This is a genomic window from Chryseobacterium pennae, assembly GCF_003385515.1.
In the GTDB taxonomy this organism is placed as follows: Bacteria; Bacteroidota; Bacteroidia; order Flavobacteriales; family Weeksellaceae; genus Chryseobacterium; species Chryseobacterium pennae.
The window spans coordinates 1-57,671 of record NZ_QNVT01000004.1 but is presented as its reverse complement, the minus strand read 5'-3'; the positions used below and the strand labels follow the sequence as shown (position 1 = coordinate 57,671).

The 57,671-nt window shown below is 36.3% G+C and carries 46 protein-coding genes, 2 tRNA genes and 1 riboswitch (1 of these 49 running past the window's edge); of the genes, 15 read left to right on the top strand and 33 right to left on the bottom strand.

The features are described from left to right. From DRF65_RS06000 to DRF65_RS05965, 8 genes are all read right to left on the bottom strand, one after another. Window positions 1-1,607: the 5' portion of a reprolysin-like metallopeptidase gene (locus tag DRF65_RS06000; RefSeq protein WP_115969741.1), read on the bottom strand. The gene continues 1,390 nt to the left of window position 1, outside the view; the window shows 1,607 of its 2,997 coding nt (coding positions 1-1,607); its start codon is at window positions 1,605-1,607; its stop codon lies off the left edge, out of view. 138 nt (window positions 1,608-1,745) lie between these two features. Beyond that, window positions 1,746-3,848: a prolyl oligopeptidase family serine peptidase gene (locus DRF65_RS05995; protein WP_115969739.1), complete on the bottom strand. Its 2,103-nt coding sequence runs from the start codon at window positions 3,846-3,848 to the stop codon at window positions 1,746-1,748. Between the two features lie 106 nt (window positions 3,849-3,954). Continuing rightward, complete coding sequence (locus DRF65_RS05990; protein ID WP_115969737.1) at window positions 3,955-4,620, bottom strand: hypothetical protein; 666 nt, start codon at window positions 4,618-4,620, stop codon at window positions 3,955-3,957. Window positions 4,621-4,702: 82 nt separating this feature from the next. Further along, window positions 4,703-5,788 (bottom strand): peptide chain release factor 1, encoded by a 1,086-nt coding sequence (gene prfA / locus DRF65_RS05985; RefSeq protein ID WP_115969735.1) that lies wholly within the window; start codon window positions 5,786-5,788, stop codon window positions 4,703-4,705. Window positions 5,789-5,935: 147 nt separating this feature from the next. Next, window positions 5,936-7,234 carry an APC family permease gene (locus tag DRF65_RS05980; protein ID WP_115969733.1) on the bottom strand — a complete coding sequence of 433 codons (1,299 nt, stop codon included), beginning with the start codon at window positions 7,232-7,234 and terminating at the stop codon, window positions 5,936-5,938. Between the two features lie 7 nt (window positions 7,235-7,241). Next, window positions 7,242-9,686: a TonB-dependent receptor plug domain-containing protein gene (locus DRF65_RS05975; protein WP_115969731.1), complete on the bottom strand. Its 2,445-nt coding sequence runs from the start codon at window positions 9,684-9,686 to the stop codon at window positions 7,242-7,244. 92 nt (window positions 9,687-9,778) lie between these two features. After that, a riboswitch (SAM riboswitch) is annotated at window positions 9,779-9,883 on the bottom strand. Between the two features lie 98 nt (window positions 9,884-9,981). Further along, the gene (locus DRF65_RS05970) at window positions 9,982-12,816 is read right to left on the bottom strand and encodes an alpha-amylase family glycosyl hydrolase (protein ID WP_115969729.1); all 2,835 of its coding nucleotides are present in this window, start codon (window positions 12,814-12,816) and stop codon (window positions 9,982-9,984) included. 197 nt (window positions 12,817-13,013) lie between these two features. After that, entirely contained in the window at window positions 13,014-14,042 is a 1,029-nt protein-coding gene (locus DRF65_RS05965; protein WP_115969727.1) for a T9SS type A sorting domain-containing protein, read from the bottom strand. A gap of 94 nt (window positions 14,043-14,136) precedes the next feature. Between DRF65_RS05965 and DRF65_RS05960 the strand changes: the two genes are divergently transcribed. Beyond that, complete coding sequence (locus DRF65_RS05960) at window positions 14,137-15,054, top strand: AraC family transcriptional regulator (RefSeq protein WP_115969725.1); 918 nt, start codon at window positions 14,137-14,139, stop codon at window positions 15,052-15,054. A gap of 93 nt (window positions 15,055-15,147) precedes the next feature. Here the strand turns inward: DRF65_RS05960 and DRF65_RS05955 are convergent, their stop codons facing one another. Then, a complete protein-coding gene (locus tag DRF65_RS05955; RefSeq protein WP_181575077.1) occupies window positions 15,148-15,432 on the bottom strand; it encodes a hypothetical protein in 285 nt (94 codons plus the stop codon). Window positions 15,433-15,602: 170 nt separating this feature from the next. Next, entirely contained in the window at window positions 15,603-17,210 is a 1,608-nt protein-coding gene (locus tag DRF65_RS05950; protein WP_115969723.1) for a fumarate hydratase, read from the bottom strand. A gap of 196 nt (window positions 17,211-17,406) precedes the next feature. Between DRF65_RS05950 and fumC the strand changes: the two genes are divergently transcribed. Beyond that, on the top strand, window positions 17,407-18,801 hold the full coding sequence (gene fumC, locus DRF65_RS05945) for a class II fumarate hydratase (RefSeq protein WP_115969721.1): 1,395 nt from the start codon (window positions 17,407-17,409) through the stop codon (window positions 18,799-18,801). A 71-nt stretch (window positions 18,802-18,872) separates the two neighbouring features. Here fumC and DRF65_RS05940 read toward each other — a convergent pair whose 3' ends face one another. The 7 genes from DRF65_RS05940 to DRF65_RS05915 all read right to left on the bottom strand — a co-directional run bounded on the left by DRF65_RS05940 (window position 18,873) and on the right by DRF65_RS05915 (window position 25,679). Continuing rightward, on the bottom strand, window positions 18,873-20,522 hold the full coding sequence (locus tag DRF65_RS05940; RefSeq protein WP_115969719.1) for a DNA repair protein RecN: 1,650 nt from the start codon (window positions 20,520-20,522) through the stop codon (window positions 18,873-18,875). Window positions 20,523-20,998: 476 nt separating this feature from the next. Beyond that, window positions 20,999-21,172 (bottom strand): hypothetical protein, encoded by a 174-nt coding sequence (locus DRF65_RS28390; RefSeq protein WP_165852180.1) that lies wholly within the window; start codon window positions 21,170-21,172, stop codon window positions 20,999-21,001. Window positions 21,173-21,311: 139 nt separating this feature from the next. After that, window positions 21,312-22,217: a type IX secretion system protein PorD gene (porD, locus tag DRF65_RS05935; RefSeq protein WP_115969717.1), complete on the bottom strand. Its 906-nt coding sequence runs from the start codon at window positions 22,215-22,217 to the stop codon at window positions 21,312-21,314. 36 nt (window positions 22,218-22,253) lie between these two features. Further along, complete coding sequence (coaBC, locus tag DRF65_RS05930; RefSeq protein ID WP_115969715.1) at window positions 22,254-23,459, bottom strand: bifunctional phosphopantothenoylcysteine decarboxylase/phosphopantothenate--cysteine ligase CoaBC; 1,206 nt, start codon at window positions 23,457-23,459, stop codon at window positions 22,254-22,256. Between the two features lie 125 nt (window positions 23,460-23,584). Then, on the bottom strand, window positions 23,585-23,908 hold the full coding sequence (locus DRF65_RS05925) for a DNA-directed RNA polymerase subunit omega (protein WP_034681463.1): 324 nt from the start codon (window positions 23,906-23,908) through the stop codon (window positions 23,585-23,587). Between the two features lie 42 nt (window positions 23,909-23,950). Next, a complete protein-coding gene (locus DRF65_RS05920; protein ID WP_115969714.1) occupies window positions 23,951-24,946 on the bottom strand; it encodes an outer membrane protein assembly factor BamD in 996 nt (331 codons plus the stop codon). A gap of 103 nt (window positions 24,947-25,049) precedes the next feature. Continuing rightward, window positions 25,050-25,679 carry a TetR/AcrR family transcriptional regulator gene (locus tag DRF65_RS05915; RefSeq protein ID WP_066693165.1) on the bottom strand — a complete coding sequence of 210 codons (630 nt, stop codon included), beginning with the start codon at window positions 25,677-25,679 and terminating at the stop codon, window positions 25,050-25,052. Between the two features lie 96 nt (window positions 25,680-25,775). Between DRF65_RS05915 and DRF65_RS05910 the strand changes: the two genes are divergently transcribed. The 4 genes from DRF65_RS05910 to DRF65_RS05895 all read left to right on the top strand — a co-directional run bounded on the left by DRF65_RS05910 (window position 25,776) and on the right by DRF65_RS05895 (window position 28,411). Beyond that, entirely contained in the window at window positions 25,776-26,402 is a 627-nt protein-coding gene (locus DRF65_RS05910; protein ID WP_115969713.1) for a TatD family hydrolase, read from the top strand. Continuing rightward, window positions 26,395-27,120 carry a tRNA threonylcarbamoyladenosine dehydratase gene (locus DRF65_RS05905; RefSeq protein ID WP_115969712.1) on the top strand — a complete coding sequence of 242 codons (726 nt, stop codon included), beginning with the start codon at window positions 26,395-26,397 and terminating at the stop codon, window positions 27,118-27,120. The genes DRF65_RS05910 and DRF65_RS05905 overlap by 8 nt, the downstream gene beginning before the upstream one ends. Next, the gene (gene rnpA / locus DRF65_RS05900; protein WP_115969711.1) at window positions 27,120-27,491 is read left to right on the top strand and encodes a ribonuclease P protein component; all 372 of its coding nucleotides are present in this window, start codon (window positions 27,120-27,122) and stop codon (window positions 27,489-27,491) included. Before DRF65_RS05905 ends, rnpA begins: the two co-directional genes overlap by 1 nt. A gap of 317 nt (window positions 27,492-27,808) precedes the next feature. After that, entirely contained in the window at window positions 27,809-28,411 is a 603-nt protein-coding gene (locus DRF65_RS05895; RefSeq protein ID WP_115969710.1) for a DUF4126 domain-containing protein, read from the top strand. A 45-nt stretch (window positions 28,412-28,456) separates the two neighbouring features. Here the strand turns inward: DRF65_RS05895 and DRF65_RS05890 are convergent, their stop codons facing one another. The 15 genes from DRF65_RS05890 to DRF65_RS05820 form a co-directional block, all read right to left on the bottom strand. Next, the gene (locus DRF65_RS05890) at window positions 28,457-30,451 is read right to left on the bottom strand and encodes a hypothetical protein (RefSeq protein WP_115969709.1); all 1,995 of its coding nucleotides are present in this window, start codon (window positions 30,449-30,451) and stop codon (window positions 28,457-28,459) included. A gap of 1 nt (window position 30,452) precedes the next feature. Further along, entirely contained in the window at window positions 30,453-31,004 is a 552-nt protein-coding gene (locus tag DRF65_RS05885; protein WP_115970020.1) for an LptE family protein, read from the bottom strand. Next, the gene (locus tag DRF65_RS05880) at window positions 30,994-31,701 is read right to left on the bottom strand and encodes a hypothetical protein (RefSeq protein ID WP_115969708.1); all 708 of its coding nucleotides are present in this window, start codon (window positions 31,699-31,701) and stop codon (window positions 30,994-30,996) included. Before DRF65_RS05880 ends, DRF65_RS05885 begins: the two co-directional genes overlap by 11 nt. 16 nt (window positions 31,702-31,717) lie before the next feature. Then, the gene (locus DRF65_RS05875) at window positions 31,718-33,004 is read right to left on the bottom strand and encodes a sigma-54 interaction domain-containing protein (protein WP_115969707.1); all 1,287 of its coding nucleotides are present in this window, start codon (window positions 33,002-33,004) and stop codon (window positions 31,718-31,720) included. 36 nt (window positions 33,005-33,040) lie between these two features. After that, on the bottom strand, window positions 33,041-33,838 hold the full coding sequence (locus DRF65_RS05870; RefSeq protein ID WP_115969706.1) for a tetratricopeptide repeat protein: 798 nt from the start codon (window positions 33,836-33,838) through the stop codon (window positions 33,041-33,043). Then, window positions 33,810-34,325: a hypothetical protein gene (locus tag DRF65_RS05865; protein ID WP_165852179.1), complete on the bottom strand. Its 516-nt coding sequence runs from the start codon at window positions 34,323-34,325 to the stop codon at window positions 33,810-33,812. The genes DRF65_RS05870 and DRF65_RS05865 overlap by 29 nt, the downstream gene beginning before the upstream one ends. 10 nt (window positions 34,326-34,335) lie before the next feature. Further along, window positions 34,336-35,772 carry a tRNA (N6-isopentenyl adenosine(37)-C2)-methylthiotransferase MiaB gene (miaB, locus tag DRF65_RS05860; protein WP_115969702.1) on the bottom strand — a complete coding sequence of 479 codons (1,437 nt, stop codon included), beginning with the start codon at window positions 35,770-35,772 and terminating at the stop codon, window positions 34,336-34,338. Between the two features lie 169 nt (window positions 35,773-35,941). Continuing rightward, the gene (locus tag DRF65_RS05855) at window positions 35,942-36,355 is read right to left on the bottom strand and encodes an energy transducer TonB (protein ID WP_115969700.1); all 414 of its coding nucleotides are present in this window, start codon (window positions 36,353-36,355) and stop codon (window positions 35,942-35,944) included. A gap of 112 nt (window positions 36,356-36,467) precedes the next feature. Next, complete coding sequence (locus DRF65_RS05850) at window positions 36,468-36,947, bottom strand: energy transducer TonB (protein ID WP_115969698.1); 480 nt, start codon at window positions 36,945-36,947, stop codon at window positions 36,468-36,470. Between the two features lie 136 nt (window positions 36,948-37,083). Continuing rightward, window positions 37,084-38,817 (bottom strand): thiamine pyrophosphate-dependent enzyme, encoded by a 1,734-nt coding sequence (locus DRF65_RS05845; protein ID WP_115969696.1) that lies wholly within the window; start codon window positions 38,815-38,817, stop codon window positions 37,084-37,086. Window positions 38,818-39,153: 336 nt separating this feature from the next. Further along, complete coding sequence (gene lysA, locus DRF65_RS05840) at window positions 39,154-40,356, bottom strand: diaminopimelate decarboxylase (RefSeq protein WP_185148454.1); 1,203 nt, start codon at window positions 40,354-40,356, stop codon at window positions 39,154-39,156. A gap of 261 nt (window positions 40,357-40,617) precedes the next feature. Continuing rightward, complete coding sequence (locus tag DRF65_RS05835) at window positions 40,618-41,841, bottom strand: 3'-5' exonuclease (protein WP_115969692.1); 1,224 nt, start codon at window positions 41,839-41,841, stop codon at window positions 40,618-40,620. 156 nt (window positions 41,842-41,997) lie between these two features. Next, the gene (locus DRF65_RS05830; RefSeq protein ID WP_115969690.1) at window positions 41,998-44,433 is read right to left on the bottom strand and encodes a delta-60 repeat domain-containing protein; all 2,436 of its coding nucleotides are present in this window, start codon (window positions 44,431-44,433) and stop codon (window positions 41,998-42,000) included. Between the two features lie 6 nt (window positions 44,434-44,439). Continuing rightward, complete coding sequence (locus tag DRF65_RS05825; RefSeq protein ID WP_115969688.1) at window positions 44,440-45,978, bottom strand: T9SS type A sorting domain-containing protein; 1,539 nt, start codon at window positions 45,976-45,978, stop codon at window positions 44,440-44,442. 72 nt (window positions 45,979-46,050) lie between these two features. After that, window positions 46,051-47,577: a helicase HerA-like domain-containing protein gene (locus DRF65_RS05820; RefSeq protein WP_115969686.1), complete on the bottom strand. Its 1,527-nt coding sequence runs from the start codon at window positions 47,575-47,577 to the stop codon at window positions 46,051-46,053. 1,448 nt (window positions 47,578-49,025) lie between these two features. On the opposite strand from DRF65_RS05820, the gene DRF65_RS05815 reads away from it, so the two are divergent. The 5 genes from DRF65_RS05815 (at window position 49,026) to DRF65_RS05795 (ending at window position 53,457) form a co-directional block, all read left to right on the top strand. Further along, window positions 49,026-50,210, top strand: a complete 1,185-nt coding sequence (locus DRF65_RS05815) for a hypothetical protein (RefSeq protein WP_115969684.1) — start codon at window positions 49,026-49,028, stop codon at window positions 50,208-50,210. A 28-nt stretch (window positions 50,211-50,238) separates the two neighbouring features. Beyond that, window positions 50,239-50,718: a hypothetical protein gene (locus DRF65_RS05810; RefSeq protein WP_115969682.1), complete on the top strand. Its 480-nt coding sequence runs from the start codon at window positions 50,239-50,241 to the stop codon at window positions 50,716-50,718. A gap of 636 nt (window positions 50,719-51,354) precedes the next feature. Further along, window positions 51,355-52,764, top strand: a complete 1,410-nt coding sequence (locus tag DRF65_RS05805; RefSeq protein WP_115969680.1) for an MBL fold metallo-hydrolase — start codon at window positions 51,355-51,357, stop codon at window positions 52,762-52,764. Window positions 52,765-52,768: 4 nt separating this feature from the next. After that, complete coding sequence (locus DRF65_RS05800; protein WP_115969678.1) at window positions 52,769-53,140, top strand: rhodanese-like domain-containing protein; 372 nt, start codon at window positions 52,769-52,771, stop codon at window positions 53,138-53,140. A gap of 17 nt (window positions 53,141-53,157) precedes the next feature. Next, complete coding sequence (locus tag DRF65_RS05795; protein ID WP_115969676.1) at window positions 53,158-53,457, top strand: thioredoxin family protein; 300 nt, start codon at window positions 53,158-53,160, stop codon at window positions 53,455-53,457. A gap of 42 nt (window positions 53,458-53,499) precedes the next feature. On the opposite strand, the gene DRF65_RS05790 is transcribed toward DRF65_RS05795, so the two are convergent. Next, complete coding sequence (locus DRF65_RS05790; RefSeq protein ID WP_115969674.1) at window positions 53,500-54,252, bottom strand: nitrilase-related carbon-nitrogen hydrolase; 753 nt, start codon at window positions 54,250-54,252, stop codon at window positions 53,500-53,502. A 185-nt stretch (window positions 54,253-54,437) separates the two neighbouring features. On the opposite strand from DRF65_RS05790, the gene DRF65_RS05785 reads away from it, so the two are divergent. The 4 genes from DRF65_RS05785 to DRF65_RS05770 all read left to right on the top strand — a co-directional run bounded on the left by DRF65_RS05785 (window position 54,438) and on the right by DRF65_RS05770 (window position 57,670). After that, window positions 54,438-54,878, top strand: coding sequence for a DUF6646 family protein (locus tag DRF65_RS05785; RefSeq protein WP_115969672.1), 441 nt, complete (start codon window positions 54,438-54,440; stop codon window positions 54,876-54,878). 106 nt (window positions 54,879-54,984) lie between these two features. Next, window positions 54,985-56,466 (top strand): RIP metalloprotease RseP, encoded by a 1,482-nt coding sequence (gene rseP / locus DRF65_RS05780; RefSeq protein ID WP_115969670.1) that lies wholly within the window; start codon window positions 54,985-54,987, stop codon window positions 56,464-56,466. Between the two features lie 80 nt (window positions 56,467-56,546). Further along, window positions 56,547-56,620: transfer RNA gene (locus DRF65_RS05775), tRNA-Asn, on the top strand. Window positions 56,621-57,596: 976 nt separating this feature from the next. After that, a tRNA-Asn gene (locus DRF65_RS05770) sits at window positions 57,597-57,670 on the top strand. Window position 57,671: the final 1 nt, after the last annotated feature.

Below are 57,671 nucleotides of genomic sequence, written 5' to 3'. Positions count from 1 at the left end.
GGTCTCATAGCATTTTGATCTCTTACCGTAACAGCATAGTTTACAGTTCTTGGAATATAAGATACTGTTTCCCATATTGTTTTATTCGTAAGATTACCAGACATTACAATTGGCAAACTAGGGAAATATCTTCTTCCGCTTGAAGTACCAAAATAAGATCTTGTCAATGCCCCTTGCGGATTATATCCCCATCCACTGTCTCCAGAGATAGAAGCTGCATCATCTACACTATCATTCTGCTCCCAGGTATAAGTAAATGCATCTCCTTCTGCGTCCGTAGCTGATGCATCAAGATAATAAGCTGTTCCTTTAGGTACTGTATAAGAAGTAAGTCCTCCTATTACAGGTGGAGTATTATTATTAATTGTTTCTGAAGTCCCACAATCTGACTTTCCATCCAGACTTGTCAGGATCTGATCGATTGATTTATAATGAAAATATGCATCTGAAGCCATTGCAACATTATCACTGGTAATTCCTGCATATCCCATAATAGTAGTTCCTCCTCCAGGCTCTACGTTGGCTCCATATCCTTCTGATTTATTGGAAAAAGTATGGTTACCTCCCAATTGGTGTCCCATTTCATGGGCAACATAATCAATATCAAATGAATCCCCCACAGGGTTTGTATTTTGAGTAAAGGCAGCCCCTTTTCCTAATGAAGTTGGTGTTGCCGGATTAGTACACATTACTCCTATTCCTCCTGCATTACCATTACCTCCTGCTGCATTGAATACGTGCCCGATATCATAATTAATATCCCCAACTTGTGTAGTTAGTGTTTGCTGAAGTTGTAGATTCAAATTACCTGTATAAGGATCTGAAGTAGGATCTGTAAAAATAATACCCGGTAAATCCAACATAATAAGTTTAACTCCAAAATCTTTCTGGAAAACACCATTTACACGATCCATAGTAGCATGCATCTGAATAACAGTGTTTGTAATTCCTCCTGTTGGATCAAACTTTTTAGTATATTCACCTGTTGTTGAAAGAGCTAACCTATAAGTTCTGAAAGTTGTACTAGATGGTCTGCTTGTAATTCCTACATTAGAAAGACTATTTTTTCCATTAAGTTCTAAAGCTTTTATATCTTTAAAATTCTTCTCTTCTGTCGTACATTCAAAACCATGCTCTCCTTCTGTTCTCTTTGTCTTATAAAACACCCCATATACTTGCTTATCTGCAGTAATAGGCTCTATAAATTGGAATTTACCATCTTTAATAATCATAGATTGCATCTGAGTTGGTGCAGTGCTGAATCTTACATATTTTCCAGGATCATCTACCCCAACACCTACATACGAACCCAACTGATATCTATCTGCCATAGATTTCTCTACAATAGGATCACTATATACTGCAAATTTCTCAATTTTCCCTTCTGCTGTAGGTAAAGATACCACTACAGCCTGAGCGCCTCTTCCTCTTTCTACAGCATCTTTTAAAGTATTTCTAAGAGACTGTAAATCCAATCTATAAGAATACTGAACTTCCACTTCTTTTCTTACTTCAGACGTTTTTTGTGAGGCTGGCGTCCACCTCTGTGCATTAAAGCTAGACAGTCCTGCTGCCAATACACAAACCAGTAAAATTCTTTTTTTCATAATTACTTAATTAATCCAAGATTAATAAACTTTAAATATCCGCGATAAAAATAGTAATTATAATCAGAATAACATCTAAAAAAACGGCTAATTTTCAATAAAATCAGCCGTTACATTAAATATTTTACTTTTTAAAAATTATTTCTTTATTCCCATCTCATATAAAGCAAATGATATCAGATCTGCATTTTCACCAATTACCTGATCTGTTGATCTTCCGGCACCGTGTCCTGCATTCTTCTCAATACGTAACAGAATAGGGTTCTTACAAGCCTGTTTTTCCTGAAGCTCAGCACCAAATTTGAAAGAGTGCGCCGGAACTACTCTGTCATCATGGTCACTGGTAATGATCATTGTGGATGGATAACATGTTTTTGCCTTTACATTGTGTACCGGAGAATATGATTTCAGATAATTAAACATTTCTTTGCTGTCTTCCGCAGTTCCATAGTCATAAGACCATCCGGCTCCAGCTGTAAATTTGTTATATCTTAACATATCCAATACTCCAACTCCAGGAAATGCTACTCTTGCCAGATCAGGACGTAAAGTCATGGTTGCACCTACCAATAGACCTCCGTTTGATCTTCCGGAAAGTGCCATATATTCTTTTGACGTATAGCCTTTACTCTGTAGATATTCTCCTGCAGCAATAAAGTCTTCAAAAACGTTTTTTTTCTGCATCTTTGTTCCTGCGTCATGCCACTTTTTACCATATTCCCCTCCTCCACGGATGTTTGGAACAGCATAGATTCCACCATTTTCCATCCAGATAGCATTCACTACTGAGAAAGATGGCTGTAAACTGATATTAAATCCTCCGTAAGAGTATAAAATAGTAGGGTTTTTACCATCAAGCTTAGTTCCTTTTTTATAATTGATCATCATCGGAACTTTAGTTCCGTCTTTAGAAGTATAGAATACCTGTTCAGAAACATAATCATCCGGGTTGAACTTCACGTTCGGTTTTTGGTATACTTCGGATTTACCTGAATCTACATTGAATTTATAAGTAGTTCCTGGTGTAATATAGTTGCTGAAAGAGTAATAAATGTCTTTCTCTTTTTCTTTTCCTCCAAAACCTGATATATTCCCTTTCCCTGGAAGTGTAATTTCTCTGATTAATTTTCCGGTTTTATCATACTGTTTTACCTGATCAATAGCATCAACCATATAAGTTGCGAAGAAGTATCCGCCCCCTGAAGATATCCCCAATACATTTTCTGTTTGTGGAATAACATCTTTCCATGTTTCCGGAGCCGGGTTGCTGATTGTAGTTTTTACAAGACGCATATTCGGAGCATCTTTATCTGTCGAAATAAAAAGCTCATCTCCCTGAGTATCTACAATACGAGCATTGATATCAAATCCTTTATTAATCTGTACAAAGTCTCCTCCTTTTTTCAAATCTTTGATAAATAACTCATTTCCGTTGGTTGCATTGGCAGCTGAAATGATTAAATATCTCTGATCATCTGAAACACTGGCTCCCAAATATCTTCTTGGTGTTTTCTCTCCTCCAAAGATCAGTTTATCTTCAGACTGCTTTGTTCCAAGCTTGTGAAAATACACTTTATGCTTATCTGTCATTCCGGAAAGTACGGTTCCTTCCTTCGGTTTGTCATAACTTGAATAATAGAAACCTTCATCATTCTGCCATGCAATTCCACTGAATTTCACATCCACCAAGGTCTCATCGATCTGCTTTTTGGTAACTGCATCGATGATGATGATCTTATTCCAGTCACTTCCACCTTCAGAAATAGAATAAGCAGCAAGAGTTCCTTTTTTGTTAAAAGAAAGGTTAGACAATGAAGTGGTTCCTTTTTCTGAGAATTTATTCGGATCTAAGAATACTTCTGTAGCTTTGGTTTTATTGTTGGTTCTGTATAAAACAGACTGAGCCTGTAAACCATCGTTTTTAGAATAATAGGTGTAATCTCCTTCTTTGAAAGGGGCTGAAATTTTCTCATAATTCCAGATTTCTTTCAGTTGGTTCTTAATTTTATCTCTGAATGGAATTTTTGAAAGATAATTCTGGCTGTAAGCCACTTCTTCATCTACCCATTTTTTAGTGGCATCAGAATCATTTTCCAGATCTCTGTACGGATCAGAAACTGCGGTTCCAAAATAAGTATCGGTTTGAGCACCCTTTAATGCTTTTGGATAATTCATTGTTTGAGAGTAAAAAGATGCTGAAAACAGAACTCCAGCCGTTAATAACATAGGTTTAAAATTCATACTGAACAGTTTTTACCAAAAATACATAAAGTATGTGAAATAAAAAAAGTCCCGTTTTCGCGAGACTTTTACTTATTTAATGAGTTATTAATCAGTTTAACACTGACTATAGGCTATCAAAATAGAAATCAGTAAGATTCGTTACAATTTGATCCGGACTTCCATTCCAGTAATAGATTTTATCGCCTTCCTTCAGTTCATATAAACTAAATTCCTGATCTGTAGTGATTGTTTTATCAGCATTGCTAAAATTCTGAGTCATTTGAAGTATATATTTTTTCAGATCATCAGCTTTTATTTTTTTAGGTTCTACCTTTGGTTCCGGTGTTGGAGTGGCAGGTATCTTAAAACTTACAGTATACTTCACCTCAGCAATTTTCTGATCTTCTATATATTCATTCTGAACAACATTAATACTCTTAATGGTAAGTTTAGCATTCCTGAAATTGGTAAATAAGACTTTGAAATAATCTTCAGCTTCTTTCTGACAGGCTGAAGCGGCTGCTTTTGGAAATACAGACAGAAAACTCTCTGCACTTGTCTTTACCATGTCTTCTGCATTTTCTTTAAAGTTGATATCAAAAGCGTCTTTTCCTTCAACGGTAGGTCTCAGATAATCATTCAGTTTAAGACGTGTGGCTTCATCATTATTCAAAAAAGATCCAAAGAAAAGTTCAAATACTTCTTTTGGCTTCTTTACTTCTGTCTGTGCTATAAGGTTCTGCCCCATCATGGTAAGCAACAGTAAAAAAATAATTTTGTAATTTTTCATAGTTTATATTTTGAATTCATTGTCATGTTTAAAAGAAAAGCCCCTGAAAAAATCAGAGGCTTCGTTTTATTTTTTGAAACTTTTAATAGTTTTCTTCTTCTCCTTTCATTTTTTCCGCATTCTCTGCCATAATTACGGCATCAATCATTTCAGAAATATCTCCATTCATGTAGGCATCCAGATTATACATAGACTTGTTGATTCTGTGATCTGTTACTCTTCCCTGTGGATAGTTGTACGTTTTGATCTTTGCAGAACGGTCACCTGTAGAAACCATAGATTTACGTTGTGCTGCAATATCTCCCTGTACTTTTTGAAGTTCAATATCGTATAGTTTGGTTCTTAGCATTTCCATTGCCAACTCACGGTTAGCCAGCTGAGAACGAGCCTGTTGACAAACCACTACCATTCCTGAAGGCTTGTGAGTCAGCTGTACTTTCGTTTCAACTTTGTTTACGTTCTGACCTCCGGCTCCTCCTGAACGGGATGTCTGCATTTCAATATCTGCAGGATTCAGCTCGAAGTCTACTTCTTCTGCTTCCGGTAAAACGGCTATAGTAATTGCAGAAGTGTGAACTCTACCCTGGGATTCTGTTTCCGGTACACGCTGTACACGGTGAACTCCTGATTCAAATTTCATGATTCCGTACACACCTTCTCCTTCCACTTTCATGATCAATTCCTTGTATCCTTTTGCTGCTTCATTGGAATCTGTCACTTCATGTCTCCATCCTTTTGTTTTGAAATACATGGTATACATCCTGTAAACATCTTCCACAAAGATTGCTGCTTCGTCACCACCAGTTCCGGCACGTAATTCAACGATAACGTTTTTGTCATCTGCAGGGTCTTTAGGGATCAACAGAACTTTAAGTTCTTCTTCTAACCCAGGAATTTTGGACTGAGCTTCCAGCTTTTCTTCTTTGGCAAGATCTACAAGATCTCTGTCTGAGCCATCCGCAATAATTTCGTCAGATTCTTCAATGCTGTCTAAAGCACCTTTATACTGATCGTAAACTCTTACAATTTTCCCCAAATCACTGTATTCTTTGTTCAAAGAAGAATATCTTTTTTGGTCTGAAATGACATCAGGCTGTATAATAAGGTCTGCAACCTCATTATATCTTTGTTTTATAGCTTCTAATTTTGGAATTAATGATTTAGACATTGTCGAATTTTTGTGGGTGCAAAGATAAGAATTAAAAATTCAAAATTAAAGTATAAATTTTTGAGCATTAGGGATCAAGGGAACAAAACGGTAAAAAGATACATTTACAAATGGGTCTATCAGCTTCTGTATGTTTTCAATATTCCTTTAAATTCCTTTGGAAAGTCTTCTGTCTATCCAGTATAAAATAAGTCCTACTGCAATAATTCCCAGCCCTATTAAACTTTCTTTAGGGTTATGAATAAATGTAAAATAAAGGATATAGAAACTGAATAGAAGAAAAACGGTAGGAAAAATATAAAAGGTATTGGATTTAAATATCTTTCTATCTTTCTTTTTAAGAAAGTACACCGTTGAAATCGCCAAACTTGCAAATAATTGAAGGATAAAAGCAGTATAAACGAAAATTTCTTTGAAACTCCCGGTTAAGATAATGATCGTAGCAATCACTGCATGGGCAAAGATGGCCCTTACCGGAATTCCTTTTTTATTCCCTACTGAAAGAGGTTTCCAGATACGGGTTTCTTTTGCAAAAGCCTGCGTAAGCCTTGATCCTACCCATAAATATCCACTAATAGTTGCAATCAGCTGTAATGCGATAAAAATATTGACGATTTTACCAAAGGAAAGCCCAAGCATATTCACGGCAACTTCTCCCATTACATCCTCCTTACCTGCCAATTGATTTACCGGAGCATGTTTCAGCATAATATAATTGACAAGAATATAACTTACTGTGACAAAGACAGTTCCTATAATCAGTGATTTGGGAAGATTCTTCTGGACATCTTTTATTTCCCCGGCAATATAGGATGCCGAGTTCCATCCGGTATAGGAATAGGTAACGAAAACCATTGAGGTTGCAAAGGCGGGAAGCATAATTTCATTCTGCCAGCTTTCACTAAAGTTAAGACTGTTACCGGTCTGAGGAGATTCTGATAACCCAATACCCAGAATCACAAGCACAATGATAAAAGCTATCTTGATCAATGTGAAAAAATTGTGAAACCTGCTTGAAGTTTTTAAGCTAAAGGACAAAGTGATAGCAACCAAAAATATAGCACCAATAGCAAAGCCATTTCCAAAGGAATAATCAAATACGGAAAGATATTTTGACATGGCCAGTGCTGCCAGCGCAACAGGTGAAGAAAATCCTATTATCAGGGAAATCCAGCTTATCAGATACCCGAATAAAGGATGATAGGTTTCTTTAAGATAAATAAAGTCGCCACCGTTTCCTTTAAAATGAGATCCTAATTCCGCATAACAGAAAGCCCCGAATAAAGCCAGAACACCTCCGATTGCCCATAACAGAAAAATACTGTAGGTATTGGTAATATCGGATAACTGAAAGCCCAGGGTAGTAAAAATCCCGGTTCCTATCATATTAGAAACGACAATGGCAGCAGCTGTTTTCCAGCCGATCTGATGTGAAGCAGTACTCATTTACTTATTAAAAATTAAAATTAAGCCTTCCGAAGAAATAACTCCCCAGCGTTCCCATCTGAACTGGCGCATATTTGAATACTCCATAGTATGAATTTTTATAGGTCTGAAGATCGGGGAAGACATCAAATACGTTATTCGCACCTACAGTAAGGTTGATATTTTTTGTGATATCATATCCCACACTCACATCTGTAACCGCTTTTGGAGAAAACTCCTGAACGATTCCGAAAGGGAAGCCATCTCTTATTACTTTACCAAAGTAGGTATTTCTTACGAGAAAATTGAACTTTCCGATTCCATAGGTAAGTCCTAATGAAGCTTTTGTCTTGGGTGATAAGGTTTCAATAATATTAATCTGATCCGGACCAAAGAATTCATTCTGAGGAGTTTCTAATTTATCAGGAAAGTGAAAGTCTGTAATTTTTGTCTCTGTATAATTTCCGGCAAGATTGATATTTAAGCTTCCGCCACCAAGTTTCCAGTCATAGGAAACAACTACATCTACTCCTTTCGTTTCGGTATCAACTGCGTTCGCAAAGAACCTGCCGCTTTTTACCGCATTTCCTTCTCCTACCACTGAAATATCAGATAATCTGGAGTCTGTAATGTTACTGGTAATTACTATTCGGTCTTTAACTTTAATGATATATCCGTCTACCGTAATGAAAAGCCCTTTAGCAGGTTTTAAGGTGAATCCCACACTTCCGTTTACTGATGTTTCCTGTTTTAATTTATCAAATCCCAGAACCTGTGCAGCGATGCTTTCATTATTAAAAATCCCTTTTCTTACAATACCATCGCCTGAAGTGGAGATATCGGCATAAGAATTATTAAAATACTGCTGCTGAAGTGACGGAGCTCTAAACCCTGTTCCTACTGCCGCCCGCACCGCATAGTTTTTCACAAACTCGTATCTTACTGCTAACTTTCCATTCAGGGTATTTCCGAAGTCTGAATAGTTTTCAAACCTTGCAGCAGCATCAATATTCAGTTTTTTATCCAAATCATAGGAAATATCAGCATATACTGCTGTTGAGTGCCTGTCTTTTTTCAAGGCATTATCTGGTGAAAAACCAATAAAAGATTGTGAACCTCCTGCTCCGATCACTTTAGAATCTTTTGTGGCAACATTTCCGTTCTCATCATATTGGGTATAGGAAGCTTCATCTCCCGCTTTGATCTGATACTGCTCAAACCTGAATTCTCCCCCAAAGGCAATATTGAAGTTCTTTATCTTCTTTGAAACGTCAAGATTAACGGTATTTTGCAGAAAACTGTGTGCCCCTGCGTAAAAACGGGTGGGAGATTTTATTCCCAGAGAAGCATTATTGGTATTGCCAACGTTGTAATTGAATGTATTGCTTCCGAATGTATTACTCAGATCAATCAGCCAGCTGTTGACATTATATTTAGCACCCACAGCATAAGAAATATCATAAATCTGAGAATTCAGGACTGCCTGAAAACCGTTGGGGTAGATTTCTTTCACAATATTAAAACTTTCATTCGGAAGCCTTCTGAAGCCATATCCTTTTCCTTCTTTAATACTGAAACCACCAAAGGAATAGAATTTAAAGTTATCATTCAAAGGATATTCTGAATTGAAAAACAATTGCCCCTGTCTGATTTGTGCGTCTCCGATCTGGAAATTAAAGTCATCTCTTGTCAATCCTCTTTTTCTGATCTCATCATCATCATTTTGTCTTGCAACATCCGGATTATCTGCAAATTCATAGGCAAAATTATTCCCGTAAATATCAAGATCATGATTTTGGGTTCTCGTGGTTTTTCCTCTGTGACTTAGCTGCAATGAAAGATTGATAAACCCATCATTTTTACCCAAAGAAGTTCCATAATTCACTCCCGCCTGGTAAGTATCCCCATCATTTCTTCCACTTAATCCATAGGTTAAGCTTGCACAAGCCCCTGCATTCTTTTTTAAAATAATATTAATTACTCCTGCGATGGCATCAGAACCATATTGTGCTGCAGCACCATCTCTTAACACTTCAATTTTTTCAATGGCAATGACAGGAATGGTACTTAAATCCGTTCCTACAGATCCGTTCCCTACTGTATTCTGATAATTGACAAGGGAAGTTGTATGCCTTCTTTTCCCATTAAGCAATACTAAAACCTGATCCGGCCCCATACCTCTTAATGTTACCGGATCAATATGTTCCGTCCCATCAGAGGCGGATTGTCTCACAGAATTAAATGAAGGGATCACATAATTCAGGAGATCCTGAGCCGTCATTTGTGGAGATGATTTCTGAATTTTATCAATATTGATCACATCTACAGGAACAGGTGTCTCCAGCTTTGTTCTTTTGACGTTACGGTTTCCGACGATAATAATGTCTTCGATTTGTTTTCCTTTTTCCTCCTGCTCCTGGGCAGCGACCAAAATTGTCCCTATCAGTAATACAGCGGTGCTTAATTTTTTCATCTTTATTCTTGCCAATTAAATATTCTTCTACAGATTATACTGCAGATACACAAGACTTCAAGAAATGGAATTCATATAAGAAATATTGACTTCACTTATCTCCCCATCGGGTTGGAATTAGCACCTTTACACTTTTGGAATCGTGTAGGTTGCTAAGGTTTCATTGGGCCAAATCCCTCCACCTTTCTTGATAAATCTAGTGCAAAGGTAGACTAATTTTTCAAATCTGCAAAAATTGAAGAATCACCCAAAAGAAAAAAGGCAAATCTGCTGGTCTGCAAATTTGCCTTTGTATTTATTTGACAATCATCTTTTGAATAGCCACTCCGGTTTCTGATTTCAGATGAACCAGATAGGTTCCCGGTGGATAATTAACCTTCAGCTCATAGTTTCCGTTTTCTTTATCCAGTTTGAATGCATCCAGCTTTTTACCACTCATATCGAAAATAAGAATTTCTCCATTTTTAGCTTTATTAAAAATTAATTTTGCAGAGCCATTTTTAATGGGATTATCAGCAATCTGAAGAGATAGTTTGTTGGTAGCATTCACATCAGAAGTAGATAAAGTTCCGGCAGAATTTCCAAAAATTCTGAATTCTCCAGGCTGTAAAGTAATCGGAGCAATTGTAGAACTAATATTTGAAAAGGTATCATCCATCAAATTTTTCCATTGCCCAACGTAAGGGAAATAAGGAATTACATTTTGTACAGAAGTGGAATAATTGGCAAGAACAACTACATTTTTCATTCCGTTAATAGTGTTGTCATAGACATAGATTCTCGTGATCAATCCATCCGGATCGTTGGCCAGATTATTTGATTCTATACTGTATGTTTTTGATTTGAATACAGGGTTGGTATTTCTGATATCGATAATCTTCGACCAAGTATCATAAACTGCTTTTCTATTGGCATCAGTATCATATCCTAAGGTAAACGCTACAGGCTTTTCAGCAGTTCTACAGTCGTTGTTGATGCTTCCATCCGCACACCTGTTGATACTGAATTCATAGCCCAGTTCTCCAAACTGCCAGATCATTTTTGGACCGGGAATGGTAAAGAATGTTGCTCCGAATGTTTTCATTCTTTCTAAAGCCGTATTCAAGTTCTTCACACTGTAACTTCCATTAACAGCTCCATAAGCCAGGTTTTTAAACATCAGCCTTTCTTCATCATGACTCTCACCATATCCTACTGCACGCATTTCTGCAAAACCATGAAGATTGTAATTCATACGGTCGTAACTGCTGTTTTCTTTATATCCCATTGTATTCTGATTATAGGGTTCTGTCTGTTTATTCCAAAGCATTACTCCTTTTCCTTCCGCTACTCTATAATTTGCCCATTGCTGTTCTTCCTGATCTGTTCCCAGATGTTCAAATATCATATAAGAATTAGGGTCAATTGCCCATTGTTTATCTGCATAATTCTTCATAATATCCACTCTATCCTGCTGATAGGCATTGGTACAGTTTTCATCGTTTTCAGAACAGTTTTGGGTGAAACCTTTCGTTAAATCCCAACGGAATCCATCAATATGATATTCTGTAAGCCACTGCTGAAGACATCTTTCAACGTAATATTGAGTTGAAGGACTTGTATGGTTAAAATCATTAAAAACATTATAAGAATGTTTCGGAACCTGATTAAAATAAGGGTTATTAGCTGCCACATCACCGTAACCATCACCGTCCGGATCTATATTCCAAAGTCTCGCCAAGGGAGAACGTCCTGTTGCATGGTTAAAAGCGACATCAAGAATGACAGCAATCCCATTCTGATGGCACAGATCAACAAATTCTTTGAATTTCTCCGGCGTTCCATAAGCTTTATCTAAAGCATAATGAAAAGAAGTATTGTATCCCCATGAAAGGTTTCCGTCAAATTCCATAATCGGAAGCAATTCAATGGCATTGATCTTTAAGTTTTTTAAATAAGAGATTTTGTTGATCAGAGACTGCCAGTTTTTTTCCTGTGTAAAATCTCTTAGCAGCAGTTCATACACCACAAGATCTTCCTTTGCGGGTCTTTGAAAATTGGTCGCCTGCCAGTTGTAAGGAGTCTGCCCTGTTTTGAATGTTGAAACTTCAAAGCCCTGTCCGGCTGGAAATGCAGGAAGATTAGGATAAGTGGAAGCTGAGATCCACTGATCATCATAAGAAGATAAAATCTGAGAAGAATAAGGATCAGCTACTTTTCTCAAATCATTAGTCCTGTACTGAAATGTATAAAGCTGCTGTGGGGTCAATCCGTTCAGCTCTATCCAGTAAAGATCCGGGTTGGCAGTATCCCGTTTCATCAGGTAGGTATCATTCACCACCCAGTTATTGAAACTTCCGATCACGTGAATAAAGTTTTTGTGAGGTGCATAAAGAGCTAATCCAACTTTAGTCTGATCTGCCGGATCATAATTTATTCCCTGTCTGATCCAGTTCGGAATGGCTTCAGAAAACACATTTCTGGGAACCTGCAACATGAATGTCGCATTTTTAGAAAGGCTTCCTTCCATAGCAACAAGTTCCATATTACTATCCTCTGAAACTATATAATTGTAAGAATAAGACTGAGAGGGTGTAGATGTAGAGTTGACTACTGTTCCGTTGGCTTTAAGCTGGAAAGTAGCATTCACATTCGTTGTTGCAGTGATATTGATTGAATTTCCTGCTGGAACTGTTGTAAGGCTATTTGCTGTAGGATTGGTCAAACTTAAGTTCAGGACTCCTACATTGACAAAAATATCGGGTGAAGTCTGATGTAATCCGGTTTTATCTTTTAATAAAAATCCAAACCTTCCGATTCCTGTTCTTCCAAAAAAAGCAGTAGGCGTCAATGTCAGAGAATAGGTATCTGTTACATTATTATAAGTAAGCTTATTTAATTCATTAGAATTATTCCAGCTTCCGTTGGTAGGACAATCCTGACTGTTCTGATAATTGGTATCGAATGACCAGGACCAGATATAAATTGAATTATTGGTAACTCCCCAGGCTGATTCATCTATCTGATCACCGGGAACTGTAAGGGTAACTGTATCTGTTTCATTAAACGGATTGGGTGAAATCGTATAGTTAATCTGCCCAAAAACAACCATTGTAATGAATAGTAAAACAACGGAATAGAAATTTTTCATATCTTTATTTTTATCGAATATAATATTAATTTTTCTTCACCATGAGGAATTTATTCTATTTTAAGGAAAGAAATATCAGTAAATCATAAAAAAGGCCCGTGAAAAAATTCCATGAGCCTTTCAATAAAAGTAATTGTAATGAACTATTGTATGTAACGGAAATCAATCAGATATATTGATTTAAACGTTAAAAAAAATTAATTTTTCATAATTTTCTTTACCACAGATTCTCCGTTCTTTAATTTTAATTCTATCATATATAAGCCTGAGGGAAGATTATTCATATCGATCTGATTATTTGAAAACGAATTTCCTAAACTCTGCCCAACGGCATTGATTATCTTTATTCCTTCAATTACAGAATCACTTTTAACGGTAAGGATCCCTTTTACCGGGTTTGGGAAAACCTCAACAGTCTTTTTCTTGAGATTGATATCTGAAGTTCCTAATTCTGATGCTAGTTTCATACATCTTACTGAAGCCCCCTGTCCTCTTGGAGCTCCTGCAGAGGCATTCGTCACCGTAGTTCCTATATACAGATATTTTCCTCCAATTCCCGTAGGAGTAGAACTCCAGAAGTATCCTTTTTGCCCGGCAGAAGTAAAACCTCCATCTGAGGAACCACGAAAACCTCCCATTGGTAATTTCAAATTCCCATCATAGGCTTTTGAAGGTGAGTGAATTCCCTCTGCCTGAACAATATCTGCCCAATCTGCCTGGGTAGGTAATCTCCAGCCATCACCCATTGCCATACATGGATCAACTCCAACAGTCTCTGTTATTTCTGAGAACCCCGTACCTGTCCATTGATCACTAAGTCCATTCGTTGACCACCACGCAGGAGATCCTGTAATAAAAGAACTTCCCTGTAAGCCATCCGGAGAATTGACAGAAGGAGCTGAGGTTATGGAAGATGTTCGCAACTGATGCCCGTCATCCCATCTTCCCCATTGAAACAGATCTCCGTATGATTTTTCGTCATCCATAGATTCTGCAACTCTTTCACTTCCTAAGTTTTGCTGAAGCCAGATATTTCCATCCGCTGACCTTACTGTAGTATAAATGATTGCTTGCCCATGATAAGTAAAACTCACACACCCAATATCGCCAGGATTACCTCCAGGATTCGTATTAGTACAGGTTTGCTGGGCATTCAATGCACTTCCTGTCAACAGCAATATCCCTATTCCCAGATTTCGCACTGCAAAATATAAATCTTCAATCATTAATATTATTTTTATTTATTCTAAATTTAATTTTGCACAAAAGTACCTTACGTAATTAATTCCGGGTTATCATTTCCCAACTTTTAGTTATCCTATGAAGCGTGCTTTAAGTGGTACTATGGCTGTAAAAGAGTGTTGTATGGGGAATCAACCGAAAAATGAAATTGTGTTCAGTTCTGAAAACATTGAAATCGTCGTTCAGAACGCACCAAAGGCAGAAAGGTTTCCAAAAACGGACCTTTTAGAAAGGACATCAGGTTTCAATCTCCTTTTTTTATTAAGTCCGGATATTCATCTAAAGGCTCATAACTGTGCTGAAGCATTCTTATTTAACAAGAATCAGTATATTCTTTACTATTCACCTCAGAAAAGTAAGGCAGAAATATGGACAGATAGTGATAAGCAACTGAAATACCTTCATATTCAGCTTCAATATCAATATATTTCAAATCTTATCAACCCGAAATCTAACAGAGAAGGTGAGGAAATTCTGAAAAACATGATCCATAATCACTTTATCTTTCTTCAGGAAACTACACCTCCTACCATGACTGTTGAAATGCATATCATTGTAAAGGAGATATTAAGCTATTCTAAAAAGGGAGTGATGCAGAAACTATTCATTGAAGCAAAGATCATCAAGCTCCTTATCCTCATTTTTGAACAGTTCAATGAAGAAAACAGAATGGAGGCAACTTCAAAAACTCCCGAAATGATAAAAAGATTCATTGATGAAAATTATTACCGGAATATAAAAGCAGAAGAAATCGGAAAGCTGATCGGTATGAATCAAAACCTTATCAGAAAGGAATTTAAAGCGGAATATCACACAACGATTGCCCATTACATTTCTGAACTCAGGATGCTGAAAGCCCGAAAACTTATTACAGACAAAGACATTATGATAAAAGAGATTGCCATTGAATGCGGCTATGAATACCTACAGAATTTCACCAGGGCCTTTAAAAAGAAGTTTGGAATATCACCGAAACATCTTAGAAACAATAAATAGAAAAACCGCTTAAAAAAATTAAGCGGTTTATATATGTTGTTTTGCTTTGATATTACTTTTTCAGAATTCAGGTGAAAAAGCAATGACAATCAATTAATGATGATGTCCGTGATCGTGAAGGAAAGGTCCGTTTCCTTTAGGCTGGCTATAGATAGTCTCTACACCTTCCTGCTCAGTAATAAGCTTTCTTCTGATATCTTCAGGATCGAAAGGCTTCACTTTTCCGAAGTACTCTTTCAAACCTTCAGTTAGCCACATTGGGATTACTAATCCGAAGAACATAAAAATACACCAGAACCCTACTAAAAACATAGTAATGAAAAATACTGTCCAAAGGAACTGGTAGAACGGCCAAAATGCTGATAAAATAGTTATCATTCTCTTAAAGATTTTAGGCAAAAATAAAGCTTTTTTCTTTTTTACACAAAAGATACAGGCTCTATTTTTTAATTTATTTTAATTCTATATAGATTTCAAGCCTATGAAACAGGAGATTTAAGACTTATACAACATCTTATATCTCCACTCTCAAGGTCTTTTTATTCTGATTAATGGGCAAGGTCAGCGAAGAAATCATTTCCTTTATCATCAGTAATGATGAACGCCGGGAAGTCTTTTACTTCGATTTTTCTTACTGCTTCCATTCCCAGTTCAGGGAAGTCTACTACATCTACAGATACAATATTATCTTTTGCCAGGATAGCTGCAGGTCCACCGATAGATCCAAGGTAAAACCCTCCGTATTTGTTACAGGCATCAGCAACATCTTTGCTTCTGTTTCCTTTTGCCAGCATAATCATACTTCCCCCATGACTCTGGAACTCATCCACATACACGTCCATTCTTCCTGCTGTAGTAGGTCCGAAACTTCCTGAAGCCATTCCTTCCGGTGTTTTTGCCGGCCCTGCATAATAGATTGGGTGGTTTTTGAAATATTCCGGCATTGGTTTCCCACTGTCGAGGATTTCTTTAATCTTAGCGTGAGCAATATCTCTTGCTACGATCAATGTTCCGTTAAGTTTTAATCTCGTCTTAATAGGATATTTTGAAAGCTCAGCCAGTATTTCAGGCATTGGCTTATTCAGATTAACTTCAACCGCTTCTTCAAGATGTGGTGGTGTAGCTGGTAAAAATCTTTTTGGATCCTCCTCCAATTGTTCAAGGAAGATACCCTCTTTTGTAATTTTTCCTTTGATATTTCTATCTGCTGAACAAGAAACGCCCATTCCTACCGGACAAGAAGCAGCGTGTCTAGGAAGTCTGATCACTCTTACATCATGTGTAAGATACTTTCCACCAAACTGTGCTCCGATAGCACTTTCCTGGCAGATCTTCTGAACTTTGGCTTCCCATTCAAGATCTCTGAATGCCTGGCCTGCTTCATTACCTTCAGTTGGAAGGTTGTCATAATATTTTGCAGAAGCTTTTTTTACAGTGGCAAGGTTAGCCTCAGCTGAAGTTCCTCCAATCACTAATGCTAAGTGATAAGGTGGGCAGGCAGCTGTTCCAAGATCTGAAATCTTTTCTTTGACGAATTCTTCCAGAGATTTCTCGTTCAGTAAAGATTTAGTCTTTTGATACAAGAAAGTTTTATTTGCAGAACCTCCCCCTTTTGTTAGGAATAAGAATTCGTAATAATCTCCTTTTTTAGCATAGATATCGATCTGTGCCGGAAGGTTTGATCCTGAGTTTTTCTCGTCAAACATCGTTAAAGGAACAACCTGAGAATATCTTAAGTTTCTTTTTTGGTAAGTATTGTAGATTCCACGGCTTAAGAATTCACCATCATCCACTCCTGTGTATACATTTTCTCCTTTTTTACCCATTACAATTGCTGTTCCTGTATCCTGGCAAGAAGGAAGTGCTCCTTCTGCAGCTACTGCAGCATTTTGTAACAAGTTATACGCAACGAATCGGTCATTGTCGGTAGCTTCAGGATCATCAATGATTCTTTTAAGGCTTTCCAGATGGGAAGAACGCAACATGAAAGAAACGTCTGCCATAGCTTCTTCAGCCAATAGTTCCAATCCTTTTGGGTCAACTGTTAAAATTTCTCTGTCACCCAGTTTTTCAACCTTTACATAATCTGATGTAAGCTTTTTATACACCGTATCATCTTTCTGAATTGGATACGGATCCTGATATCTAAAGTCCATTCAATTTTTTGTTTGTACAAAAATACGGCTTCCTTTAAAAAAAGATGAGCAAAATCAGTCATTAAAATTGATATTTATAATGATTATAAATTGTGAGTTTTTGAGTTTATAAGTACCTTTATGCTAACCCAATAATGAACCTATAAAAAGGTAAAAATGGCTTCAGAAGTAAAAAGACTATAAAATTTCAACCACAATGAATTACAGAATAGAAAAAGACACCATGGGAGAAGTGCAGGTACCTGCAGATAAGCTTTGGGGTGCACAGACAGAACGTTCAAGAAATAATTTTAAAATTGGTCCTGAAGGATCTATGCCTCACGAGATTATTGAAGCTTTTGCTTATTTAAAGAAAGCAGCAGCCTATACCAATGCTGATCTGGGAGTGCTTCCTTCCGAAAAAAGAGATATGATCGCTAAAGTTTGTGACGAAATCCTTGAAGGAAAACTGAATGATCAGTTTCCTTTGGTCATCTGGCAGACCGGTTCGGGAACGCAGTCCAACATGAATGTGAATGAGGTGGTTTCCAACCGCGCCCATGTTAACAATGGCGGAAGTTTGGGAGAAAAATCTGAAATTCACCCGAATGATGATGTGAATAAATCTCAGTCATCCAATGACACTTACCCAACAGCCATGCATATTGCTGCTTATAAAAAAGTAGTAGAGGCAACCATTCCGGCGGTTGAAAAATTAAAAAATACCCTTGCTGAAAAATCCCAAGCCTTCAAAGATGTGGTAAAAATCGGAAGAACTCACCTGATGGATGCGACTCCACTTACATTGGGACAGGAATTCTCCGGTTATGTTGCCCAATTGGAATTTGGATTAAGAGCTTTAAAAAATACCCTGCCCCACCTTTCTGAGCTTGCATTGGGAGGTACCGCAGTAGGCACAGGTTTAAATACCCCGAATGGTTATGATGTAAAGGTTGCTGAATATATTGCAAAATTCACCAATCATCCTTTTATCACTGCAGAGAATAAATTTGAAGCATTAGCCGCACATGATGCGATCGTTGAAAGCCATGGTGCTTTAAAACAACTTGCCGTTTCTTTATTCAAGATCGCTCAGGATATCAGACTATTAGCATCGGGGCCACGTTCCGGAATCGGAGAGATCCATATTCCTGAAAATGAGCCGGGATCATCCATCATGCCCGGAAAAGTAAACCCTACTCAAAATGAGGCTCTGACAATGGTTTGTGCTCAGGTTCTAGGAAATGACACTGCCATTTCATTTGCCGGAACTCAAGGGAATTATGAGCTGAATGTTTTCAAACCGGTAATGGCCTACAACTTCTTACAGTCTGCACAACTTATTGCTGATGCATGTATTTCATTCAATGACCACTGTGCTGTAGGTATTGAACCAAATCATGAGAGAATTAAAGAGCTTGTAGATAAATCTTTAATGCTGGTAACGGCCTTAAATACTCATATCGGATACGAAAATGCTGCAAAAATTGCGAAGACTGCTCACAAAAACGGCACAACTTTAAAAGAAGAAGCTATTAATCTTGGTCTTCTAACTGCTGAACAGTTTGATGAATGGGTAAAACCTGAAGATATGGTAGGAAGCTTGAAATAATTTTAGAAACATAGATTAAATACCAAAACGCCCCGGAATTTTCCGGGGCGTTTTCTTTATTTTGATTAAGGCTATCCTATTAATTCTTTTGCCTGGGCAAGAGCTGCTTCAGTAATTTTACTTCCTGAAAGCAACTGAGCAATTTCATTCAGCTTTTCTTCATCACTTAAAGAAATGATGGTAGATTGGGTTTTCCCTGCAATATCCTGTTTTACCACTTTGTAATTATCATTTCCTTTGGCTGCAACCTGTGCTAGGTGAGAAATAACGATCAGCTGCATATCTTCAGACATTTCACGCATAAGATTTCCAATTTCTTCTGCTACTTTTCCAGAAACACCGGTATCAATTTCGTCCAAAATCAATGTTGGTAATTCATCACTTTCTGCAATGATCTTTTTCACCGCCAACATTACCCTTGATCTTTCTCCTCCGGAAATGGCTGTTTGGATCGGTTTTAAAGGAAATCCTGAGTTCGCCTGGAATAAAAGCTGAATATTTTCCTTTCCAAATTGGTTAAATTCTTCTGCATCCTGCAATTCTATATCAACTCTGGCTTTTTCAAGTCCCAGCTTTTTAAGTAATCCTTCTGCTTTTTTGATGAAGACAGGAACATTTTTCTTTCTGTTTTTGGAAAGCTTTTCAGCAAGAACCTGAAGGGATTTTTCTTTCTCAGCAATATTTTCTTCGGTTTCAATGATCTGTGCTTCCAACTCTGAAGCTCCTCTTTGATCTCCTGCCAGTTCATTTCTGATTTCGATCAGTTCATTGATATCTGAAACATTATGTTTAAGGAATAAAGCATTGATCTTATTATTCAGCTCAGTAAGAACAAGAAGGTTTTCCGGATTGATCTCCAGTTTTTCTGCTTCATGTTCAAGTTCAGAAATGATATCTTTCAAGTCTACAAATGAAGTTTCAAGTCTTTGATCCAGCTCAGCAAAACTGGTGGAAATACCTGCAATTTTGGAAAGTTTAGCTTTTGCCTCATTGAAAAATGAAAGAATTCCTATTTCTTCCTGATGAAACCTCGAAAGAATCTGGCCTACATTTTCAGAAATCATCCCTGCATTTTCCTGAATGGATAACTGATTTTGAATATCTTCATAATCTACATCATCAAGCTTCAATTCTTCAAGCTCGTTGAGTAAGAAATCTTTATAGTCACTTTCTTTATTGGTCTCTGAAAGTTGTGTTTTCAGCTTTTTAAGTAAGGTATTAAGATTCTGGAATGCTGAAAATGCCTGTTGATAATCATCGATAATTTTTTTATTTTCAGAAAGCCCGTCTATAATTTTAAACTGATATTCTGAAGTAAAAAGATTGGAAGTTTCAAACTGGGAATGAATATCAATTAACTGAGAAGACAGCTCTTTCAGGATATCCAGTGTTACCGGTACATCATTGATAAATGCCCGGGATTTCCCTGATGGCAATATTTCTCTTCTGATGATGGTTTGCAGTTCATAATCCAGATCGTTCTCAATAAAGAATTTCTTGAATTGATTGTTCAACGCAAACTCCGTTTCTACAACACTTTTTTCTTCTGCTTTTGATATGGATTTCACATCTGCTCTTTCTCCCAGAATAAGACGCAGCGCACCCAGAATGATGGATTTTCCAGCTCCGGTTTCTCCGGTAATTACCTGAAGACCGTTATTTAATGATACATCAAGGGTATCAATCAGGGCAAAATTCTTAATGTAAATTCTTGAAAGCATGGATAAACGACGGGTTACTTTAAATGCAAATATAGAACTTTAGAAGTCAGTATTCAATATCTAAGAATAGCAAATCCTGTGAAATTTTTAAATCTCCATATTGAAACAGGGAAAACCTGAATCAGTCTCAAAAGTCCGGAGATAATATTGTTTGTATTTATGGAATTTAATTTGACATACAGTTTTTAGCATCTTAGCTCATATTCTTAAGGAAAGAATATATATCCACGAAATATCTTAGCTTCCTAAAATAAAACGTTTGAATCATCCTTCTTTTGCAGTTGATCCAGAAACCTTACCATTAGAGATCCTGAAACAACAATCTTACCTACCTAATAAACATATTAAAAAAGTAATCCTTAAAGCTATTTGAGGCCCTTGAGGATTACTTTTAAGAATTACAGCCAACGACGGATACAATTCCTGTCTTTATATAGCATGATTGAGATCACGTCCATGCATCTCAATACAAGATTTTAAACCATGCAGGTACAATCTCTGTTAGGAGGATAATACCCTACACATGTTCTTACACCGTCTTGAGTTGCCCACATGCAGCAGCCACTACATCCATATGAGATTGGGCCACTACCTAGAATGTTTTTTTGCTGATCTCTGGTTAATTTTTGTACTTTGATTTTAGATTTCATAATATTAGGATTTGGTAACAATTAAGTATTATAATAACAAATATAGAAAACAATATCAAATACGCATAAAAAATAAAAATCTTTACCCTATAAAAACAATAAATCTATTTCATGCATCCCTCTTCGCACAGCAGAGATTCTATGACTTCCATTTATTCCACTTACCATCAATATTTTTTGGCGAAAGAATAATCATGGTCTGCTTCAGATCATTAAGAATAAGCCCACCATTGTTTCCGGAATTGAAAACATTGAAGATCTCATCACTCTTTGTATCCATGAAAAGATTGAAGAAAAATCCTTGCTGGAAAGAGTTTTCATATGTTTTAAGCTGCATCAGGCCATCAAAGATCACTTTTTTAGCAGGAGTCTGGTCCTGGCTGAAAAGATTATCCATTCCGGATCTGTGATAAGTATACATAGTAGATCTCAACTGGCTCCAGTTTGGATTCAGAATTTCGTTGATCAGTATGGTACGGCTTCTAGGTTCATTGACGGTATTCCAGCCATCATAATTTCTGTTCTGAGAATTCTGAGCGATCTGTTGAGCTTTTGAAAACCATTGAGTTCCTCCCATAGACTGGAAGCTGTCTGCATCATAGCCCAAAATAAGATAAATATAGAAGCTTATTACATCGGTAAGGTTTTTCCCGGAAAACTGTCTCTCATTGAAAATAAGGTTTTCATTTTCAATATATTCGAAACTGAACCTCTGATCCTGAAGATTCAGTAAAGGAGATTCATATGTTGTATTATACACCGGCCGTACTGCCTGTATTACAATGGTTCCCTTGAATTTGTTTACATCTCTTTCAGCAATGACAATGGAAAACCCACATTTGATCTTTTCAAAATTCTGTAATTTCTTTCCTGTCCAGCTGGTATTATTGATAAAATCTCTAAGGCTCTTTTCCAACGCTTTAAACGCCTGCTGGTTACTTCCTCCTATCTGCTGGGAGTTCACCTGAACGGTTGCTAACAACTCCTGGGAAAAACCAAGATTACAGATAAATAACAGAAAAAATAAACTTATAATTTTTTTCATTGTCTATTAAAAATTGAGAACGGAAATTTATTAAAATTATTTTAAAAGCTGAGATTCAACAAAGTTGAGAATATCTTTTGCCACTTCCCCTTTCGACTTCAGGTCAAATTCTCTTTTCTCTGTTTTGGTGAATATCTTGATTTTATTGGTATCGTTTTTAAAGCCTGCGCCTTCATCACGCAAAGAGTTCAGTACAATCATATCAAGATTTTTCTTTTCCAGTTTTCCTTTGGCGTTTTCTTCTTCATTCTGTGTCTCCAAAGCAAAACCTACCAGAAACTGATGGGTTTTATTCTCACCCATTGTTTTAAGAATATCAGGATTTTTCACCAATTCGATTGTAAGATTTTCATCATTTTTTTTAATCTTCTCTTTGGCAATATCCTTTGGTGCATAATCTGCTACCGCAGCACTTGCAATACCAATATCGATTTTATCATAAAATTCAAATACTTTGGCAAGCATTTCTTTTGCAGAGGTCACTTTATGCAGTTCTATGCTTTTATCGGTAAGGGTTTGAGAGCTTGGTCCCGAGATCAGAATAACCTTTGCCCCTCTTTTTGAAGCTTCTTCAGCTAAAGAGAATCCCATTTTTCCGGAAGAATGATTTCCGATGAACCTTACCGGGTCTATGGCTTCATAAGTAGGACCAGCAGTAATTAAAACCGTTTTTCCGTCAAGACTTTTCTCAACGGTATGAGCTGAAAAATAATTCTCCAGGGTACTAAAAATAGTTGCCGGCTCTGCCATTCTTCCCTGCCCGATCAGCCCACTTGCCAACTCTCCACTTTCAGCAGGAATGATAATATGTCCATAATCTTCTGCCAGTTCTAAGTTTTTCTTTGTGGAAGGATGTGCATACATATCCAGATCCATCGCCGGGGCAATAAACACCGGGCATTTTGCAGACATGTAGGTGGCGATAACAAGATTATCGCACATTCCGTGAATCATTTTGGATAAAGTATTGGCTGTACAGGGAGCCACGATCATCACATCTGCCCATAAAGCCAGTTCTACATGGCTGTTCCAGGTTCCGTTATCCCCATAAAAATCGGAATAAACAGGTTTTTTCGATAGAGTAGCCAAACTGAGTTTGGTTACAAAATGTTCTGCATCGGGGGTCATTATCACCTGTACTTCAGCTCCTTTTTTCACAAAGTCTCTTATCAGAAAGTGAGCTTTGTAAGCCGCAATTCCTCCAGAAACAGCGATCAGGATCTTTTTACCGGAAACACTCATTTAGCTTTAATTTTTTTGAAATACTAAAATACTTATTTTTTACCACAATCAGGGTTTAAAACACCAAAGGTCATAAAAGAACTTAATTCCTTTATGACCTTTGTTTATAAAAAGACAGATGATGATTACTTTCTTTCTTCTGTTTTTCTGAAATACACGTCTTCATTTAGCCACTCTTCAATAGCAATTGAAGTTGGCTTAGGAAGTTTTTCGTAATGCTTAGAGATCTCAATCTGTTCTCTGTTTTCGAAAACTTCTTCTAATGTAGAATTGTGAACGGCAAATTCATCTAATTTGTTGTGAAGTTCCGTACGGATCTCCGCATTGATCTGCTCTGCTCTCTTTCCCATGATAACAATAGCTTCATAGATTGAACCTACTTTATCTTCAATCTTATCTTTATCGTAAGTGATAGTATTTACTTCTGCTTTTGTATCTTTTACACTCATTTTGAGAAAATTATTTTTATTTTAAGATGGCAAATTTACGAATTATCTTTTAATTTTGAAAGTCGCTGCAGGTGGAGGGGTCTGAAGTGCTGCACTATCCCTCTGCATCTGCTTTGCCTGCTTTTCGTTGCTAATCTGATCTTTAATCTGCTGCTCTTTTTTATTCTGGCTTTCAAGCTTTTCAACCTCTTTTTTCTGTTTGGCAGTTAAAGTTGCAATTCTTGCTTCTGTTTCTTTTTTAACAACTACAAAATTTTGCTTTTCTTTTTCCAGTTTTACTCTCAGATCAGTTGCGGTCTTAGAGTATTCTGTATTAGGAATTTCTTTTTCAACCATTCTCACGTAAGTCAATGCGCTTTCAATACGCTCATCCTTAAGACTATAAACTGACTTTAATGCCAACTCATAACGTGACTTCATGATATAATCATAAATTTTCGGACGAAGTTTTGTACCCGGGAAATCTTCCAATACATTTTCCAAAGCAACATTAGCAGCTTTGTATTCTCCCATTTTAAAGTACTGTCTTCCGTTTTCATAAGCTTTGAACTCTAACTTGTATGAAAGCTCATCGATAAGCTGAGTAATATTTTTTGATCTTTCTGAATTCGGATAGTTATTCAGGAAGTCCTGAAGCTCATTGATCGCCAGTTCTGTACTCGACTGATCCAGGTTGTAATCCATAGATCCCTCATAGTAACATAATGCAGACATATAAGCCGCTTCTTCAGCTCTTGGGTCTTTTGGAAAGTTAACAGCAAAGTTTTTAAACTGATGCCCAGCCAGTTTGTAACTTTTATCATAGTAATTAGCATAAGCTGTATTGAAACCTACGTTAGGGAAATCATCCGTTCCTGCTACAAGGTTCGCAAGTCTGTCATAAAGAGCCAACGCATTTTTCCACTTTTTCTTGGCGAAGTTTTCATTGGCGGCTTTTAAGATAAAATCTTTATCAGCACTCTTCATTGCTCTTTCCTGCTGGCTAGCACATGATGCCATCACTGCTACAGCGAAAAGACCTAAAATATATTTTTTCATATAAAAAGTTCAACAGTTTTCGGATTATACAGCCGATTTACTAATTTGCAAAAATATAACTTTTTTGTCAATAGATTTTTTTTTATGAATATTTAACGTAATTTTAGTCTGCAGCGTATCCTAAAATTGCAAAAACACTTAATAAAAGATTCATTCTCACTTTCTTTTCAGCCTCTTTTGCATAGGCTTCTTCGTTTTTGCTTGGTACGTAAAGTTCATAAAAATTTTTATTCCGGATCACAAATAAGGTAGAACCAATAATCATCGTAAGAATATCTTCCGGCTTTGGTGTAAAAGTAAACACTCCGGAGGCTACTCCTTTTTTAATGACTTCATCCAGTTTTTTTACAAACAGCTGGTAAAAATCCAGCAATTCGTCTTTTAAATTCTCTGTATGGCGGAGTTCCTGAGTAACAAACCCATGAAAATAATTGTATTTGAACAGCTGGGAAACAATATATTTTATCATTTCGCGCATCTGCATTTCGGGCTTTCCTTCCTTAATGGTATCCGCAAATTCTGAAAAATTTTCCCTGGTCTTCAATACTCTATACTGATAGAGATAAGACATCATTTTCTCCTTGGAACCGAAGTAATAGGAGATCATAGCGACATTGATATTAGCCTTAGAGCAAATATCCCTTACAGAAGTTCCCTCGTACCCTTTCTTTGCAATCAATTCTTCTGCAATGTCCAGGATGTGAATCTGTTTTTCAGTAAATTTTTTTTTCATGAAGTGTACTTTGAGTAAAGTTAAGAAATTTTTAACACATTTATAAACGATCGTTTAATAATTTTATATTAATTCCAAATAGTCGTATTTTTGAATATGGAATTTTTTGATTTTCATCACCATAAAAAAAACATCAGAAATGGAATTTACAATTTGGATATTGAACAAATTCCACCGGACTTCCCTTATTCAATAGGAATTCACCCGAATGACATTGATATTGCGGATATAGACCATCAGATGGTATGGATGAAGGATATGATGTTTCAGAATTGTTTTGCCATTGGTGAATGTGGCCTGGATTCTTTGGTACCAACTGATCAGAAAATTCAGGAGGAAGTCTTTTTACAACAGATTAGGATTTCCAATGAAGTAAAGAAACCTGTTATTGTACACTGTGTCAGAAAATTTTACGAAGTGATTTCTTTTAAAAAAAAGGCGGAACAACCTATGATCATCCATGGTTTTAATAAAAAACGGCAAATTGCAGAGGATCTTCTGGCCAATAATTTTCATCTGAGTTTTGGAAAAGCTGTTTTGTATAATTTATCTTTGCAGGATATTTTAAAAACTACTCCCTTAGACAAATTCTTTTTAGAAACTGACAATGAAGATTTTGAGATCGAAGAATTGTACCTGAAAGTTTCGGAAATAAAAGGAATTTCTTTGGATGATCTCAACGAACAAATTTTAGAAAACTTACACACGATAAAAAATGGATAAATACTGGCTGGAAAGAACAGAACTTCTCATTAAGGAAGAAGGTTTGGAAAAATTGAACAAAGCAACTGTTCTTGTTGTAGGATTAGGAGGTGTTGGTTCCTTTGCTGCTGAATTTCTGGCTAGAGCCGGCGTAGGAAGTATGACAATAGTAGACGGTGATACTGTAGATATTACCAATGTAAACAGACAGCTCCCTGCTCTAAGGTCCACTGTTGGAAAACATAAAGTGGAAGTTGTTGCTGAAAGGCTGTTAGACATCAATCCAGATCTTAAATTAACTAAAATCAATGAGTTTCTGAATCCTGAAAGAATGGATGAAGTAATGGATTCTTCTCCATTTGATTATGTGCTGGATTGTATAGACAGTGTGACTCCAAAATTAAGCTTAATTATAGCTGCTAAAAGAAAAAAAATAAAAATAATAAGCTCAATGGGAGCTGGTGGAAAGACCGATCCAAGTAAGGTATTGGTGAGAGACATCAGCAAAACCGAGCATTGCCACCTTGCAAGACAGATAAGAAAAAGGCTGAGAAAAGTAAAAATCGACAAAGGGGTACGTTGTGTTTTTGCCAACGATATTCAGGATGAGGAAAGTCTGAAAATGACAGACGGAACCAATTATAAAAGATCTTTTTATGGAACAATCAGCTATATGCCTGCCATTTTTGGGCTTTATGCTGCTGCTGAAGTGATTAATCATTTACTGAAACAAGATTAATGCAGAATTCCAGATACCCCAGGGCGGAAAAGCTCAAAAAAAATACAGAGATCAGCTTGCTTTTTGAAAAGGGTAAGTGGAAAACTTCCGGAAATCTGAGAATTATTATTCTGAAAGACAAACCTACTCTCCCGGTAGAAAACGGAAAGCTTGGTGTTTCTGTTTCTAAAAGATATTTTAAAAAAGCTGTTCACAGAAACCGTATCAAGAGGTTACTGAGGGAATGTTATCGATTGAATAAAGATTTATTTAAAGAAGCTTTTGGAGAAAAGACTATGGCAATGCTGTTTTGGGTTTCTTCTGAGATGCCTCCAAAATTTCAGGAAGTGGAAGCACAATTTATCAGGCTCTGTGAAACGCAGAAAAAGTAATTTTAATCTGACGGATTATTCATTTAATTACTTATCTACAATAGAAATCTGTGAAAATCTGTAGTTAATATTTCTCACAGATTTCATTCTTCATTTATTTTTTCTCACCACTGACAACACAGATTGGCACAGATGATTACGGATACAAGTTTCTATAAAGTCTATATTTCACAGACTTTGCTGATTATTCAAATTTATTCTTGTGGAGCGTTTGAAGTGTATACTTCGTAACCCCATTCCCAAATCTCCCCTTACAATCCTTCAAATCTCGCATACTTTTTGTAATTTTATAGAAAACAATAAATCTGAAAATTAATATGTTAGATCAAGTTCCCTATCTTTCGTACGTCATCAGTGCATTCATTGGCATTGGATTGTCAGCAGCCACAGGCTTCAGGGTTTTTCTTCCCATGTTTGCCGTGAGTCTGGCGTCTTATTTTCACTGGATTCCAATGAATGAAAATTTTGAATGGCTTGCGGGCTTGCCCACATTAATCACCACAGGTATTGCGACAGTGGTTGAAATTCTGGCGTACTATATTCCTTTTATTGATCATTTACTGGATACGGTCTCCATTCCGATGGCTACAGTGGCCGGCTCTGTTTTATTTGCCAGTCAGTTTGCCGAACTGGGAACATTTCCGCAATGGGCCCTGGCTTTAATTGCGGGTGGAGGAACGGCAGCTACCATCAGCTCAGGTTTTGCAGGAATACGGGCTGCTTCTACGGCAACTACCGGTGGATTGGGTAATTCTGTAGTAGGAACTACCGAAACAGCAGGAGCTGGCATTATGACCATCCTTGCCATGGTAGCGCCTATTATAGCCGCTGTTCTGGCTATTATCTTATTGTTTTTGGTAATTGTCTATGGAAGGAAAGCATGGAGAAAACTTAGGAACAAAAAAGTGCCCTCAAATTAATATAAAAACAAAAGGTACAGCTTTTACTTCTGTACCTTTTATATTTTAGTTTTTACTTCTAAAGTCTTTGATCTCTTTAATTTTAGTTTCGAAATATTCTTTCTTCTCCGGATATTTTTTGATCAGTATTCCAAATGCTTTAATTGCTTTGGAGTATAGTTTCTGTTCAACATAAAGATTCGCCAATGTTTCAGTCATCAGGTGGGAAATATCATCATTCTTTTCTTTCACCACATAAGAGCTTTCTTCTTTTAACTGGCTGATTCTAGGATTGTTTTCAATAAAGTTTTCAATTGCCTTTTCTTTGATCTCCTCTTTTTCTTTTACAACTTCATCTACTCGGTCTATTTTCAACCAGCTTTGCCAGGTATTGATAAACCCCGGAACATTACTGTTAATTGAAGATTGGGCTGTATTTTCCGCTACTGTATCCTTCATTGATTCTCCTTTTGCAGGCTCTTCTTTCTTTTCCTTCTGTCCTTCTCCAACCTTCAGGCTCGAAATATCCGTACCAAAGAATGAAACATTCATCACAGGAACTTCTTCTTTCTTTTCCTGCGAAACCGTTTCAGGAACATCCTGTACCTCCTCTGAACTATCCTCAGATTTTTCTTCTGATAATTCCTGAGCTTCTTCTACAGCCGGCAAAATATCTTCAGCAGAAGGCTCTATTATTTCTTCCGTTTCTTCAACAGACTCTATATTTTTTGCTTCCGGCTCTACCACAGGGGCTTCTGTTGCTACAGGGATAGCTGTGGCAGGAACAACGGCTACTACAGGTTTATTAATCAAAGAATCAGGTATATGGGATTCCAGGCTCATAGGCTTCCAGGCTGTCTGAACTTCAGGAACGGACTCTTCTGCAACGTCTCTTTCCGGTTCCGGCTGTTCAATCGCTTCTTCATGTGGTTCTTCTTCTTTAACCTCTGCCTGTTCAGGGCTTTCTTCTCCTGTTGACCAGAAGTGGAAATTTTGAGTTTCCGCAAAACTTATCTCGTGATCTTCAGCAGCTTTCGGTTCTGTTTCTTCTTCCTGAGGAGCAGATTTGGTTTCCTTCATCTTTTTCTCAACCTCCTCAATCAGACGTCTCATTTCCTCCTCATGCTTATTTACATTAGGTAAAGGAACTTCAACTGTTTCAGCGATGCTATCATTAGTGGCCTGGATCTTAACATCCGGCAGGAATGCATCTGTTCCGTGGAAACTTAATTCGGTATCCGGTTCTTCTTTTTCAGTTTCATAAACTGGAATTTCCTCATCCGCAACGGCTTCAGCGTCCTCTTCTGAAACTTCAGCTATATTTTCTTTAACCTCTGCTTCTGTCAATAAGGATTCTGTCTCCTCAAAGCTTAGGCTGTTGTCTTCTTCTACTTTTTCTTCTATAGCTTCTGAGGTAATCTCATTTTCCTCAACAACCGTTTCCGATGTAAAGTTTTCTCCTGCATTCTCTTCTGTTCCCTGTTGTACCTCTTCTACTTCCTGTTGAATTGTCTCTTTTACTTCAGGTTCGGATTTTTGAGTGACCAATGTTCCTGACTCTAATGTAGATTCAAGATCAATTGTTTCAGCATTTTCCTCATCAAGGAAGTTTTCCTCACCTTCAAACAGAATTCTGTTTCTTTCTCCGTTTACATAGATATGCTGAACCTCCTGGTTTGTTGGCAATATGCATGTTTCCTTTTCTGCTACTGTTTTTACAGAAGACTCTGTTTCTTCTCTTTTTATTGGGAAACCCTTGACATTATAATTATATTTAACAGGCTTCTCAGCCACTATTACAGAGGGTTTCTCTTCAGTTACTTCCTGCTGAATCTTCCCGTTTATCAGTTGATAAAGAATTTTTTTATCAGTGGTATAAGCCGCTGTAATAGAAAGTTCTTTCTGATAATTTTCTTTCTCATACAGGTGTACTCCATACAGATGAAGCGCCCTGATATTTTGAATATAGGGAAATGCATGAATCTCTTCCTTCAAAAGGCCAAGGTCTTCTGACTGAATATTTTTTGGATTTTTTATTAATTCTAAAACTCTGGGATTCATCTTACCAATTCGCTACAATGTCGTTAAAAATCTTGTTAATAATTCTCTCAGTCACAATTTTTACTTGCTGACTTTCGATATCACTCTGAGACAAGTTACTGTTAAAAGCAGCCTCATCCGTATAGGTTCTGTCAAAACTGGAATCCGGGTGTACTTTATTTTCATAGTGTACTTTTACAGTAATTGTAAGTCTATTCTGAGCCTGTTGTATTACTCCGCCAGACGGATTGGTCTGGGTATTGGAACTGATCGTAGTAGGCGAAATAGAGTAATCTGTAATCTCACCTTCTATCAGAATATCAGGATTTGATTTTGTTCCTTTCAATGTGGTTCTCTGTAAAAACCTGTTCTGAATATCTGTAGAGAACTGTTGTGACAATGCAGGGTTTACAAGAGGTGCATTGTTAGGAAACTCATTGATCTGGACGGTTTTCTCGTCTGTAAGAGATGATCCGGTAAAGCTGTAGCATGACTTTAATACTCCCAGCAGAGCAAGGAGCATCACTACCAAAAATGGCTGTTTCAGACGGATGTTTTTAATTTTAAAATTCATTTTTAGATCCAATTTCAGTGATTTCATCATACTCAATCTGTTGAATAGCATCTTCGTAAGCAAAATAATTAGCAGTATATGCTAATGGAATGGTAAGAAAAACCCCAATCCCACAAGCAAGAAACCCAATCTGAGCCAAAAGGCTTACTACAAATGAAAAAAGAAGAATTGCTATAAGATTCCCTTTAGTCATTACTTTTGAAATATTCCAGGCTGTTTTGATATCTTTAATTCCTTTAAGGCTGATTAATGGAACGATGTAGAATGCTTTCAGTGCAAAATAGTAGACCGCTACCATAATAAAAACTACATAAGGAATTATAAAAATCATTGCAAGTGGCCCAGCATCATTCCCATTATTAGACAATGCTCCTGTTAAAGCCAATACAATCACCAATGGAATGTAAATGAGTAAAACTCCTCCAAAAACAATTAACTGTAGAATAAAGTAAGGCATAAAGTCTTTAAAATCAAAAATATCTCCCGGGCTTGCTGGCTGATTTTTATTGATTTTATGAAGATATCTATACATATTACCCATTCCTAATAACCCGCAAAAAGGAATAATCGACATCACAACGCACACTAAAAATGCGGTAAATACGTTTCCGAAATCTTTCTTCAAAAGTTCGAATCCTTTGTTAATATATTCCCCGAATTTAAAATTAATCGGCTTTGGTTTTAAATTTATATCCATGATTGATTGCGCTTTTCTAATCTTCCAGATTATACTGTTTTATTTTTCTATATAAAGTTCTTTGTGAAATACCCAGCTCATCCGCTGCCCTGTTCCTTCTTCCTTTATGCTTTTCCAACGCTTTGATAATCAAATCTTTTTCGTTATTCTGAAGAGAAAGGGATTCTGGTCTGTTTTCCTCTACTTCAATGTCCTCAATATCTTCGTAACTGTCATCCGGGCTTGAAATAATGGTCGGGTTTTGTACTGCTGGCGCCTCATTATTCTCAAAATACAGCAATGATCCTGAGTTGATTTGTGGCTGAGCTTCAGGGGTATAAATTCTGTTAATCAGATTTTTTTCATGATTGCTGAGGTCTGCTGTTCCTCTGTTCTTTATTAATTCCGAAGTTAAGGATTTTAAATCATTAATATCATTCCGCATATCAAAGAGAATTTTATACATGATTTCTCTTTCACTTCCAAAATCATTTGGTTTTGGTGTACTCTGATTGCTGACCACCATTGGAAGATGGGTTTCCATCGGAATATATTCTGCAAGTTTTTCTGCAGTGATATTTCTGTTCCTTTCCACAACGGTCATCTGCTCAACAAGGTTTCTTAACTGACGGATATTCCCTGGGAAAGAGTAATTTTCTATATAATGAACGGCACTTTGCTCCAGTTCCAGTTCAGGCATTCTGTATTTTTCTGCAAAATCGATGGCAAATTTCCTGAACAACAGATGAGTATCTCCTTTTCTTTCTCTTAAAGGCGGCATATCAATCTGAACGGTATTCAAACGGTAATAGAGATCCTCACGGAACCTTCCGTCATGAATAGCCTTCATCATGTTGACATTGGTAGCTGCTACAATTCTTACATTGGTCTTTTGTACCTGTGAAGATCCTACCTTCATAAATTCACCGCTTTCCAGGACTCTTAAAAGACGAACCTGGGTCTGCAAAGGAAGCTCACCTACCTCATCCAAAAAGATTGTTCCGCCATCTGCCACCTCAAAATATCCTTTTCTGGTAGCTGTAGCTCCTGTAAAAGCTCCTTTTTCGTGTCCAAAAAGTTCTGAATCTATGGTTCCTTCAGGAATCGCTCCACAGTTGACTACAATATAAGGCTGGTGTTTTCTTCTGGATTCTGAATGAATGATCTTCGGAATAAATTCTTTTCCTACTCCGCTTTCTCCGATAACAAGGACGGAAATGTCTGTAGGTGCAACCTGTATCGATTTTTCCAGGGCTCTGTTGAGTGCCGGAAAATTCCCGATAATTCCGAAGCGGTTTTTTATGTTTTGTAGCTCGTTGCTCATAAGTAAATTTTTGATTATTGATTTAATGTTATTGTTCTACAGCTCTTCAATCTGCTTTCTGTAGACTTTGTTAAAATGATGTGTATAGCCATCTTTCATGGTCTTTCCCTCATCATACGTTTTTAAGGCTAACATTTTTAAATCCAAATAATCTTTGTTTCTGATTTTAGAAACTTTACTTTTAAAGTATATATTCTCGGCAAAGTCGTATTCTTTGCTTTGTTTTTCAAAATTTTCCAGGGCTTTATCATATTTTCCCTGTTCAAAATAGGTTACTCCAAGCTGGTAATGGTCAAACATTCCCTTTACATACCCTCTTGTAACCAGCAGTTTTTCAATAATTCCGACGGCCTTTCCCTTCTGTCCTAAAGCACTGTAGGACATAGCTTTCACTACATCCAGATTATAATCTCCGTTTTGTGATCTTCCTAGATCTTCGGGATAATATTTTTTAAGCTCTTCCAGATCCAGAACAGCTCCTTTATAGTCTCTTAAAAACTGAAATTTACACCATCCTCTATACCCCAAATGTTTTTTAGGATCTAAAGCAACGGCTTTATCGATCAATATTTTCCAGGATGCAAAATCTCCATTTTTGAGATAAGGCACTGCTTTCTCCATATAAGCATTGGAGAAGTCCGGACAAAGCTCAATCGCTCTGTCAAAACCTTCCTGAGATGCTCTGAACCCCTGTAAATCTGAAGCCTGATTATAAAGTTCACAAGCTTTTTTACAGTCCTCACCCTCTATTGCACTACAGTTGACCTGTGCAATAGTATTGGTGTACACGATAAGTAACAAAAAGCTAAGGTAATACCTCTGAAACTTGTCCATCTTCAATTTTATAGGTTAAATACTGATAGTAATCTATTTTTAAACCTTCTATCTTTTTTGGCCTCCAGCCATTCAATGATTTTGTAAACTTTAGCAGCTTATTTTCAAATTCTCCATCCAAAGCAACATCTTTCAAATCTGAATCCAGATGCTTTACTCTGAACAATCCTGCCTTTCCTTCACAATTTACTAAAAATCTCACGGTAATATATCCATTGATCTTTTTTTCTGAGGAAATATTTTCTTTTTTAAGCCTTTCTTCAATGGCAATCTTTTCTCCCTTATAATCAAACTGCTGGGATACATTATAATATTGAAAACTGAAAGGTTTGTCCTTTCCTGCTCCACATTTCTTAAAATCGGTTTCATCCAGTTTTTCATCAAAGGTAATATCACCTACAATATCAGGATATTTGCTCATGGTTTTCTCTGCCTGGCAGGAAAACAATGCAAAAGAAAACAGGGTAAAAAGAAAAGCCGCTTTCAAAAACTTAAATTTATTCTGTGATTCTTCCTAAAAGCGTACCCTGAGTGTTATCATACACAAAAACTTCCACAATGTCACCTATTTCCTGTCCTTCAAGTTTATCAAAGACACAAACGGCATTCTGGGAATTTCTTCCTTTCCATTGGTTTTCATTTTTTCTGGAAGTTCCCTCAATCAGAACCTTATGCATTCTTCCTACATAAGACTTCATTCTCATTCTGGAAAGCTCTCCCTGAAGGGCAATAATCTCTGCAAGACGTCTCTGTTTCACATCAGCAGGAATATTGTCTTCCATTTTCTTGTGGGCAGGGGTTCCCGGTCTTTCCGAATAAGCGAACATATACCCATAGTCATATTCCACTTCCTTCATCAGGCTTAATGTATCCTGATGATCTTCTTCTGTTTCATTACAGAATCCTACAATCATATCCTGAGAAAAGGCTACTTCCGGAACAATTTCCTTAGCTTTTCTGATCAGTTCAAGATATTCTTCACGGGTATGCTGTCTGTTCATTGCTTCAAGCATATTATTGCTTCCACTCTGAACAGGAAGGTGTACATATTTACAGATGTTATCGTGTTTTGCCATCGTTCTGAATACATCAAGGCTCATATCCTGAGGATTTGATGTAGAGAATCTGATTCTCATTTCAGGAACTGCTTTCGCTACTAAATCAAGTAATTGAGCGAAGTTTACTGCAGTTGCCTTCTGCATTTCAGATGCTTTTGCAAAGTCTTTTTTAGGACCACCCCCGTACCATAAATAAGAGTCTACATTCTGTCCTAAAAGGGTAATTTCTTTATACCCGTTATTGGCAAGGTCTTTACATTCCTCAATAATGGAATGTGGATCACGACTTCTTTCTCTACCTCTTGTAAAAGGAACAACGCAGAATGTACACATATTATCACAACCTCTGGTAATGGTAACAAAAGCTGTTACTCCGTTTCCGCCTAAACGAACCGGATTGATATCTGCATAGGTTTCCTCTTTGGAAAGAATTACATTGATGGCATCTCTACCATCATCAGTTTCCTTCAATAGATTAGGTAAATCTCTATAGGCATCCGGTCCTACTACAAGGTCAACCAGCTGTTCTTCTTCTAAAAATTTAGTTTTCAATCTTTCCGCCATACACCCAAGAACTCCTACCGTCATATTTGGTTTTTCTTTCTTAAGTTTTTTAAACTGGGCAAGACGCATTCTTACCGTCTGCTCAGCTTTTTCACGGATAGAGCATGTATTCAACAGGATCAGGTCAGCTTCTTCAACTTTCATTGTTGTATTATATCCCTGTTCGTTAAGAATGGAGGCAACAATTTCTGAATCAGAGAAGTTCATCTGACAGCCATAGCTTTCTAAAAACAGTTTTTTAGAGTTTTCAGGTCTTTCGGCAATAGCAAATGCTTCACCCTGTTTTGTCTCGTCTATATATTTTTCCTGCACGATAATCAATTTAAAGGTTCGGGATTAAAACACAGGGATTTGTTCCGTGAATTTTAAACTACGAACAGATGAGTCTGCAAAGATACAAAATATTGTGACAGAATGGCAGGAGGATTATTATGATCTGTTAAACTCATAAAAGATGTGATTTTCCTCTGCTTAATGAGTATTAATCTCCGTGATCAAAATGATCTGATGTAAAGTTAATTTTGATGATTTTCTTAGAAACTACAGGCTGTCCATCTTTAACTGCCGGCTTCCATTTTTTCTTTACTTTTTTAATCGCAAATTTCATATCATCAATAAACATTTCGCTGTTTTTTACTTTTGGCAACACATCAAGGTTCTCTATCTTACCACTTGTATTCACATCAAAAACAAAAACAAACTGTCCGTTTACTGCATATTTCCCCAAATCGATATAAGAATGAACCATTTGCAAAAACTCTTTAGCAAAAGCATCATCTCCTCCCGGAAATTCTGCATTTTGTGAAGTCATTACTTTTTCTTTGGGAGCTTGTGATTCCTGGGAATAACCCATAAATCCAAAAAACAGAAGTACAATTAAAATGGTTTGTTTCATAGTTATAGTCTGTCAATAATAAAAAAAGGTAGCTTGCCCAGAGAACAATCTATCATCCCTGATTTTACCTTAAAACAGTAAGAAAAATGATTGGTATTTATTCATGTGGAATTTACATGTCTATTGATAAGGAAGAAAAATTCATTTTCACTTTCATCTGAGATTTTACAGGTTGTCCGTTACAGGTTGCAGGCTTCCAACTTCTTTTGATTCTTCTTACTACATACTGCATATCATCAAAAAAAGCTTCGCTATGCAGAACTTTTGGATTACCAACGGCATCAATTACTTTCCCTGTTTCATCCATAATCAAAGTAAATGTAAAGTCCCCGCTCAGCGTATAAAAATCTGCATTCAGATAGGTATACATATATTTGCTCAGGATATCTTTGTATGCTGAAGCTCCTCCTTCGAAAGCAGCCGGTTTAAAATCATTACACTTTACAGCAACCTGCATAAAAGGTTCTTTGATGTCTATTTTAAAAAGATTTTTATTATTTTCTACAATAAAAGACTCATCTCTATCCTCAAGCTCCTGGGCAAAAACTAAGTTTGTAAAACAAAGAGCAAAAAATAAAAGTATCGTTTTCATAGCCTGATCTATTCATTAAATTAATAAACAAAGGTAAATATTTAAATGTCTTACAAAAAAGAAAAACTTCACACAATGTGTGAAGTTCTAAAAAAATGTTTTCTATAGTATTTGTTTAAAACATTTAGAATAATCTCTATAACAGCCCTTTAATATGTTTATAATTACTTTTCACTGTTTCAAGCACCTCATCCATTTTCCCACCCAACATTAGCTGAGCCATAGATTTGGTCATCCCCAACACCTGATCCAGTTCAATTTTCGGTGGTAGTGCCAATGCATTAGGATTTGTAAAGATATTAAGAAGATAGGGTCCGTCCTGGTCAAGACATTCCTTAATAGCATTTTCTACTTCTTCAGGCTTATGAACATTTTTTCCGGGATACCCCATCGCCTGAGCAACTAATGCAAAATCCGGGTTGATCATATCTGTTTCATTATCCGGCATTCCACCCACTTCCATTTCCAGTTTTACCATTCCCAGGGTTCTGTTATTGAATACGATCAGCTTTACCGGAAGTTTATACTGGAAAATAGTGGCCATATCTCCCAGCAGCATAGATAATCCTCCGTCCCCACACATCGCAATCACCTGTTTTTCTGGATGTGACAAGGATGCTCCAATAGCCATAGGCATTGCATTAGCCATTGATCCATGATTAAATGATCCCAACATCTTCCTTTCTCCGGTTCCTGTAATGAATCTTGCTCCCCAAACACAGCACATTCCTGTATCTACCGTAAAAATGGCATCTTTTTTAGCTAACTGATCTAATGTATGGGCAACATATTCCGGCTGAATGGCATCTTCTTTTCCTGAATCTCTTACATATTCAAGTTGGTTCTCTTTTACTTTATCATAAAACGCTAACTGCTCATTGAGAAAGTCGACATCTTTTTTCTCATTCAGCATTGGAAGTAAGGCCATAATGGTTTGTTTAACATCTCCTGTAAGCCCCAATTCAAGCTTTGCTCTTCTTCCCAGCCTTTCCGGGCTTTCATCAATCTGAACAATTTTATTTTTCACAGGCATAAACTTCTGATATGGGAAATCGGTTCCGAGAAGAATAACAAGATCTGCATCGTGCATGGCATGATAAGCTGAAGGAAATCCCAACAGCCCTGTCAGTCCGATTTCATTAGGATTATTAGGCTGAATAGCCATTTTTCCCCGAAATGAATATCCTACAGGTGCTTTTAATACTTGAGACAACTGTACAACCTCAACATTGGCTTCAGCGGCACCGATTCCACAATAAAGGGTAACTTTTTTACTTTCATTGATGAGAGTAGCCAAATTTTTCAACTCATCGTCCGATGGTCTGATTAATGGATTGGTCTTAAAGATCTGGGTGGAAGTTGTTGTTTCCTGTGCCTCCAATTCTGAAACATCACCCGGAAGACCTATCACTGCAACTCCCTTTTTGGAAATTGCATGTTGAATAGCAGTCTGAAATGTTCGCTGCACCTGTTCAGGCCTTGTGATCATTTGATTATAATAGCTGCAATCGTCAAAAAGCTTTATGGTATTAGTTTCCTGAAAATAATCCATGCCCATTTCATCACTGGGAATCGTAGAGGCAATTACCAGCATCGGAACATGAGATCTATGCGCTTCATATACCCCGTTAATCAGATGAACATGGCCGGGACCACAGCTTCCTGCGCATACCGCGAGCCCATCAAGTTCAGCTTCTGCGGCGGCGGCATAAGCTCCAACTTCTTCATGTCTTACATGAATCCATTGAATGCTGCTTTTCTTTACCGCAACATTTAGGTGATTGAGACTGTCCCCGGTAACTGCATAAATTCTTTTCACATTGGCATTTTCGAGCATTTCAACAATTTGCTCTGCTATATTTTTGGCCATAATTAATAGATTTGGTGTTGTTTTTCTGTAGTGTGATTAGGTTAAAAAGAACCTAAGCCTATCAAATTTAGCTAATTAATTGATAAACCCAGCCATCATAAATATTAAAAAACTTGTAAATTTTTCTTTAAATCTTAACTCAATGATTTTTATTTTAACGTAGCGGTCGCTAAGGTTTGTAATTTAGGTATGATGATTTTTAAGTCGTAAATATATTTTACTCAGTACCTTTGCAAACGTAGAATATAGGTTTCATATTATTTATCCGGCAGGCTTAGCATAAAAACAAAACGGCCATCCCAAAGGACAGCCGTTTATTTATTATTTTCTATTAACTTATATCACCACTTCAATCTGGTTTCTCAATAAATCTTCAAATTCATCTCTTTTACGGATGAGGTGGGCTTTTCCGTCAAGGAATAACACCTCAGCAGGTTTTAATCTTGAATTGAAATTTGAACTCATTTCAAAACCGTAAGCTCCTGCGTTGTGGAATGCAAGAATATCACCTTCTCTTACTTCGTGTAATTTTCTGTCCCATGCAAAAGTATCTGTTTCGCAGATGTTTCCTACTACCGTATAAATTCTTTCTGCACCTTTTGGATTAGACAAGTTTTCAATAGCGTGGTAAGAATCGTAAAACATTGGACGAATCAGGTGGTTAAATCCAGAGTTTACTCCAACGAAAACAGTAGCAGTAGTTTGCTTGATGACATTTGCTTTCACTAAAAGGTATCCGCTTTTTCCTACTAAGAACTTACCCGGTTCAAACCATAATTCGAATTTCCTTCCGGTTGTTTTTGAGAATTCGCCTAAAACTTTCTCTACTTTTCTCCCTAATGTTTTAACGTCTGTTTCTTCTTCATTGTCCTGATAAGGGATTTTGAAGCCACTTCCCATATCCAGATATTTCAGATTAGGGAAATGCTCAGAAAGTTCAAGCATGATATCCAGCGCCTGAAGGAAAACTTCAGGATCTTTGATCTCACTTCCTGTGTGCATGTGAAGTCCTTCAACGTTAAGGTTGGTACTTTTCATCACTCTTTCAATGTGACGAAGCTGATGGATAGAGATTCCAAACTTGCTGTCGATGTGACCTGTTGAAATTTTGTAGTTCCCTCCGGCAAAGATATGCGGGTTGATTCTTACAAAGATAGGGTAAGAATTTCCGTATTTATTCCCAAATTGTTCAAGAATGGAAATGTTATCAATGTTAATATGAACTCCGAAAGACATTGCTTCTTCTATTTCAGCCAAGTCAACACAATTGGGAGTAAACAATATTTTCTCTTTTGGAAATCCTGCTTTTAGCCCTAGTTTAACTTCATTAATAGATACACAATCCAAAGATGCACCCAGTTTCTTGACATATTTAAGGATATTGATATTCGTCAACGCCTTCGCCGCATAGAAGAACTTAGTATGTTTTAAAAAGGAAGACGTAAGCTTCTCGTATTGAATTTTGATGGATTCAGCATCATAAACATACACTGGTGTGCCAAACTCATTGGCAATCTTTAATAATTCTTGTGAATTCATAATTTGATTTTAACATAAAAAAAGGCAGATTCTTCAAAAAAAGAGTCTGCCACATTGATTATTTTTTATGCAAGACAACTCTTTTAAATATTCCAAACCTTAGAGAACTTAACAGCTCCCTTTTTTCCAGTTTTTATTTGTTTAAAATTTTGCATTGCTTCGATTTATTTTTTGCAAAAGTACTATTTATTTTTTATTTGAAGATAATTGATTTAAAAAGTATCTTCTTCCTAATCAAAATTTAACGTCTAAATTTCTTTATTATTTAGGCAAGGGTAATGTCTCAAAATCACCGCGCAAAAGGGCAAGCTGCAGTTCATTATTCAAATCTGCTGAAGACAACTGAAGATCAATTTTCAATTTGGCAAGCTTACTTAATGTCTGTATCTGTGTAAACAGCTCATAAAAACCAAAGGATATTACCTTTCCGTTTTCAATAATTAAAAATAGCTTCTCACCTAATTTTCTTCCGGTACCCAACCAAAGCTCGTTTCTTTTTCTAAACTCTATCTTCTGCTTTAACACTGCTACATCATTGTATTCTTCCTGAGCACCAATAAACTGAACGGCTTTTGTACCCTGAGTAAATGACCTGAATTTCAGAATTGCTTTTTCTGTTTTATTGAGTGTATTTTTTTCAACAACATATTTCTTGTTTCTGAAATAAAGTCCGAATGGCAGAACTTCTTTTTTCTTACTATTTTTAGAGTTCAGGATTAATTTGGCAATAATATCTGTTCCGGTAAGTTCAAAATTAATCTGTTCAGCATCCTTTTGAACCTGTTCCCATTTTTTTGATTTGGAATTGAATAACTTTTTTGAAAATTTATTGATATCCTGCACATAATCGGAAAAAATAATTCTTCCGGCTTCATCCTGAAAATAAACGAATCCTTTTTCATTCGGAAGATCCTGTGTAAGCACCTTAATCCTATTGATATAGGTCTTGGCATTGGTTTCATCATGTTGCTTCTGAATAATTTCATTTTCAGTATCCTTTGATACTAAAAGTTTAAACAGTTCCAGGGTTGCTCTGGCATCTCCATCAGCTCTGTGATGATTAGTCAAGGGGATTCCCAGTGACTTTACCAGCTTACCGAGAGAATAGCTCACTTCATCAGGAATCAGTTTTTTCGCTAACGGAATAGTATCTAAAGTATTGATTTTGAAATCATAACCAAGCCTTTTAAATGATTGACGAAGCATTCTGTAATCGAAATCAATATTGTGCCCCACCAATGTTGTATTTTGGGTAATTTCAATAACTCTTTTGGCTATTTCATGGAATTTCGGCGCTGTCTTCACCATTTTTGGTGTAATACTGGTCAGTTTCTGAACAAAAGGAGTAATATCTCCTTCCGGGTTGACAAGCGATATAAACTGATCTGTAATTTTCTGCCCATCATATCTGTAGATGGCAATATCTATAATGCATTCATTTCTATAACCTGCACCATTACTTTCTATGTCTATAATTGAATACATTGATTTTCCCTTTAACTGCTGTGTTTATTATTAAAAATTTTAACTCTTTCATCTGATATTCTTTTCCCGCCAGTGAAGATAACCTGCTAAAATAGTAAAAAATATATCAAAATAAGTTACCCAAAAAGCTTACCACTTAGTCACTAATATATAAAATTATTTCAATTTTTTGATTTTTGCGGTATAAGTTATTGCATTTCCAGTACTTCTATTCTTATTAAGTCCTCCTATAATTATCTCGTTATTTGGAGTGATTCCCATAGCACTGATATTTTCAAAGAAGTCATTGGGATTACCATCTTCCCTATCAGAAAACACGCCATCATTCTGGATACTGAAACTGGTATCTAAGGTACCATTGGTATTTACCCTTATTGTATATCCGTCATTATCTACAAATAACTTTCCGCGTTTTCCAGCCATCAGCAATTTATTATCACCCTGAACATTAATGTTATAAAAATGAGCATTTGAATCAGCAGAATTGTAAGCATATTCGAAAATCCCTCCATTTCCATAAGATGTATCCAAAGTCCCTGTTGAGTTATATTTTTCTACAAGCAGAGTCGTATTGAAGTTTTCTGTTTTCTCTGTAATGATATAAACATTATTCAGATTATCCAGAGCTACTTTTTTAAATATAAAATTAGTGTCAGGAGTATAAGGAATTTCCATAGTCCCTATAGTTCCGAAACTTCCTGAAGGATTGCCATCAAGATCATATTGTTTAATAATTTTTTTATCTGTTTTAAAATCAATGGTTACAATTCTCTGGCTGTTTACATCTGATTTGGTCAAATCAGCGTCATATGAACCATATTTCTGGATAACAGGGATATATTTGTTATTATTGGCAAAAGAATCATCAATAGTGCCATCTAAATTATATCTGCACATCACGGGGCTTGAAAATTGAGTACCATATGAGGAATAATACGCATACATTTTATTCTCGGCAGCAGAATAAATGATTTTATTAATATATCTCTGATCTGCTCCCGGTAAGTTTTTAAACTCGAAATTATCTATAATTTTTCCATTATCATCTAAAATAACACTATACCGTTGCGTATTGGTTCCATAGATAAAAACATTAGCCACCACTTTATTATTGGGTAACAGGTCGAATTCACTGGCAGCCATTCCGGTAAAGGTTCCATTATTTCCGAAAGACAGATCCGGGGTTCCGTTGTCCAGATATCTTTTCAGCTGATTCTGGTACAGTACATATATTTTACCATCCTGTCTTACTTTAATATTATTGATTTCTGTAGCATAAGAAGATCCACATTCTACAGGTAACATGGTCATACTACTGCCAAGCTTATTAAATTGAATATAATTCCCCGTAGCTTCCCTACAAAACAGATTACCATACATTGTCATTGGACTTGTAAAATTCCCTACAGGCAAAACATCAAATGCTCCTGCAACCAGATAATCATCGTAGTTACTCAAGTTATTAACGGCTGGTCCACTGGCAAATGTACTTCCGTCAGCATCGAACTCCCTGTATAAAACATCTTTGTATACTCCTGGCTTTTTATACCCTATAGCATAAATAATTTCCTGGCTACTGGCATTTACCTTAGCATCTACATCATTCACTACATCTTCTTTAGTTCCCTCATCATAAGTAACTTTTCCAGCTCCGCCAAAAGAAGTATCATAACTTCCGTCAGCATTAAGTTTTACCAATGCTGCATCAATATTGTTGACCATCCTTGTACAAGAGCCTCCCAGCATGATTTTGCCATTGTATAAAATCTTCATCACGTTGAGCTGGTCATTCCCGCCAAAAAAATCTATCGTTTTAATCCCGTTCGTTCCAAAAGAAGAATCATAAGTTCCGTCAGGATTCAGTCTTGCAATAAAAAAATCTGATTGCGCTCCATTGTTTGTAGTTCCTGCAATCAGCATTTTATCATCAGGAAGAATTTTGAGACTTTTAATTTCAGATTGTGTTCCAATCGGGTATAGCATGAATCCCTTTTGGTTAAAAGTTTTATCTACGTAACCGTTGGTGACATTATACCGAACAATTACGGCATTGACTCCGGCTTTACCTGCCACCCAGATTTTATTATTCTTGATATCAATGGTATTGGCTTCATCATTTCCTGTAAAATCTGTAATAACTTTAGAATCCCTGTTAAAGCTTGGAGAAACAACTAAAGCTCCAGTTCTTGCATGAATTTTTACCACTGCAAAGCTTTTCCTGTTTTTATCCTTTGAATAGCCCGCCAGATAAACATAACCCTTACTATACTTAATGGCATTGGCTCTTGAGCCTTCATCACCAATAGAGACCGCTATCTTATTATGATTTTTGTTGTTATAGTAAAAGAAACGGTCTTTATATACAAAACGACCTTCTGCATTAGGAAGAGATACATCCGTTACAGGGCCCGAATATCCTGCGGCAAAAACGGTATCATTAGTATATTCAATAGCATTCAGAATCTGTTTTTCGTTATCATTTTCAACATAGCTGAACTTTCCAAGACCAAAATTAGTTTCAAGAACTCCCTGTTGAGAAAAACCCAGCTGAAAGACCCCTGAAAAAAGAAGTAATAGTATATTTTTTTTCATTTTGTGTTATTTTTTTATAATCCTTACAGACTGAGAAAAGTTTTTAGCCTCATATTTTATTACATAATTTCCTGACATCAGGTCAGAAAGATCAATTGAAGCTTTTTCATTGCGGGAATCTGAATTTTGTTTTTTCACCAATTTTCCAGACATATCATAAACCGAAATCTGAATATTTCCTGTAAGATTCTTATTTTCAGCAAATAAAAAATCTTTTACAGGATTGGGATATACGTTCAAAATATGAGTTTTATCTGATTTCGATTCATTTACCTCCAACGTAAGAGTCTTTAAAATTTTAAAAACCAGAAAATCATTATTCAATCTTCCGCCACCATAAAGGCTTCCGTCTGGAGCCAGCTGTATGCTTTCCAGATTTACCACGTCATCTACCGGAGAATTCGGATTACCAGAATAAGTAAAATAATTGAACTTCCCCTGATTGGCAAAGGTTGTATCCATAATTCCGTCTAAATTGTAGCGGGTCACCCACATAGAGTTGTTTGCGTTTATTTTTTCTGTTCCGGCAATATACATTCTATCTCCATCAAGAATAATATCATTTACAACATATTTAGGATTTAAATTACTACACAGCCAAGGGGTTCCGCTAGGGTTTACAAAAAGTTTAGAAGATGCTAATGTCTGTAAATTAACTTTTAAAACTCTATGGTCACATTCACTTACTTTATTGATAATATATGCGTAAGTATTAGAATTGTCTACAAGCATTTTTTTGAAATATCCCGGATTATCGTAGATGCTTGGAATATCATCATAATTGAAAGCGGGATCAAGTGTTCCGTCCTGGTTTATTTTTTTTATAAAATTGTACCTTGTATTTCCTGAAGAGTTACTATTAACCTGTTTTTGGCTGTAGCCTGTAATCAAAATCCTGCCGTCGTTCAGCAATTTAGCATCGTTAATGATATCAAGTGAGCCTACATCTATCGTAAGGGTTCCCTGATTTCCGAACGAGAAATCAAAAAATCCATCCGGATTATATCTTTCAATATACAGATCATCTCCTTTTTGCCCGAAAACATAAATTTTATTGTTGGGTAGAACCAACAGCCTGGTATAGGTTTTTTGTCCATATTCAAATTCCTGTTTTCCGTTAAAAGCAAAATTGGGGTCCAGTACTCCGTTTTGGTCTATTTTAGTTAAGCCCAAATCGGAAAGAATTAAAAATGATCCGTCAGCATAAGGATATACATCCCTTGTGGAATCGGCATAGTGATAGGAATCAAAATAATAATTTGCTTTTCCCTGGTTGCCAAATGTAGGATTCAACCCTGAAGTAAGGTTGTGTTTCAGAACTCCAAAACCACTTTCATAGGACTTGTAATCTTCTATTGTTACTCTCCCGAATGCATACAAGCCATTATTGGAAAGCTTAATATTGGATAGTTCGTCGTAACTTTTAGATTTATAATCGGTTTGTAAGAAACCTGCTCCGTTAAAATTGGAGTCCAAGTACTGACTCTGCCCATGCGCTTTTGATAGGGATAGCGACATAAGCACAATAAATAATTGTATTCTCATATGTGTTTTAATTTGTGTTATTATAGTTTATATAAAAATAGGGAAAATTTCTTTTCCCTATTTTATTTTTTGTCATCTTTTCCTTCCTCCTAAACCAAACATCCCGAGAATAGCTTTTGCGCCCTCCCTCATTAATGTATTGGTGAATGTTCTGCCTGCCTGGCTTTGCAGTACCTGTTCAAACATTCCCGGCTCTTCTTTTACCGGCTTTGTTCGTTGATTTGGTGCTGGATTCTGAGCGGCCTGCTCCATTCTGTTGGTTAGCATTTCATAAGCAGATTCCCGGTCTATTGCCTGTTCATATTTGGCTACCATAGCTGAGCTGGACGTTAATTCTGTAATTTCTGCTCCACTCAGAACATCCATTCTTGATTCCGGGGAAATAAGATAGGTATGAACTAATGGTGTAGGAATTCCTTTCTCATCTAAAGCGGTTACAAATGCTTCTCCAATTCCCATATTCTGAATCAGATTGGAAGCGTTATAAAATTCTGTGGTTGGATAATTTTCAACTGCTTTTGAAATTTCCTTTTTATCTTTTGCTGTAAAGCCTCTCAAAGCATGCTGTATTTTCAATCCTAATTGAGACAAAACACTTTCTGGTACATCACCAGGAATCTGGGTAATAAAATAAATTCCCACTCCTTTTGAACGGATAAGTTTTACCATCGTTTCAATCTGTGAAAGGAGGGTCTTTGAAGCTTCATCAAAAAGCAAGTGTGCTTCATCAATAAAGAGCACCAGTTTCGGCTTTCCGCTATCACCTTCCTCAGGGAAAGTCATATAGATCTCTGCAAAAAGTGAAAGCATGAAGGTAGAGAACAGCTGTGGCTTATTCTGAATATCTGATACTCTTAAAATATTTACAACTCCTTTTCCATCTCTGGTTTCCAGCAAATCCTGAACATCAAAGCTTAATTCTCCAAAGAAATCTCCCGCTCCCTGCTGCTCTAAAGCTACAATAGATCTTAGAATAGCCCCCAAAGAAGCCGGTGCTATTGATCCGTAGTTAGCGGCAAGCTCAGCTTTTCCCTGTGCATTATCTGTAACAAACTGCAGAACTTTCTTTAAGTCTTTAAGGTCGATCAAAGGAAGTCCTTTGTCATCACAATATTTAAAGACAATAGACATGATACTTTGCTGGGTATCATTAAGCTGAAGAATTTTACTTAATAAAACAGGTCCGAACTCTGTTACGGTTGCTCTCAGCTTTACCCCTTCTCCTCCGGAAATGCTCATCAACTCTACCGGGAATCCTTGTGGCGTATAAGGCAACTGAGTTTTTGCATATCTCTCTTCAATAATGGAATTCATCTGCCCAGCTTCTGCAATTCCTGAAAAATCACCTTTAATATCCAGCACCAGTGATGGGATTCCCTGATGAGAAAGCTGTTCTGCAAATACCTGTAACGTTTTGGTCTTTCCGGTTCCGGTTGCTCCGGCAATAAGGCCGTGACGGTTGATTGTTTTTAGAGGAATCGTTACATTCACTTCCGGTACTACTTCTCCGTCCAGCATTCCTTTTCCTAATATGATGTGATCTCCCTTAGGAGTGTATCTAGCATTTAATTCTTCAATAAATTGTGCTTTGTCTGCCATTTGATCGCTTTTAAAGCTTAAAAATATAATTTTTTTTGGATAATTTTCGAATAATTATTTTCGGAAAATCCAGAAAGCGTATCGATGTCTTATTTTCGCAATCGTATGATCAGTTTATGATTAGGAGAAATTATGCTAAATTCTTTGAGGCATTCAAGAACAAAGCATGATCCAACACCATGAAAACAACTATTAAAAAATATATTAACAAGTTAGACAATAGAAATATTAGTACCTTAAAAACTTGTATTCATTAAATAATCTACCGGCATTTAAAAATTTTATTTTATACGACAAGTTTTGACGCCAGCCACTTCTATGTTTGTAATAGTAATTAAAAAGAGATCCTAGGCTGGTCTTTTTATTTAAAAAATTAGTTAATACATCAATATTATATTTTGTATGTGCGCAGTACAGAATATATATGAATAAATTGATTGTAAAATAGAGTACAACAAGCAATATAGACTGTCGACTCCACTTAAAATTTTTATTCAGATTTTTTTTATACGACAAGTTTTGACGCCAACCACCTCTATGTTTGTAATAGTAATTAAAAAGAGATCCTAGGCTGGTCTTTTTATTTAAAAATTAGTCAATACATCAATATTATATTTTGTATGTGCGCAGTACAGAATATATACGAATAAATTGATTGTAAAATAGAGTACAACAAGCAATATAGACTGTCGACTCTTGCGAAACGTCGCTTAAAATTTTTATTCAGAAATTTTTTTTTATACGACAAGTTTTGACGCCAACCACCTCTATGTTTGTAATAGTAATTAAAAAGAGATCCTAGGCTAGTCTTTTTATTTAAAAATTAGTCAATACATCAATATTATATTTTGTATGTGCGCAGTACAGAATATAAATAAATTGATTGTAAAAATAGAATACAACAAGCAATATAGACTGTTGACTCTTGCGAAACGTCACTTAAAATTTTATTCAGAAATTTTATTTTATACTACAAGTTTTGATGCCAGCCACCTCTATTTTCGTAATAGTAGTTAAAAAGATATCCTAGGCTGTTCTTTCCATTTAAAAATTAGTCAATACATCAATATTATATTTTGTATGTGCGCAGTACAGAATATATATGAATAAATTGATTATAAAAATAGAGTACAACAAGCAATATAGACTGTTGGCTCTTGCGAAACGTCACTTAAAATTTTATTCAGAAATTTTATTTTATACTACAAGTTTTGATGACAGTCACCTCTATTTTCGTAATAGTAGTTAAAAAGATATCCCAGGCTGGTCTTTTCATTTAAAAATTAGTCAATACATCAATATTATATTTTGTATGTGCGCAGTACAGAATATATATAAATAAATTGATTATAAAACTCTATGTCGGGAGCATACGACAAAACAAATCATTAACAACTAATTCCCCGCTTTCAAGGGTTATTAGAATAACAAATTATAATTTAAAAAATATGGCAAAAATACCAACATATACTGTGGATCCTGCGAAACGCCGCATCCTTACGGTTGAAAATATGGAAGAGTTAGGAATAACTGATGAATTGATTAAGGGAATCATGAATAAAAAACTAATTGGTTTAACCTATAATCAAGTAAATGAGAATGGACAGGAGGTTAAAGTAAATGATAAGGTTGTCGAATTATCACCAATAGGAATATCTATCAATGATAGAAAATTTGGTAATTTTCCTGATCCAAACGCGGCAAAACGAGGATGGATGGCTTTTTTTGAGATTGGAGCTCCTTTGTTTGAAGAAAGGTCAAACATTATTCAGCCTGTGGCGGATATATTATCTACGAGAAGCTATGAAAACAGGTCGGATCTCGACCGTCAATTTTCTGACAATATTGAATTTACCGTAGGAAATACCATCAATTGGACTTTGGCAGGTATGGGAAGCTCTACCTTTGGAGGAAAAATTGCTGGAGAGTTACAAGGACAAATTTCAAAAACTATAGAGACCATTTTAACAGAGAGCTTATCTAATAGTTTAGCAAAATATGATAGCAATACCATCACGAAAACCAAGCATTTGCACAATCATAAAGACAACCAAGGTACCCAAAGCGTAATTTCTGCCGCAGCTCAATCAGCAACGACTAAAACAACTAATTTTACTTTCACCAATTCAAACAGATTAAGTTATACAGGAACAGGTACGGCTATCGGTCGTGGAGAATTAAGTGCAGACTTAGGACTTTCTTTAACAGGAACGATTTCTGGTACCCTAACAACAGCATGGAAATCAAATTCTAATGTTTCAGGATCTATTCCGAAAAACTCTCGTGTTGAAACTTTAGCAACACAAAGACGTCAGGTAAAACAATTTACTTACGAAATACCTATTACATTTGACGGATATATTGGATTGAATTTTGAGGAATTAGTTAATCCATATAAGAAATCTAGTCCACCCCGTCATCCTATGTTTACTAAGGATATTGGAATTAAAACATTCCCTGTTCATATATCCGCTTTAGAGTTGTTGGCAGCGAATGATAAATACAGAGCAAAAGGAATGGCAGAAAAAGTATCCGCTCTGGATGTCAACCATACTATTTTCGAGACTAAGCAAATTCCTAACATTGATAGTAGTAAAGAGACTTTCTCTGTGGTTCGTCCTCATAATTTATAAATTCAGTAACTTATTAATAAACAAAAATATGGCATTTCAAGATATATTTAATTTTGGCCGCAGTACGGCTGCGGGAGGTAGCAAATCAGAGCAGGAACTTTCTGGATTCATACCAAAAGAAGAAAACGAATCAATCAGTACTCCTCCTCATGATCCGTTTAAGCCTCAAGAAAAAGTACAACAAGACCCAAAAATTGTGAGAGAAACATCACCACAGTCCAATATTATATTCAATTTTATCAAATCAGTGACTTCTGATATTAAAGGATCTAATGACAGTGTAGAGACATCAATGGGTAACCCAGCAACAGTAACCGGTCCAGCAGCAGGGGTTATGGGTAAAGCGAGAGAAACTTCTGATAAGGTTAAGGATGATACTCCAGCTTCTTATACAGACGTTACTCCTCCACCTAAACCTAAAAATGATAAACCAGGTGGATGGGATGACGAAACAGAAACAAAGGAACCTAAAGATCCCGCAAATCCTAAAGACTTTAAAGAAAAATAAAGTAAGAAGTAACATGTAATCAGATATTTGTAATAAAAAAAACACTGATAAGCCCTAAAAGTCTATTATAGACTTTTAATTAAAAATATTAATTAGACCAAAGCAATAAAATTATTGCTTTGGTTTTTTACTTTATGTATCTTGTTTTAAAATTTGATATAAACAATGTTAGAATTGCCATTTCAATATTTATAAGATGATTAAACTTTTCATCTAAAATAACTCTTTCTTGAAAATTAATATCTTACCTCGCAGTGTGTTTAGAAAAAACCTTCTCATTACTAGACAAATAAACCTATCAACAAGAATAATTTATATTATTTGTAGCTTTACAATATGGGCTGATTGAATACTCCGGATTTGAATATTGTATAAACATTATATTGAAAACTGAGTGATTACATCCTGTAGTATTATAATATAAAACAGTCATATACAAACCTTTAACCACAGAAAGAACATGATAAAAAACAGCATTTATCACTCAACCTTATATAAGGCATTCTTTTTGCTGAAAAAACAAAGAAACTTAAACATTTGTTTAACAAGTATTGAAAGAAACTATCAATGGAATTTAACATTTGATTTAGAATTTATCTAATACTTTGTATCTTTAACTATTAAAAAAATACCCCAATGAAAATTGAACAAATATATACGGGCTGTCTGGCTCAGGGTGCCTATTATATTGTATCAGAAAACGAAGCTGTCATTATTGATCCATTAAGAGAGGTAAAACCTTATCTGGATCGTCTGGAAAAAGATAATGTCACTTTAAAATATATTTTTGAAACTCATTTCCATGCTGACTTTGTTTCAGGGCATCTGGATCTGAGTAAAAAAACCGGAGCTCCTATTGTGTACGGCCCCACTGCTGCTCCTGAATTTGAAGCCATTATCGCAGAAGACAACCAGGTTTTTGAAATTGGAAAAATAAAAATAAAAGTACTTCATACTCCAGGCCATACTATGGAGAGTACTACTTATCTTTTAATTGATGAAGATGGTAAGGAAACAGCAATCTTCACAGGGGATACTCTGTTTTTAGGAGATGTGGGAAGACCAGATCTTGCACAGAAAGCAACCAATCTTACTCAGGAAGATCTTGCAGGTATTCTGTATGACAGTCTTCAGAACAAAATTATGCCATTGGATGACAGCATAACTGTTTATCCGGCTCATGGAGCAGGTTCCGCATGTGGAAAAAATATGCAGAAGGAAACGGTAGATATTTTAGGGAATCAAAAGAGAACAAATTACGCTCTTAATCAACCGGATAAAGCTTCTTTTATCAGAGAAGTACTTGACGGACTGACTGCACCACCAAAATATTTTGGAATGAATGTAGCGATGAACAAAGGAGGTTATGAAAGTCTGGATACAATAATGGACAAAGGACTGCAACCTGTGTCTCCTGAAGATTTCGAAGCATTGGCTGAAGAAACGGGAGCTTTGATTCTGGATACAAGAGGAGCTGCAGATTTCCATAAAGGTTTTGTGCCCAATTCTATTAACATAGGTTTAAAAGGTGATTTTGCCCCTTGGGTAGGAACATTAATCGTAGATGTAAAACATCCTCTATTATTGATAACGGAGGAAGGAACTGAAGAGGAAGTGATCATCAGATTAAGCAGAGTGGGATTTGATAATGTTGTAGGATATCTGAAAGGAGGTTTTGAAGCCTGGAAAAATGCGGGCCAAGAAATCGACGAAGTGAAAAGAATCTCCCCTTCTGAATTTGCAGAACAGTTTACAACTGATGCAAAAGTAATTGATGTCAGAAAACTAACGGAATATTCTGCTGAGCATATTGATAATGCTTATAACAGACCTTTGGATTCCATCAGCGACTGGGCCCGAAATCTTGACAGCTCGGAACATTTCTTCCTTCATTGTGCAGGAGGATATAGAAGCATGATTGCAGCAAGCATACTTAATTCGCACGGAATCAGGAACTTCACTGAAATAGAAGGAGGTTTTAACGGTATTAAAAAAACAGAAAAACTTCCTACAACAGACTTTGTATGCCAATCCAAAACATCATAACCTCATGAAAGTTAATTTTTTTGGAATTGCCTTGGTTTCATTTTTAGCATTAAGCAGCTGTAAAACAACTCATTCTGCGGAAGCTCCCAAGGCTAACATTAAGGATGTTGTGACCAGTCCGGATGTAACATTGGTAGACGTAAGAATTCCTGAGCAATACGCTGCAGGAACAGCAAAGAATGCTATCAATATTCCTTTGGCAGAAATTCAGAACAATATTGAAACCCTGAAGGGTAAAAAAGTGGTTGTCTTCTGCAATAAAGGAGTACAGGCAGATCAGGCTATGGAAATTTTAAAGAAAAACGGAGTGGAAGCCTATGATGGAACGAGCTGGAAAAATGTGAAAGGCATCCAGAACGAAGCTGATAAAAAGTAATTCATAAAACTTAAACTATGTCACAAAAATTTCAGGAAATCATCAATTCCGAAAGACCGGTACTTATTGACTTTTTTGCCACCTGGTGCCAACCATGCAAAGTTCAGTCTTCGGTTTTAAATACGGTAAAAGAAAATATAGGCGAAGGAGCCAGAATCATCAAAGTAGATGTAGACCAATACCCTGCTCTGGCAGCACAATATGGGGTAAGAGGTGTGCCTACTTTAGCTGTTTTCAAAAACGGAGAGCTTCTCTGGAAAGAAAGCGGAGTGCATGATGTCAATACATTGACCAATCTTCTGCAACAATATAGTTAAGACTAAAAATAAGGCTGAGTTCACTAAAACTCAGCCTTATTTTTATAAATCCATTGAAAAATGATCGCGGTCATTTAAAAACTGGAAGTGTGTTCTGAAATCCTTCAATTCATTCATATCCAGTTCTGCTGAGACAATATTTCCTTTTTTATCTGAAATTTCTTTTCCATCACCAAAGAAACAATGTGAGCTCTCCTGATAAAACAGATTGTTTCCATCCGTTCCTATTCTGTTTAATCCAAATACAAAAGAAAGATTTTCGATAGCCCTTGCTTTTAGTAAATGCTCCCAGGCTCCTACTCTTTTTTCAGGCCAATTCGCAACATATAAAACAGCATCATAATCATCATTATTTCTTGCAAACACAGGGAAACGAAGATCATAGCATACCTGGAGCAAAAACCGTATTCCCTGATATTCTACGATGACCCTATTTTTCCCCGGAGTATATACTTTATCCTCTCCTGAGAAAGAAAACAAATGTCTTTTATCATAAAAAGCAACTTCTCCATCCGGTTGTACAAAATACATTCTGTTGTAAAAACTACCCTGTTCCTCTACCGGAGCACTTCCACAGAATGCTGCATTTTTCTCCTTCGAGATCTTTTTTAAAAACTTCAGAGATTCTTCATTTCTGTCAGAAACTTCTGATGCATCCATACAAAAGCCTGTTGAAAACATTTCAGGAAGTAAAAACAGATCTGCCTCCAGGTTTTCAAGTTCGTTCTCTATTGTTTTAAAGTTTTCAGCTTTATTTTTCCAGATGATATCCAAATTGAGCCCTACAATCTTCATCTTTTTTATTTTAAATTAATTCAATATCTAAAGGATAAAAATACGCCTTTTATGTTGAATAAAGAAAGGCGGCCTATAATTCTTAATATTTATTAAAGTCTTCTGTTTTTGTACTATTCAACATCTTTCGGTTTCATTTTTGATGCAGGTAATTTTTATTAATATCATTAAAAATTATAAAGCTTATGAAGAAATTGGTTTTTATGGTGATGATGTTCTTTTTCGGAATCACAGCTAATGCTCAGGCATGGACAGGAAAAGGAGATCAAAAAATCCAACTGGGTCTGAGCGCCTGGGGATATGGAACCGGGGTAACAGGAACTTACGACTACGGACTGAACAAGCTCATATCCGTTGGAGCAGGTCTTAATGGCTATTTCAGTAATTATAAGAACAACGATAAGGATAACCGGGTGTTTGTTTTTGGCAGATTGAATTTCCACCTTCAGGAAGCTTTAAGCCTTCCGCCAAAGTTGGATATTTATCCTGGTGTTGACGTAGGAGTTGTTGGAAAAGACTTTGGAATAGGAGCTCATATCGGAGCACGCTACTTCTTTACAGAAAGAATTGGGGTATTTGCAGAGGTAGGTAATAACGGAAGTCTGGGTGTTTCTTTCAATTTATAATCAAATAGTCCTGAAATATGACAAAGCTTCTCGTTTCGAGGGGCTTTTTTATTTGGCATAGTTTTGATAATTGTTACCTTTGCAAATTAAAATCTAAAATTTATTAATGGAAATAGCAATCAAACTCTTCCAGTTCATTCTGAGTATCTCTATACTTGTAGTTCTTCATGAGCTTGGGCACTTCTTACCGGCAATATGGTTCAAGACCAGAGCAGAAAAATTCTTCCTGTTCTTTGATCCTTACTTCTCCATATTCTCGATGAAGAAAATCAACGGAAAATGGAAGTATAAATTTTTCTCACAGAATCTGCCTGATACGGAAGTAACTGAGGTAAACGGAAAAAAGGAAGAAGTTCCTATCGATATATCAAAACTTTCTGATGATGATTGGAGAAAATATCCGGAGCAAACCAAATACGGTATCGGATGGCTTCCTTTCGGTGGATATGTAAAAATTGCCGGAATGGTAGATGAAAGTATGGATACTGCTCAGATGAAAAAACCGGCAGAATCATGGGAATTCAGATCTAAACCGGCTTGGCAGAGACTTATCATCATGTTGGGTGGAGTTACCGTAAACTTCTTCTTAGCCTGGTTAATATTCTCAGCCTTAGTTGGAAAAAATGGGGAAACGATTTTTGACGCTGATAAAATCACAACTCCTCTTCATTATACTGCTGCGGCTAAGAAAATGGGATTCCAGGATGGAGATAAAATATTGAAAGTAGACGGAAAGGTCCAGAAAGACTTCAAAAAACTGGCATTAGATGTTTTATTAAGTGATGAAATAACCGTTTCCAGAAATGGAAAAGACGTTACTTTCCCAACGAATGATGATGGAAAAGTAATGGCATTTCATGATCCGGAACCAAGATCATTCTTAACCCCAAGAATGAATCCTATTATTGATACCATTGTTACTCAATCTACAATTGACGCAGGTTTAAAACTAGGTGATAAAATTGTTGCCATCAATGGAACTCCTGTTTCCTATTATGATGAAGTAAAGCCTTTGGTAGTTCCTAATGCAGGAAAAGTAGTAGATTTCCAGGTAGTAAGAAACAATCAGACTGAAGACCTTAAAATCCCGGTATCTAAAGAAGGAACTATTGGAATTCTTTCTTTCAAGGAAGCTGAGAAATTTATGGTTCATAACGAATACAACTTCTTTGGTTCTATAAAAAGAGGGTTTACCCTTACCATTGAAAGTTTAACGTATCAGATCAAGCAGTTTAAATTAATTTTTAACAAAAAAGTTCAGGGATATAAAAAAGTAGGTGGGCCACTTGCTATTGTTAAGAATATGCCAGTAAGTAAAGATGCAAAAGGTGGAGTTTCCATAGACTGGTCTGCATTCTGGGGTTTTACAGCAATGTTCTCTGTATGGTTGGCATTCCTGAATCTTATTCCTATTCCGGGACTTGATGGCGGACATGTTTTATTTACGCTATATGAAATGATCGTAGGAAAACCGGTTCCTCAAAAAGTATTGGAAAATGCTCAGATGGTGGGAGTTATCTTCCTTTTAGGATTGATGGCACTGATCTTTGGAAGCGATATTATTAAAGCCATTACGGGAACTTTATAATTTTTTGAAAATTTTTCTTAAAAATATTTGCAGGGTATAAATATTCGTCCTATATTTGCACCACTTAAAACAAAGGACATTCCTCCTTAGCTCAGTTGGTTAGAGCATCTGACTGTTAATCAGAGGGTCGCTGGTTCGAGCCCAGCAGGAGGAGCAAAAAAGACTTACAGAAATGTAGGTCTTTTTTTATTTCTACTTATTCCAAAATTAGAACACTGAGAAATTTTATAAGATTCAAGGCTAAATTATTTGGATCAGATACAAAACTTGGGGATATACAAAAATTTATGCTCACCCAATCAAAGAACAAATATTCAACCGCTTTATTTTAGGAATGCTAATAATCACGATAACATATTGATGAAACGATAGTCTTATCTATCTGCCTGGAAAGAATCAATTTCATTCATTTGACCTTTACCTCCTTCAGGATATCTACTAAAGCTTTATGTAGAATTTAAAGTAACATCAATAATACTTTTTGATACCATTCCTTGCGCTGTAGCTTTATTATTTTCTCAGTCAGAACTGAAACAGTACCAAAATTCTTTTTACCGGATTTGATATGCAGGACTTTTATAAGCCCATCAGGGAGCTTAAAAAATGATTTGAAGACATACCCTCTTCAATGTTATAAAACCTGACGAAATAAGCTAATTATTAGCTAATTTCAGAGATAAAAGAAACACTATTCTTTTACAGAATTAAATGGTTTCACCAAGAGTAAGTTTATGATTGAAAATATTCTATTGGTTAAAGCCACACAAATTCATTCTTTGAACCGTAATAATCATATTAATGGCTTCTCCACATATGGAGAAGATTGATAAGATCAGCTGGGAAAAGAAATCACTCGAGCAGTTTTTCCTAAAAACATATCAAAAGATATTGATTACTTACTATTCATGATCCAATCCATTACCTGCGTCTACTGATATAAAAGATTTATTTATGAAAAAAGTCCCCTTGGAGACCGTTTTTCTCACGCACAATTTTAATTCTAATTATTTTATGTAATTTTAATTTATTGAAAAATAAAACGATAGCAATTTTCGTTAAATATTAAGGAATAAAAACTTGCTTAGTACGGATATTCATATTATATTTGCACCACTTAAAACAAAGGACATTCCTCCTTAGCTCAGTTGGTTAGAGCATCTGACTGTTAATCAGAGGGTCGCTGGTTCGAGCCCAGCAGGAGGAGC

Bases quoted from the DNA above. Each gene is read 5' to 3' on its own strand.
- DRF65_RS05995 (WP_115969739.1), bottom strand. From the start codon at position 3,848: ATGAATTTTAAACCTATGTTATTAACGGCTGGAGTTCTGTTTTCAGCA.
- DRF65_RS05990 (WP_115969737.1), bottom strand. From the start codon at position 4,620: ATGAAAAATTACAAAATTATTTTTTTACTGTTGCTTACCATGATGGGG.
- prfA (WP_115969735.1), bottom strand. From the start codon at position 5,788: ATGTCTAAATCATTAATTCCAAAATTAGAAGCTATAAAACAAAGATAT.
- DRF65_RS05980 (WP_115969733.1), bottom strand. From the start codon at position 7,234: ATGAGTACTGCTTCACATCAGATCGGCTGGAAAACAGCTGCTGCCATT.
- DRF65_RS05975 (WP_115969731.1), bottom strand. From the start codon at position 9,686: ATGAAAAAATTAAGCACCGCTGTATTACTGATAGGGACAATTTTGGTC.
- DRF65_RS05970 (WP_115969729.1), bottom strand. From the start codon at position 12,816: ATGAAAAATTTCTATTCCGTTGTTTTACTATTCATTACAATGGTTGTT.
- DRF65_RS05965 (WP_115969727.1), bottom strand. From the start codon at position 14,042: ATGATTGAAGATTTATATTTTGCAGTGCGAAATCTGGGAATAGGGATA.
- DRF65_RS05960 (WP_115969725.1), top strand. From the start codon at position 14,137: ATGAAGCGTGCTTTAAGTGGTACTATGGCTGTAAAAGAGTGTTGTATG.
- DRF65_RS05955 (WP_181575077.1), bottom strand. From the start codon at position 15,432: ATGATAACTATTTTATCAGCATTTTGGCCGTTCTACCAGTTCCTTTGG.
- DRF65_RS05950 (WP_115969723.1), bottom strand. From the start codon at position 17,210: ATGGACTTTAGATATCAGGATCCGTATCCAATTCAGAAAGATGATACG.
- fumC (WP_115969721.1), top strand. From the start codon at position 17,407: ATGAATTACAGAATAGAAAAAGACACCATGGGAGAAGTGCAGGTACCT.
- DRF65_RS05940 (WP_115969719.1), bottom strand. From the start codon at position 20,522: ATGCTTTCAAGAATTTACATTAAGAATTTTGCCCTGATTGATACCCTT.
- DRF65_RS28390 (WP_165852180.1), bottom strand. From the start codon at position 21,172: ATGAAATCTAAAATCAAAGTACAAAAATTAACCAGAGATCAGCAAAAA.
- porD (WP_115969717.1), bottom strand. From the start codon at position 22,217: ATGAAAAAAATTATAAGTTTATTTTTTCTGTTATTTATCTGTAATCTT.
- coaBC (WP_115969715.1), bottom strand. From the start codon at position 23,459: ATGAGTGTTTCCGGTAAAAAGATCCTGATCGCTGTTTCTGGAGGAATT.
- DRF65_RS05925 (WP_034681463.1), bottom strand. From the start codon at position 23,908: ATGAGTGTAAAAGATACAAAAGCAGAAGTAAATACTATCACTTACGAT.
- DRF65_RS05920 (WP_115969714.1), bottom strand. From the start codon at position 24,946: ATGAAAAAATATATTTTAGGTCTTTTCGCTGTAGCAGTGATGGCATCA.
- DRF65_RS05915 (WP_066693165.1), bottom strand. From the start codon at position 25,679: ATGAAAAAAAAATTTACTGAAAAACAGATTCACATCCTGGACATTGCA.
- DRF65_RS05910 (WP_115969713.1), top strand. From the start codon at position 25,776: ATGGAATTTTTTGATTTTCATCACCATAAAAAAAACATCAGAAATGGA.
- DRF65_RS05905 (WP_115969712.1), top strand. From the start codon at position 26,395: ATGGATAAATACTGGCTGGAAAGAACAGAACTTCTCATTAAGGAAGAA.
- rnpA (WP_115969711.1), top strand. From the start codon at position 27,120: ATGCAGAATTCCAGATACCCCAGGGCGGAAAAGCTCAAAAAAAATACA.
- DRF65_RS05895 (WP_115969710.1), top strand. From the start codon at position 27,809: ATGTTAGATCAAGTTCCCTATCTTTCGTACGTCATCAGTGCATTCATT.
- DRF65_RS05890 (WP_115969709.1), bottom strand. From the start codon at position 30,451: ATGAATCCCAGAGTTTTAGAATTAATAAAAAATCCAAAAAATATTCAG.
- DRF65_RS05885 (WP_115970020.1), bottom strand. From the start codon at position 31,004: ATGAATTTTAAAATTAAAAACATCCGTCTGAAACAGCCATTTTTGGTA.
- DRF65_RS05880 (WP_115969708.1), bottom strand. From the start codon at position 31,701: ATGGATATAAATTTAAAACCAAAGCCGATTAATTTTAAATTCGGGGAA.
- DRF65_RS05875 (WP_115969707.1), bottom strand. From the start codon at position 33,004: ATGAGCAACGAGCTACAAAACATAAAAAACCGCTTCGGAATTATCGGG.
- DRF65_RS05870 (WP_115969706.1), bottom strand. From the start codon at position 33,838: ATGGACAAGTTTCAGAGGTATTACCTTAGCTTTTTGTTACTTATCGTG.
- DRF65_RS05855 (WP_115969700.1), bottom strand. From the start codon at position 36,355: ATGAAACAAACCATTTTAATTGTACTTCTGTTTTTTGGATTTATGGGT.
- DRF65_RS05850 (WP_115969698.1), bottom strand. From the start codon at position 36,947: ATGAAAACGATACTTTTATTTTTTGCTCTTTGTTTTACAAACTTAGTT.
- DRF65_RS05845 (WP_115969696.1), bottom strand. From the start codon at position 38,817: ATGGCCAAAAATATAGCAGAGCAAATTGTTGAAATGCTCGAAAATGCC.
- lysA (WP_185148454.1), bottom strand. From the start codon at position 40,356: ATGAATTCACAAGAATTATTAAAGATTGCCAATGAGTTTGGCACACCA.
- DRF65_RS05835 (WP_115969692.1), bottom strand. From the start codon at position 41,841: ATGTATTCAATTATAGACATAGAAAGTAATGGTGCAGGTTATAGAAAT.
- DRF65_RS05830 (WP_115969690.1), bottom strand. From the start codon at position 44,433: ATGAAAAAAAATATACTATTACTTCTTTTTTCAGGGGTCTTTCAGCTG.
- DRF65_RS05825 (WP_115969688.1), bottom strand. From the start codon at position 45,978: ATGAGAATACAATTATTTATTGTGCTTATGTCGCTATCCCTATCAAAA.
- DRF65_RS05820 (WP_115969686.1), bottom strand. From the start codon at position 47,577: ATGGCAGACAAAGCACAATTTATTGAAGAATTAAATGCTAGATACACT.
- DRF65_RS05815 (WP_115969684.1), top strand. From the start codon at position 49,026: ATGGCAAAAATACCAACATATACTGTGGATCCTGCGAAACGCCGCATC.
- DRF65_RS05810 (WP_115969682.1), top strand. From the start codon at position 50,239: ATGGCATTTCAAGATATATTTAATTTTGGCCGCAGTACGGCTGCGGGA.
- DRF65_RS05805 (WP_115969680.1), top strand. From the start codon at position 51,355: ATGAAAATTGAACAAATATATACGGGCTGTCTGGCTCAGGGTGCCTAT.
- DRF65_RS05800 (WP_115969678.1), top strand. From the start codon at position 52,769: ATGAAAGTTAATTTTTTTGGAATTGCCTTGGTTTCATTTTTAGCATTA.
- DRF65_RS05795 (WP_115969676.1), top strand. From the start codon at position 53,158: ATGTCACAAAAATTTCAGGAAATCATCAATTCCGAAAGACCGGTACTT.
- DRF65_RS05790 (WP_115969674.1), bottom strand. From the start codon at position 54,252: ATGAAGATTGTAGGGCTCAATTTGGATATCATCTGGAAAAATAAAGCT.
- DRF65_RS05785 (WP_115969672.1), top strand. From the start codon at position 54,438: ATGAAGAAATTGGTTTTTATGGTGATGATGTTCTTTTTCGGAATCACA.
- rseP (WP_115969670.1), top strand. From the start codon at position 54,985: ATGGAAATAGCAATCAAACTCTTCCAGTTCATTCTGAGTATCTCTATA.